The organism is Paraburkholderia sp. MM5384-R2, from assembly GCF_014201025.1.
In the GTDB taxonomy this organism is placed as follows: domain Bacteria; phylum Pseudomonadota; class Gammaproteobacteria; order Burkholderiales; family Burkholderiaceae; genus Paraburkholderia; species Paraburkholderia tuberum.
In genome coordinates this window covers 1-52,713 of sequence record NZ_JACHDI010000039.1, presented here as the reverse complement: position 1 = coordinate 52,713, position 52,713 = coordinate 1, and the positions used below count along the sequence as shown (strand labels likewise).

The window sequence follows — 52,713 nt, the reverse complement described above, 5'->3', positions numbered from 1 at the left end:
TTCGGCCATCTCGTAACCAGTTGCATACGACTTCAGCCTATCGAACGGAAACCATTCGCCGGTTTCTGCGTTCAGCGCCATTGCCGACGGCATTGTCGGGAAGTTTGAGTAGATTGAATAGGTGATGCGGCAAAGCTGGCACTCTTCCTTGTCCCCGGTTTCATCCTGTTTCCGTTGTTCCATTTGACCTCTGCTGATTGTTCAGAACACAGTCGAGGAATTAACCATCAAAATCACGACAAGGTCAACGGTTTTAAATTGAGATAAAGCCGCTTTGACAGGTTTTCACAATTCCAGTACTTGCCAAGCGCGAAAAAAAAGCCCGCCTTGCTGGGCGGGCTCGCATGTTCCGATTGCACCGGGAGTTACCGAAAACTAATCCGCGGCCTCCTCGCCATAATGCCGATCCGGAATCACAACGATATTCCCCACAAAGCGCTTCTCCATAAACCGCGTCTGCGCGTCGTGAAACTTCGACAACGGATAAGTCGCCGCGAGAACCGGCCGGATCGTCCCGTTCTGAATATAGTCGAGCACGCGTTTGAACGCACCGCGCGTGCCTTGCGACGATCCATTTAACTGCAACTGCTTCAGATACATCGTGCGCAGATCGAGCTGCACGACCGGCCCCGCGATCGCGCCCGCGGTCGTGTATCGTCCCTCAGGCCGCAACACGTTCAACAGCTTGCCGAACAGCGCCCCGCCGACAAGATCCGCAACCAGGTCGACGGGCCGGCCCTCGGTCATCCGTTCAGCGTCCGCGACGAAATCGCTACTATCGCGCAGCATCGCGCCTTGCGCGCCGAGCGCTAGCACGGCCTCTTCTTTACCCTTGCTGACGACCGCATACGGAATCGCGCCGCGCGCGCGGCATAGCTGGATGATGGCCGAGCCGACACCGCCGGACGCGCCGGTAATCAGCACCGTTTCGCCGTGCTTGACGGCCGCGCGCTCGATCATCTGCTCGCCGGTGTGATAAGCGCACCAGAACGTGGCGAGTTCGGCGTCGGAATAGCTGCAGTCGACCCGATGCGCGTTTTCCGCGGGCACGGCCGTGTATTCGGCGTAGCCGCCGTCGCGGCCGTGGCCGATGTAGTCGATGTCGGCGAGGCTGTCGTCGTCGCGGTTGTAGATCGACGCGTCGACGATCACGCGCTCGCCGATACGCGCGTCGCTGACGCCGCGACCCACCGCGACCACGCGTCCGACGATATCCGCGCCCTGAATGCGCGGAAACGTCAGCGTCGAGCGGCCGCGTCGCCACGTCGACACCGCTTGCGGATCGTCGTCGGTGCCGTAGGCGCCCTGGCGGACCCACACATCGGTATTGTTGAGACCGCATGCGGTGACGTCGATCAGTACCTCGCCAGCCGCGCACGAGGGCACCGGCACGTCGTCGCGATAGACCAGTTTGTCGAGGCCACCGTGCGCGGTCAGCACGACGGCCTTCATCGTTTTCGGAAGCATGTTTCCCCTTTCGTTGAAACGGGCGTCGTGCTTCGCGAGTTCACGCGGGCACGACGCCCGCGCAATCACGGTTTGACGAACAGCTTGCGTGGCGTCCTGCAAAAGGTCTCGACGCCGGTCCGCGTAATCAGAATGCTCTCGGTGATTTCGAGGCCCCAGTCGTCGAGCCACAGGCCCGGCATGAAATGAAACGTCATGCCGGGTTCGAGGACGGTCTTGTCCCCAGGGCGCAGGCTCATCGTGCGCTCGCCCCAGTCCGGCGGATAGCTCGCGCCGATCGGATAGCCGCAGCGGCTGTTCTTCTCGATGCCATATTTATGCAGCACCGCGAAAAACGCATTGGCGATGTCCTCGCAGGTATTGCCCGGTTTCGCCGCAGCGAGCCCTGCCTCGATCCCTTCGACCACCGCACGCTCGCCCTCGATGAAATGCTTCGGCGGCTTGCCGAGGTAGACGGTGCGCGACTGCGGGCAGTGATAACGCTTGAAGCAGCCGGCAATTTCGAAGAACGTGCCGGCGTCCTTCGCGAACGGCGTGTCGTCCCAGGTCAAATGCGGGGCGGCCGCGTCGGCGCCGGTCGGCAGCAGCGGCACGATCGCCGGATAGTCGCCGCCATAACCGTCGATGCCGGTAATGCCTGCCGAGTAGATCTCCGCGACGAGGTCGTTCTTGCGCATGCCCGGCTCGATTCGCTCGACGATGTGCGCGTGCATCTTCTCGACGATGCGCGCGGCCACGCGCATGTACTCGATCTCGCGCGGCGATTTGACCGCGCGTTGCCAGTTGACGAGGCCGGTTGCGTCCTGCCACTTCGCGTCCGGCAAATGCGCGACGAGCGAGCGATAAGCGGCGGCGCTGAAATAGTAGTTGTCCATTTCGACGCCGATCTTCGCGTTGGCCCAGCCGCGCACCGCGATCACGTCGCGCGCGAGATAGTCCATCGGATGACGCGCGGTGGATTGCACGTAATGATCCGGATAGCCGACGATCTGATCGTGCTGCATGAAGACGGTGCGCTTGGCACCGTTCGCGTCCTGACCGCGGCCGAACCAGACCGGCTCGCCATCCAGCGCGAGCAGCACGCACTGATGCACGTAAAACGACCAGCCGTCGTAGCCGGTGAGCCAGGCCATATTGGTCGGGTCCGACACGATCAATAGTTCGATGCCGGCCGCCTGCATGGCCTTGCGCGTTTTCGCGAGACGCGCGGCGTATTCGTCGCGTTCGAACGGCAGGCGCACGACGGGCGCCTCAATTCGCGATTCGTGTAGCGTCGTATCTGACATCTTCCCCTCTCTCTGAGCGTGACGTCGTTGCGGAAAGTGGCGCCCGGTGCAAGTGAACGGGCGTCCACGGGTATCTCTCGCCGCAGTCTAATGCCGCGAAAAAACGCCTCCGAATGTGCTAGTTCAATGTTCCTGACGTTATCGACGGGCGCTGCGTGATTGTTGCAATGCACGCTGCGCCGCCCTTGTCCGCGCGTAAAAAGAATTGTTCTAGAGCAATCTGGATCGCAAATATGGCTGCGTATTCTGGTTCGCATTACACGTACGACGAACGGGACCGAATCGATATGAACACTGCGCGAGTTACCGATCTGTTGAGCGCTTCAGGCATCGCCCCGGCAAGTCTTTCCTCCGAGGAGCGCGCGGTCGCCTCCGCAAGCACACCGGCGCGCCGAGACGAAAGCCCGGCGAGCAAGCCATTGATCCGGCTCGACCGGATCACGAAACGATATGGCGCGCTGACCGTGCTCGACGAACTGTCGCTCGACGTGATGCCCGGCGAGAAGCTCGCGCTGATCGGTCCGTCGGGATCGGGCAAGACGACGATCCTGCGCATCCTGATGACGCTGGAAACGATCGACGGCGGCCATATCGAAGTGGACGGCGAACAGTTGTTCCATATGCCGCGCGGCGGCCAGATGGTGCCCGCGAACGAACGGCATCTGCAGAAGATGCGCGAGAAGATCGGCATGGTGTTTCAGCACTTCAATCTGTTTCCGCACAAGAGCGTGCTCGACAACGTGACGCTCGCGCCGATGCTGACGAAGGGCGAGAGCCGTGAGTCGGCGCAGAGGCGCGCGCTCGAGCTGCTCGACATGGTCGGCATGGCCGATAAGGCGAAGAGCCGTCCCGCGCAACTGTCGGGCGGGCAGAAACAGCGCGTGGCGATCGCGCGGGCGCTCGCGCTCGCACCGCGGATCATGCTGTTCGACGAAGTGACGTCCGCGCTCGACCCCGAACTCGTCGAGGAAGTCCTGAACGTGATGCAGCGGCTCGCTCGCGAAACCGACATGACGATGCTGCTCGTCACGCACGAAATGGGCTTCGCGCACGACTTCGCCGACCGCGTGCTGTTCTTCGACCGCGGCAGGATCGTCGAGGAAGGCAAGCCAGAGGACATCTTCACGCATCCGACGCACGAGCGGACTCAGACGTTCCTACGCAAGATCCTCGCCGCGGGACATCGAATCTGAGCAGACCCGTAAGAGATTGCTTTTCCCACGCTGCACATCACCCACTACTACGTCATACCACTACGCCATAGGAGCCAGAGATCATGAAGCTGAAGGGGATTCTGATTGCGGGAGGGTTGTCGCTGCTGACGCTCGCGAGCCTCGCACATGCCGCCGACGACAAGCTCACGCAGCTGCGCCAGCAAGGCTTCGCGCGGATCGCGATCGCGAACGAACCGCCTTTCACCGCAGTCGGCGCCGACGGCAAGGTGACGGGCGCGGCACCTGATGTCGCGCGGGCCGTGTTCAAGAAGCTAGGCGTCAACGACGTCGTCGCGTCCGTCTCCGAGTATGGCGCGATGATTCCGGGCCTCGCGGCCGGGCGGCATGACGCGATAGCGGCGGGGCTTTTCATGACGCCGCAGCGTTGCGCGGCTGTCGCTTATTCGCAGCCGGTGCTGTGCGCGGTCGAAGCGTTCGCGGTCAAGAAAGGCAACACGAAGAGCATCAAGACCTACGAGGAAATCGCGAAAGATCCGAAGGCGGTGATCGGTGTGGAAGGCGGCACGACCGAACAGAAGCTCGCGACCGCCGCTAATATTCCGACCGACCGCGTGATCATCGTGCCGGACGGGCAAAGCGGTCTGAAGATGCTGCAGGACGGCCGCATCGACGTGTTTGCGTTGCCGCTGCTGTCGATCACCGATCTGCTCTCAAAGGCGAAAGACCCGAACCTCGAATCAATCGCGCCGGTGCAGAACACGCCGGTTCAATGCGACGGCGTCGCGTTCCGCAAGCAGGACACCGCACTGCGCGATGCATTCGACGTCGAGCTGAAGAAGATGAAGGAGTCCGGCGAGTTCGCGAAGATCGTCGAGCCCTATGGCTTCTCGGCGAAGGCGGCAATGTCGACGAGCCGCGAGAAACTGTGCGCGGCGAAGAACTGAGTCCGCGATAAGACGCCATGCGCGCAACGCGATAGCGCGCATGGCCCATGACACATTGTGCGCGAGGTGCGTCGATGAACCACTGGTCCGGCTATTTGCAGCTGATTCTGCAGGGAGCGCAGACAACCGTCGAACTGACGCTGATGGGCGCGGTACTCGCGCTCGTGATGGCGTTCGTCGCGGGGCTCGGGCGCCTGTCGCGTTTCTTCGTGGTGCGCGCATTGGCCACGTCGTACATCGAGTTTTTTCGCGGCACCTCGATATTCGTGCAGTTGTTCTGGGCCTATTTCGTGTTGCCGATGGCCGGCCTCACGCTGACGCCGCTGCAGGCCGGCGTCCTCGCGCTCGGTTTGAACGTCGGCGCGTACGGCGCTGAAGTGGTGCGCGGCGCGGTCGCCGCGATCGGCCACGAGCAACGCAGCGCCTGCATTGCGCTGAATCTTTCCCGCTATCAGCGCATGCGGCACGTGATCTTGCCACAGGCTTTGCCGCTGATGCTGCCCACGTTCGGCAACAACGCGATCGAGCTGCTGAAGGGCACGGCCGTCGTGTCGCTGATCTCGCTCGGCGACATGACGTTCCAGGCGCAGGTGGTGCGCTCGCAAACCGGCAACACGTTGATCCCGTTCGCGACGATTCTCGCGCTGTACTTCGCCATGGCCTGTCTGATCTCGTTCGGCATGCGCAAGCTGGAAAGCCGGATGAGTTTCGGTCTCGACCGCATCAGGAGATAGACGAATGGAATGGGACTGGAGCTTCGTGCGCGAGATTCTGCCGACCCTGCTGCAAGGGTTGGAGATCACCGTGCTCGCCACTTTCCTCGGCGCGGTGGTGGCGGCCGTGGTCGGCATGGCGATTGCCATTTTGCGGCTGGCGCCGAATCGCGCGGTGTCGCGCGCCACGTCGGCGATCGCGAGTTTTATTCGCGGCACGCCGCTGCTCGTGCAGCTGTACTTTGTGTTCTATGTGCTGCCCGACATCGGCATACGGATGCCGGCGCTCGCGGCCGGTGTGCTCGCAATCGGAGTGCATTACGCGACATATGCGGCCGAGGTTTATCGCGCCGGCATCGAAAACATTCCGCGCGGGCAATGGGAAGCAGCAAAGGCCTGCAACCTGAGTCCCGCGCAAACGTGGCAGCACGTGATCCTGCCCGAAGCGGTGCCGCCGATGGTGCCCGCGCTCGCCAATTATCTGATTTCTATGTTCAAGGAGACGCCGTTACTGTCGGCGATCACGGTCCTCGAATTGATGAATCAGGCAAAGATCATCGCGAATACGGATTACCGCTATCTGGAGCCGATGACGCTCGTCGGCGTGCTGTTCCTGATCATCAGCCTGATCGCTGTGGCCGGTGTGCGACTCCTTGAAAAGCGTTTTCCGGCTCCGGGGCATTGAACGATGCAAATAACTATTCGACAGTTCGAGCGCGCGCCGCATCTGATCGAACGCGCTTTCGACAAACGTATCGGCCTCGTGATTCTCGCAACCGATCACACGACCGAGCCGGACTTCGCGGCACTCGTCGCAAACGAGCGTATCGGCATCTATGTGAATCGCGTGCCGTATGCGAACCCGGTGACGCCCGACAATCTGCGCGCGATGCAGCCATCGCTGAGCGCGGGCGCGGCGCTGATCCTGCCCGACGAAACGCTCGACGTCGTGATGTATTCGTGCACGTCGGCATCCGTGATGATAGGCGATGCGCAGATCGAGCGCGCCATTCATGCGGCGAAGCCATCGGCCAAAGTCGTCACCCCGACCGCTGCCGCGGTCACTGCGCTGAGCACGCTGGACGCGCGGCGTATCAGCGTGCTGACGCCGTACACCGCCGAAACCAGTCGGCCGATGTTCGAGTACTTTGCCGCGCAAGGCTTTGCGATCGACCGCTTCTCATGCCTGGGTCTGACCGACGACCGGGAGATGGCACGGATTTCGCACGACGATATCGTCGCCTTCGCGCGCGATGCGACAGCGCCCGACTCCGATGCGCTGTTTATTTCGTGCACCGCGGTGAGAGCTGCGCCGATCATCGCGCGAATCGAAGCCGCCATCGGCAAGCCGGTAGTGAGCAGCAACCTCGCGACCGCGTGGATGTGTTTGCGCCTTTGCGGCGAGAACGAGGCGAGGCCACAGCAGGGTCGTTTGATGACGCTGCCGTTGCTGATGCGCTGAGAGCACTGCGCGACGCCAATCATGTTGTTTTTCCCGAACGCGCGCGACGCGTCGCCGGCGCACGCGTACGGATTACCGCAGCCGTTGCAGGCTTTATGGAAAACCCCGATGCCTGCATCGTCCTAGAACATCGTTGCAGGCGCGGGTCGCCGGTATCGTGGATTCGGGCGACGTTGCCTGTGTCGCATAGAAACATCCCAGGAGAAGACATGCACTACGTACATTCATGGACCGCGCAGAGCGCGCAACCGCAGGCGCGCAGCTTGCTACGACGCGCGATCGCGGCGTCGGCACTCGGAAACGCGACCGAGTGGTTCGACTACGGCATTTACGCCTACGGCCTGAGCTATATTTCGGCCGCGTTGTTTCCCGGCAGCACCGCGCAGGCCACGTTGTTCGCGCTCGCGACGTTCGCCATTTCGTTTCTCGTGCGTCCGCTTGGCGGCCTGTTCTGGGGGCCGCTCGGCGATCGCCTCGGCCGCAAGCACGTACTCGCGTTGACGATCATCCTGATGTCGGTCGCAACGCTGCTGGTCGGACTCGTGCCGACTTACGCGAGCATCGGCTGGTGGGCGCCGGCGATCCTCATCGTTCTGCGGATGATCCAGGGCTTTTCGACGGGCGGCGAATATGGCGGCGCGGCGACTTTCATGGCCGAATACGCGCCGGACAAGAAGCGCGGCTTTTGTGGCAGCTTCCTCGAATTCGCGACGCTGTCGGGCTTCTCGCTCGGCGCGTTTCTGATGCTCGGTTGCTCCGTCGTGCTCGGCAACTCGGCAATGCATGCGTGGGGATGGCGTCTGCCGTTTCTGATTGCGGCGCCGCTCGGCCTGATCGGTTTCTATCTGCGCTCCAGGCTCGAAGACACGCCGGTCTTTCGCGAGCTCGAACAAACGATGCAAAAGGAGCAGCATAGCTGCGTCACGCTGAAGGCATTGCTGCGCGACTATTGGAAACCGCTGATCCAACTCGGCGGACTCGTGGTTGCTTTGAATGTCGTCAACTACGTGCTGCTCGCCTATATGCCAACGTTCATGCAGAAGCAACTCGGCATGAGCGACAACATGTCCCTGCTCGTGCCGCTGATCGGCATGCTCGCGATGATGGTGTTTCTGCCGTTCGCGGGCACGTTCTCGGATCGCGTGGGACGCAAGAACGTCTGGTGGTTTTCGCTGATTGGCCTGTTCGTCGCGGCGATTCCGATGTTCCTGCTGATGAAGCTCGGCGTGGCGGGCGCGTTCATCGGCTTTGCGGTGCTCGGGCTGTTGTACGTGCCGCAACTGGCCAGCATCTCGGCGATGTTCCCCGCGATGTTTCCGACCCAGGTCCGTTACGCGGGGATGGCGATCGCGTATAACGTGTCGACGTCGATTTTCGGCGGCACGGCGCCGATGGCGAACGAATGGCTGGTCGCGCATACGGGCAATGCGCTGGTGCCCGCTTATTACATGATGGCCGCGTGCGTCGTGGGGGCGATTGCGTTGATCTACGTGCCTGAAACGCGCGGGTGTTCGTTGCGCGGGCAAGGCATTCCGGGGAAGCAGGAAGTGATTGGTTGAAGTGACATGGCGTGGCCAACCGCGTATCGATGCAGTTCGGCCACGCGCGTTTGATTGAGCGTTTATTTCAGGTGGCTTTGCGCGAGCCTCGACTTCAGCAGTTCGTATTTCTCCCGCGACGTATCAGCGAACGCCGCCTCGCGACTCGAACGCGTATCGTCGAATGGAATCGGCTCGGCAAACTGGCTGACCGTCAGATCCCATCTGCTGCCGTCGATCAGGTTGTAGAAGTGCGTGCCCCCCGACGTACGCGTCGTCAGAATCTCGCCACCGAAATAGTCCTGCATGATCAGAGACGTAACGCTGCAATGATTCTGCGCGGGATTCGTCGACGACCACGCGTGCGTGGGGCTCGACGTATCGCCGGCCCATACGCGTGCAAGGACGCGGTATAGATCGATGGGCGTCGCAAAGGTCTTCGATACGGCAGGCGTCTGTGCTTCCTGTGTCATGGCGGCAATCCTTCGTTCGATGAGCGGAAAAGGTCGTGGAAAACAAAAAGCCCCGTCGTTGCCGGCGGGGCTTTCTGGCGCATGTCGCTGCGAATGATGTCTAGCGGCGTATGCGTATGCGAGTCCCCACAGGCAGTCCCACGCGGGCATGCGCATGATGATGCTTTGCAGTCGGGCGGTACGTGAGGGCTTGCATAGTGAGCGAGTGTGCCTTCGATCGCGCGACGCGTCAACGAATCATCGATAACTGCGTCGCGCTGACCGTGCTTACGACTTCGCGCCGCTCAGGATCGCGAGGCTCGGGCAGTAGTGCGTCGCGCTCAGATACGCGGCCTGCTGCGAGCGCACGCCTGCGCTGCTCGACGTCGGCGGATCGATGAATAACTGCGCGTTGTTCGTTCCCGCCGGTGCCGTCAGCGTCATCGTTACTGGGGATAGAAATGAACGCGGCGCGCGTCGAATCAGGCGTTCGACCGCGGATGGCTTGCGCCGATGTGCTTCAACGCAATTCAACCGCCGGAGAGAACCGTGTCCTCGACTTCGTAGCGCTCATTGCCAACTGAAATCAGATTGATGCCGGCATGCTTGCGCGTCAGCGTGTCGCCGGGCATCGGCCGATCGCTCGCGGACGCGGCCGTGCCGACTACCCGGCCGTTGACGCCGAAGAAAATCGCCCGTGTGGCGCCATCGGGCCAGTAGACCACGACCGTAGTCGATCGATCGCTGTGATGCACGACGCCGAACTTGCACATCGTTTTGGTCTGTCCGTTGCCGCGCTCGCACGGCAACGTGCCGCTCGCGCTGATAGGCGATTCCTTCACGGGCCCGTGGCCGTTCTGCGAGCCGGCCTGAGCGCTTTCAGTCGGAATCGAAATCAGCGTCACGCCTTCCGCTTCGCCGACCACGCGCGCGTGCCGCTGATGCCCGACGATCGCGCGCACGGCGGCGCTGTCGCGCGAGCCCGGACAGCCGACCAGCATCGCCATATGGTCGAGATAGTTCACGGTCGCGGCCGACTCGCCGAGCCGCCGGCATGCATCGCCCGAGTGCGGATAGCCATCGCCGAGCACGACGAACGACGCGGGCCATTCGAACTGCTTGTCCATGCCAGCAGCCTGCGCGGAAGTCGAAGCGCCACCGGCACCGAATGCAATCGCCGCAAGCGCGGCGCACAGCGCCGAAGCAAAAGACCGGGTCGTGCGTCGCATCGAAGTTCTCCTCGGCTTGCTCACGTTCGAGCCGCGCCGGCCGCCAACGCGGCCTGCGCCCGTTGCAGCCACTCGCGATTATGCTCGCGCGCGTGGCGCGGCCAATGTTTGGCGTCATGCACGATTTCGGCATAGAGCGCGCCGGCGCGGCGGCGGTCCGCATCTTCCGGTTGCGCGGCGAGCCAGTCGGCGAACAGGCAGCGCGGCGCGACGTCAGTCGCGCAGGTCAGCGCCTGTTCGAATGCCGCGCGTGCGCCCGGCGCATTCCGTGCGGCCAGCGTGCGCGCGTTCAGCAGCGCCGGCTCGCCCTGGTTGCGTGCCCGCGGATTGACCGAGAACAGATCCGCCAACGTCGCATCCGCGGCCGCGTAGTCGCCGAGCGCGAACTGCGAGCGCGCGAGACCGAGCAGCAGCGCGGGATCGTTCGCGAATGGGCCGTTCGCCGCGGTCTGGAAATGTTCGAGCGCTTCGCGCGGATTGCCGGCCGCGAGCAAGGCCTCGCCGAGCCGCATCCGATGCTGCACGGTCGGCGCGCGGTCGAAAGCGGCGCGCGCTTCACGCAGCGCGCGATTCGGATCGACAAATTGCGTGATCGCCTGCGTGGCCACGCGCGCGCCGCGCGAGTGGCGCAGACCCGGCAGGTAGATCGCGAAGAAGTACACGACGCTGCCGAGCAGCGGAAAAGCAAACAGAATGAATAGCCAGTAGATGCCCTGGTTATTGCGCATCGCATGGACGGCGAAAAAGATCGCGATGAAAACGTGAAGACCAATTCCAAAAAAGTAGGGCATATCGATTCAACCTTCGAGCATGAGGAAAAGCGCGCCGCGAGCCCGTCATCGGCGTAACCGGGCCCTAATGCAGCGAACCGACCCGCAGATACGCGAATAGAAGCGACAACGCCACGACGATCACGCCGGTGGCAATGACGAGACGGTTGGCCAACAGTCGGCGCATCGCAAGTCTCCTAGACGAAACTGTAGCGTTCGGAATGGTAGCGGATGCGCGGCACTTTCATTTCGCCGAGCGCCGTTTCGATCGCATCCATCATGGAGTCCGGGCCGCAGATGAAATACTCGTGATCGGCGAACTCGGGCGGTAGATGTCGCCGGAACATCGCGGCGTCGATGCGCCCGACTTCCCCGCTCCAGCCTTCGGGCGGGTCCGACAGCACATAGACGATGCGCAGATCGAGCCGCGCTTTCAGCGCATCGAGCTCCTCGCGGAAAGTCAGCGAGTCCCAGGTCTTGCCGCTGTACAGTAGCACGAGCGGACGTTGGTCGCCGCGATCGGCGAGCGTGCGGATCATGCTCATCATCGGCGTGATGCCGATACCGCCCGCGATCAGCACGTGCATGTCGGTCGGATGCCCGATCGTGAACGCGCCATACGGTCCGTCCAGATACACGCGCCGACCTGTCTCGATCGTCTTCACCTGGCTCGTGAAATCGCCGAGATTGCGGATCGTCATTTCGACGCGGCCGTTCGCGGCCTCGGCGCTCGACGAGAACGAAAAGGGGTGTCCGGTGATCCTGAACGGGCTGCCCCACACGTTGAGCCAGCCGAACTGGCCGGGCTTGAAGCGAAAGCCAGCGTGGCCGTCGGGCTGCATCACGAGCGTCGTCGTGTCGCCGCGTTCGGCGCGCACTTCCGCGATCCGGTACGGACGTCTGATCATGAAGAGCGGCTTGAACAGACGCACGTACAGCAGCAGCGCTACCCAGAATGCTGTCATGCAGATCCACAGCGTGCGCTTGAACGGATCGGTCAGATAGAAGCCCCAGCCGATCATATGCAGCACGCCGCCGAAGATCGCGACGAGCGCGAGTCCGATATGCGACAGATGCCACAGCTCGTAACCAATCCTCAATTGCTTGCGCCATAGCGCGGTGATCACCAGCACGATCACCGAGCCGATCGACAGGAACGCGAACCACGCACCCCACGGTACCTCGAGCAGCGAGTCGGGCATCGCGACCTTGTCCGAGCGGATCGCGAACAGGATCAGCGGATGCAGGACGACCAGGCTGACCGCGAGCAGCGACACGCGTCGATGGAAATGATAGATAACGTCCTCGCCCCACGGCTCGGTCACGTGACGAAAACGCGCGGTGAGGCCGAATTGCAGGCCCATCATCGCGAGTCCGGAATAGCCGAGCGCCACCGAGAATTCGGTGCCGAAGTTGCGCGCGGGCGGGAGCGTGCCGGTCAGCAGCGCAAACAGCGGCGCGAGAATGAACAGTAGATAGATGACCGACCAGACGGCCTTGTGCACGAGATCTCGAGACTGCATCGGTGCTTCTCCATGCCGGGTGCGGCGGTCCCGCTCGCGCTCAGTCCGCGTTCAAACGCAGGTGGTGAGCAGCAGCGCGGGCCCGAACGTGATCACGGTCGCGACCAGCGCCGCGATCAGGGTCCAGACGACGACGGTATGCATGAACGAGCTGATGCGTTCGGGACCAGGGTCGCGGGTCGCGGCGCGATAGCGCCATAGCCAGCCGATCGCGATCAGATGCAGCAGCAGAATGATCGCGAGACTCGCGCGCAGCGGGCCGGTGGGCCACGCGAACGCGCAGCCGATCGCGTGCAGCGCATACAGGATCACGAACGCGAGACACCAGATCGCGAAGCCGACGGCGAGCCACCACAACCGCCGCGGCGAAAGCGGACGCGCATTCATGGTCTGGCTCCCAGCACGGCGACGAGGCTCGGCAGCGCGAGCACGAGTCCAAGCGCGATGATGCCCGTCGCCAGCGTGTAATCGACCCACAGGCGGGTGAGGCGCAGATCGGTCAGGCGTCGCGCGGAGACGAAGCCCGCGCCGACGCGCAGCACGTTGCTGATGAGGAACAACAACCCGACGCCCGCGTGAACTGCGATGTACGTGAGCAGCGCCGCGGCCGTCGCGCCAAGCGCGTGCTCGCGCGGATTCGGTGTCACGCCGTTGATCAGCATCACGCAGGCGATGAGCGCGACGCTCAGCGCGATCGCGCTCAGCCCGATCGTGACGTGCGGTTTGCGCTCGGCGGCGGCCGCGCGCAACGAGCCACGCGTGGCGGCTGCGGCCACCGCGAGCGCGACGGCCGCGACGAGCGCGAGCCCGCGGTTCGGATGCGGCGTCACGGCTGCCGGCCAGTTCGGCGCGGCAATCCACAGGTAGAACGTGCCGAAGATCAGCGAGGTGAACAGCGTGCTGTTCGCGATCAGCGCGCAGATCATCGAAAGCCATGACGGCGCACCGGCGACCTCGGTATGCGGCGGCACGCTGACGCCTCGGCCGACCGGCAGCGCGCCGTAATCGCGCGCGTGCCCCGCGCTCTGGCCCGCGTAGATGAAGAGGCCAAACGTCACGAATGCGAATGCGACCGACAGCAGATAGAACTTGAACAGCATCGCGAGCACCGCCGCGGCGGTCACGAGCGCGGTGACGAGCGGCAGATACGTCGAGTTCGGCAGCACGATCAGCTGTTCGGGCTCGCCCGATGTCATATGCACGCCTAGCGTCTCCTGCCAGCCGTTGCGCGTGAAACCGAGGTAACCCTCGCCGCGCGCCAGAGAGGTCGCTAGCTGGCCCGGGGACACCTTTTCGGTTTCGGCGTCCATGTGCGGGATCGACGCGAATGCGTACGGCGCGGGCGGAATCGGCATCGCCCATTCGAGCGTGGTCGATTGCCACGGGTTACGTCGCACGCGTTGGCCGAAACGCAATTGCACGACGATGTCGATCACGACGAGCGCGAAGCCGATCGTCATCACGAAGCTGCCCACCGACGACAGCAGATTGAGCCAGTTCCAGCCTTCGTCGCCGCTATAGGTGAAGACGCGCCGCGGCATGCCTAGCAGGCCGGTCAGGTGCATCAGGAAGAACGTCATGTTGAAGCCGACGAACACGAGCCAGAACGCCGGCACCGAAAGGTTATGCACGGCGGTGCGCCCGGTCAGCAGCGGCAACCAGTAATAGAACGCCGCGAGCATCGGAAACGCGAGCGCGCCGGCCACCACGTAGTGCAGGTGCGCGACGACGAAGTAGGTGTCGTGCGCCTGCCAGTCGAACGGCACGATCGCGAGCATCACGCCGGTCAGCCCGCCGCAAGTGAACACGAAGAAGAAGCCGAAGATGTACAGCATCGGCACGTCCCAGCGCGGGCGGCCGTGCGACAGCGTGGCGAGCCACGCGAAGAACTGGATCGCGGTGGGCACCGCGACGATCGCCGAGCCCGCCGAGAAGAACGCGAGCGCCAGATGTGGAATGCCCACCGTAAACATGTGGTGCACCCAGATACCGAAGCTCAGGAACGCGAGCGCGATGATCGCGACGACGATCGTGCGATAGCCGACGAGCTTGCGGCGCGCGAACACGGGGATCATCGTCGACAGCACGCCGGCCATCGGCAGGAAGATGATGTACACGTCCGGGTGGCCGAATAGCCAGAACAGATGCTGCCACAGCAGCGGATCGCCGCCGCGCGTCGGATCGAAGAACGGCAGGTTGAACGCGCGCTCCACCTCGAGCAGGATCGAGCCGAGAATCAGCGGCGGAAACGCGACGATCATCATCATCGCGGTGACGAGGATGTACCACGCGAAGATCGGCATGCGATCCAGCGACATGCCCGGCGCGCGCATCTTCAGGATCGACACGACGATTTCCATCGCGAGCGACAGCGCCGAAATCTCGACGAACGTGATGCCGAGCAGCCACACGTCGGCGTTCAGTCCGGGCGTGTACACGTTGGAGCTGAGCGGCGTGTACATGAACCAGCCGCCGTCGGGCGCGCTGTGCAGAATCAGCGACACCGTCAGGATCGTGCCGCCGAACAGATAGCACCAGTAGCCGTAAGCGGTCAGGCGCGGAAACGCGAAGTCGCGCGCGCCGAGAAACTTCGGCGTCAGATAGACCGCGAAGCTCTCGACCATCGGGATCGCGAACAGGAACAGCATCATCGATCCATGCATCGTGAAGACCTGGTTATACGTCTCCACATCCATGAAGGCCGCATGCGGCGTCGCGAGCTGCACGCGCGTGAGCATGCCGAGAATCCCGGCGATCGCGAAGAACACGAACGACGTGATCATCATGCGCATGCCGAGCACCGTATGGTTGACCGCGGCGAGCCTTTGCACGCCCGGCCCGGTGGCCCAGATCGCGGCAAGCTGGCGATGCAGCCGCAGCGCGGTGATGCCCTGTGATGGCGGCTCGACGGGCACACTCATTTCTTCACCTCCCCGTTGGCGGCGGCGTTTTTGACAGCAGCCGGAAAATCTTCCGGACGCTCGACGATCACGGTGAAGTGCATCTCCGCGTGACCGATGCCGCAAAACTGGTTGCATTGTCCGGCGTACTGGCCGGGCTGATCGGCCTGGATACGCAGCAGGTTGTGGTGGCCAGGGACCGCGTCGATCTTGCCCGCGAAGCGCGGAATCCAGAACGCGTGCACGACGTCGAGGCTCGTCACGACGATGTCGACCGGCGTGCCCGCGGGCAGGTGCAGCACGTTCCCGGTTTCGACGTTGCCGAGTTCCGGATAGCGGAAGGTCCAGCGCCATTGCTGCGCGATCGCCTCGATGCGCGCGGGCGCATGCGCGCGCAGCGGCAGCAGCAATTCGCCCGCGTACAGCGCGTAGCAGATCAACGGGATCAGGATCACTGCCGGCAGCACGAGACCGCCGAGCACGATCCAGCGCGCGGGCGAAACGTGCGAGCCCCAGCCGGGCCGGAAGACCGTCATCAGAAACAGTACGAGCACCATCGCGAACAGGATCGCGGCGCCCGCCAGCATCACCCACCACAGCCCGGCGATCGATGCGGCGGCCGGACCCGATGGCTCGAGCGTCGAGAGCGGCCCGGTGCAGCCGGACAACGCGGCGAGCGATCCGGCTTGGACGGCCAGGCGCAAGCAGCTATGATGCTTTGCATCACCAGGCATTCGATGCGAGGGCACACCACCATGGCAAACAAAGGCAATGCTGGAAACGAGACGCGAAGCGAAGTGATGCTCGAGCTGTTGCGGCTCGACAAGGGGTCGGTGGTGGCGCTCGTCGGTCATCCGATTCACGTGATGATGGTGCATTTCCCGATCGCGTTCGTCGTCGCGACGTTGGGCGTCGACGTAATCTACTGGTGGACGGGCGACCCGTTCTGGATTCGCGCCGGCTTGTGGGCCGCCGGCTTCGCGTTCTGGAGCGGGGTGGCTGCGAGCGTGGTCGGTACCGCCGAGCTGCTGCTGGTGCGCGGTATCCGCCTGAAGGAAGCGAGCTGGTCGCATGCGGTCGCCGCGATGACGCTCGTCGCGCTCGCGGGTGCGAACTGGGGCGTGCGCCTTTATTACCCCGATGAGATCCTGCCGCATGGGCTCGTGCTGTCGGTGCTCAGCTCGGTGATGACGGGCTTCGCCGGCTGGCATGGGGGCAAGCTCGTGTTCGATCATGGCGTCGGAATTCTCGTTTCGCCGAAGGAGTGATGCAGCCAGCGGCCAAGTCCACCGGGCTCGAACAGATGCGGGGCCAGCAGGTTCGAGTCGATGTGAGGCTTGGCCAGCACGATCCAGATGATCGCGACGATCACGATCAGATAAGCGATGGTCAGCGCGATCGCCGAGGCACGGCTGAACCTGCCGTCGGGCAGATACAGATCGTGCAGTACGAGGCCGGCCAGTACATGCAGCATCGCCATGATGGCGACGAACACCATCTTCGCGGTGAACCATTCGACGAAGGTGGCCTGCAGAAAAATCAGCACGGTGCCGCTCGCAATCGCGACGAAAGCGGCGGGCGAGGTCAACTCCACGAACACGAGACGCGTGATGCGGTGCAGCCGGTCGAGTTCGGTGCCCGCCGCGAGCCCGCGGCGCTGCCAGAACAGATACGGCAGCACGATCAAACCGCCCGACCAGACGGCGATCGCGGCCAGATGAATGAACTTCAGCAGGGTCGTCACAGCGCGGGCTCTCTGACGCGCAGGCTTGACCAGACGAGCGAAAGTCCTGCCGCGAGATAAGGGATCATCGCCAGTACCCACATCAACAGTCCGGCGAGTTGCTGGTCGGCGAGCGGGGTGAGCCCCCACGCGGCGGTGGTCGCGAAGTGCGCGACGTAGAGCGGCACCGGCGCGAACACGATCAACGCGCCGAGCAATCCCATATGGCCGATCGTCGCGACGAGCGCCATCAGCGCGGGGCCGGTCGGCAGCGACGGCGAGAAGATGCTGCGCCACATGAGCCATGCACTGCCAAGCAAAGTAATCTGCATCAGCCAGTAGCCGGGTACCGTCGCGAGTCCCCACGCATAAGGCCCAGGCGCATGCCACAGCCAGATGATCACCGCATGAGCGGCGACCACCGGCACGAGCGGCGGATGCGCGAGGCGCGGCAGCGGAAACGCGAGGGCGAGCAGGGGGGCGACGGCAGCGATCAGAATGATGTGATGGGTGACGCGTGCGGAGAACAATGCCGAGGACAACGCGCAGAGCGGCGACACGAACACGAGGGCCATCAATGCGACGGCGCCCCATCCCGCCCGCGCATTCGCCGAGCGGTTGCTGGCCACGAACCATGCGAGCGCCGCGAGCGCGACGAGCAATGGCGGATCCGTATTCCAGCGCAGCCACAAGCTTTCAGGAACAGCCGCGGGACCACAGTAGGCGACAGGAAAATATGGCATGGGCGATGTCTTCAACGAGTCCAGGTGCTTCTTTAATACACGCAAGCAAACGCGTGACAGATAACGCCTTCGAATTGTCGGGACGGCTCACGATCCAACTGATCGCTCACGTACTCTAGCGCAAATAAACTGTTTTAGGGACGGCTATCTGAATCCTGTAAGTTTTTGCGTGACAGAATGTTTTCAATTTGTCACTCGAGGCTTTTGCCGGCGGGATAAAAGCCGGTGTAATGGCGACGGCAAGATTGCAATGGTGCGGCGCAATACTTCAGGCTTACCTGCTCGGCGTACTATGATGAAATCATGTGACGGAGGCCCGCCATGTTTCATGATCCAATCCGAATTCCCGCAATGATCGAATTGACATTGCTTGCGATCGTGCTGATCGTTGTCAGCATCGTACGCGCGAGGCAGCAAAGGGAGCGGGCGCGGAATCGAGCCGTGGCCGAGCAGCGAAGCTCTGATAAAACGCGAATGTAATATTCGCTTTTACTGCATCTTTTAATACTTTCGTATTCAGCTATTTTGCTGGTCTTTGTCACTTCTATCGATGGCTTTTCGGCGTGGCGGCAGCCACGCCGGTCGACTTTATAGCGGTGGACGCTCCAGTTGGACCCACTGCTGCACGCTGGTGCGCTGCCATTGTTGCGTGGCGTACTCCTTGAGCTTGTGCGGAACCGGATCGCCATTCAGCACGAGGCGATTGAGCATCAATGCGAGGTCCGTATCGGCGATGCACCACTCGCCGAACAGATTGGGCGAATTGGCCGGAAGCAATGCATCGGCGGCGGCGAAGAGTTTTTGTGCCGCTTCTTGTGCGCTGGCGGAAAGCGGGCCGCCGCGCGATCCGTAGAAAATGACTTCGGTGGAGCGCTCCTGGCGAACCGGCAGCAGATCGCTGCGCAGCCACGCCTGCAGCTGGCGCGCTCGCGCGCGCAGACGCCTATCTTGAGGATAGACCGGGGTGTCCGGGAAAGTCTCTTCGAGGTACTCGGTGATCGCCGACGACTCGGATAACGCAAAGTCTTCGTGTATCAGGGTCGGCACGCGCCGCGTCAATGAGCGGGCCGCATAGTCGGTGGCGTGATTCGCCTTGTTCGCGAGATCGACGGTCGAAAGGTCGAACGGCAAGCGCTTCTCGCGAAGCGTCACGAAGACGGACATCGCGTAGGGGCTAGCGAATTGGGCGTCGGTGTAGAGGTGGAAGGGCGGGTGTGCCACAGGGGCTCCGTTTTCGTTAGTCATCGATGTCGAGCTTCGAATACTAGCTGCTCGTCGCGCGCCGTGCAGCCTTTCACCAGTGCGGATTGGCCATCTTGCAGGCGAGCAGGCAGCCTAACGCCGACACGGTGCCGACCGCGCCGAGACCAAATCCTACGGCAAGGTTCTCCGCCGTCGTTGCGCAACCCTGCAGCAACATTATCGACGTCAGCAGCGACGCGAGAAAAAGACGATACCGAAGTCGCGAAGAAGATGTGCGTCGTGGTGACATGATATGTTCGGCGTGAAGGGCGCTCTTTCAGCGCATCAGCGTACGAGCATAGCGGTCCGCCATTTGTCGCATTCACCCGAGTAGCGGCCCACAAGCGTCAGACCTTACGAGCTCTTGCGAGGCGCCGGGCCGCGCTCGAATCGGTCGCCGGGCAGCGATACGGGGTGAACGCCTCGTCGGTTTTTCGACCGGTATTGCAACTGCAGAACAAAATCACGCGAGGGGCTTCAAAAAAATAATCAGGCTGATACAATGGCGCCCCTCTGCCCAGGTGGCGAAATTGGTAGACGCACTATCTTGAGGGGGTAGCGCCGAAAGGCGTGTGGGTTCAAATCCCGCCCTGGGCACCATTTCGAATCGTCGATTCGAATCTTCAAGCGCTTCGCGCTTTCTTCAGACAACGGCGGTCGTATCAGACCATCGCGTTGTCTCCGCTTCTGCGCTCAGAACTCGTTCCGATAGGCAAATAGCCCCGGAAGCCCGCCGCTCATCACGAATAGAATTTTCTGTCCGGCACTGTACTTCCCGTTGCTCACGTTTTCCACAAGACCCGCAAATGCTTTGCCGCTATACACGGGATCGAGCAACAGACCTTCCGTCGATGCCATCAGCCGAACAGCCGCGCGCATGTTATCGGTTGGAATGCCATAGCCGGGTCCGAGCTGCGCTTCGTCGATCGAGATCGCGTCATCACTCACGCTTAGGCCCGGGTCGATCAGTCGGACCGTCTGATTCGCCTTATCCAAAGTAACGGTGCGCGCGTGGCCGGCATTCCCATACACCGTGAATGCGGCAATACGCGACGGATCCAGGCCCAGCGCAACGAAACCCGCGACCAGCCCCGCATGCATGCCGCCGCTTCCATTCGGCACCACGACGCGATCGAAGGCCACGTTTTGCGCTTGCGATTGCACGACGAGTTCAGCGGCGCAGTCCGCGTAGCCGAGACAACCGACCGGGCTCGAACCGCCCAACGGACACACATAGACGTTACGGCCCTGCGCTCGCAACTCGTTCGCGCGTTCCTCCGCGAATTGCAATGCGTTCACCGTGCCGGGAAGATCATGCACGCGCGCATCGAATAGCGCATCGAGCAGCACGTTGCCGTTCTCCATGTAGTCGCGGTCGAAACGTGGCACGGTTCTCGTCAGCACCAGCTCGCATCGAAGTCCGACGCGAGCCGCCGCGGCCGCCGTGAGGCGCGCATGGTTCGATTGCCGCGCGCCGACGGTAACGATGGTGTCCGCGCCGCGCGCGAGCGCTTCGCCAATCAGGAATTCGAGCTTGCGCAACTTGTTGCCGCCGCCACCTAGTCCCGTCAGATCTTCTCTTTTGACGTAGATGTCCGCCCCGCCGAGGCGAGCGCTCAGACGCGCAAGGTGCTGAATTGGCGTCGGGCCTTCGAGAAGGGCATGGCGCGGAAACTTTGATAAATCGAGGCGGTGCGATGAGGTGGAGTTCATGGTCGTGTGCGCGCGATTGAGTTGAAAGAGCCGTTTCCATTCATTTGACTGACGCAAAGTTCTCTTTGACTCGAGTGCTCAATGCGTCAACGTCCGAATCCCAGCCAGTAATTTATCAACTTCGGCGTCGGTGGTCAGATAGCTGACCGATGCGCGCGCGATCTGTGTCAGCCCTCTGCTAGTCATATCGAATGGCGTGTACGCGACGCCATTCGAGCCGATCGTGACGCCCTGTGCCGCCAACGCGCCTCGCACCGACATGGCATCGAGTCCGGTGACGTTGAACGACACCAGACCGGATCGTTCGACACCCTGGTCGAGCACCCGCACGCCCTTCATCGCGGCCAACCGCTCGCGCAATGTCTGCGCGGTCCGATCGATCTGCGCGCGGATGTTGTCGATGCCGATTTCCAGCGCTTCGTCCAATGCATTCGCCAATCCGCAATGCAGTGCAAGCGACGCTTCCGACGATTCGAAACGCACGGCATCGTCGCGCAGTACAGGGTCGCCATTGGCGTCGAGCGGCGCGGAATACGTGTCGACGAAAGCCGGCGTCAAGCGGGGCAGAAAATCCCGCCGGACGTATAGCAGCCCGGTGCCGCGCGGTCCACGCAGTGCCTTGCGGCCCGCTCCGGCCAGCACATCGCAGCCGACTTCGACGACGTCGATCGGAAGCTGTCCGACGGCCTGCGCCGCATCGATGAAATACGGAATGCCGTGACGGCGTGCTATCTGCCCAATCGCGGCGGCCGGATTGATCAGTCCGCCATTGGCCGGCAGCCACGTCAGCGCAACCAGTCGGACCCGGTCGTCGAGCATCGCTTCGAGCGCGCGAGGATCGACCCTGCCGCTCTCATCGGAAGGAATCGTCTCTATCGATGCGCCCGCGCGCTGCGCCAGAAGACGCATCGTCGCGAGATTGCCGCCCCATTCGTGCCGTGCAACGAGGATGCGTTGCCCCTCGCGCCACGGACCCAATGCCGCGAAAGCAGCGCCCCAGCCCGGCGAGTTGCCAGTCGTCAACGCGATCTCGGCGGGCTGAGCGTTCAGCAGTCGCGCGGCGAGCGTGCGCGCCCGTTCGGTCTGTTCGCGGGCAGCCGCGCCCGCTTCCATGGGTCCCATCGAGGCTTCGCGCAACAGATGCGCGTGAATCGCTTCGAGCGTGGCGGCCGACGGCAGCGACGCGCCCGCATGATTGAAGTGCGTGGTACTGCGCACACCGGGTGTGCGGGCACGTATTGCGTCGATGACAGCGGGCGACAGCGGAGAAGACATTGGCGGCTCCGAGTGTATGAGTTCAATTCAGACGTTCTTCAAGGCGACAACCGCTTCGACTTCGACGGCGACCCCTGCCGGCAGCGACGCAACACCCACCGCGCTGCGCGCGTGACGGCCGGCGTCACCGAAGATCTGCACGATCACGTCCGACGCGCCATTGGCAATCGTGCTTTGAGCACTGGATGCCGGCGTGCTCGCGATGAACACGTTCAGGCGCACGATGCGTGCCACGCGCTCGAGCCGGTCGCCCGTCGCCGCGACGATCTGCGCGACGACACCAACCCGTACCCTCCAGCATCATTCCTGCCACGCTTCTCCTTCCGGATACCAGTACCTGTCCAGCGTCCCTTCGAGCATCTCGATGCTATACCCGGCCCTTTGCGGCGGCATATAGTGCCCGTTGCGGATCGCGACGGGATCCACGAAATGCTCGTGCAAATGATCGACGTATTCGAGCACGCGATTCTCGAGCGACGCCGACACGCAGATATAGTCGAACAGCGAAATATGCTGCACGTACTCGCACAAGCCGACACCACCCGCATGCGGGCACACCGGCACACCGAACTTCGCGGCCATCAGCAGTACGACGATCACTTCGTTGAGTCCGCCGAGCCGGCAACTGTCGATCTGGCAGAAGTCGATGGCTTGCGCCTGCAGCAGTTGCTTGAACATCACGCGATTGTGGCAATGCTCGCCGGTTGCCACGCCAATCGAACCGAGCCGCCGGCGAATCGCCGCATGACCGAGGACGTCGTCGGGACTCGTGGGCTCCTCGATCCACCACGGGTCGAACTCGGCGAGACGGCGCATGTTCGCGATCGCCTCATCGACGTCCCACACCTGGTTCGCGTCCATCATCAGCTTCCGGTTCTCGCCGATCTCTTCGCGCAGAATGCGCGCGCGCCGTACGTCTTCCTCCAGATCGCCGCCGACCTTCTGCTTGAAATGCGTCCATCCCTGCGCGACGCCTTCGCGCGCGAGACGGCGAATCTTGTCGTCGTCGTAACCGAGCCAGCCCGCCGATGTCGTATAGGCCGGATAGCCGTGCGCGAGCATTTCCTTTTCACGCTCGCCCTTGGTCTTCGCATGACGATGCAGCATCGCGAGTGCTTCGTGCGGCGTGATTGCATCAGTCACGTAGCGAAAGTCGAGGCAGCGCACGAGTTCTTCCGGGCTCATGTCGACCAGCAGCTTCCAGACCGGCTTGCCGACGGATTTCGCCCACAGGTCCCACACCGCGTTGACGACCGCCGCGGTGGCAAGATGAATCGCACCTTTGTCCGGGCCGATCCAGCGCAGTTGGCTATCCGAAGTAAATGCGCGCCAGAAAGCGCCCATATTCGCGGCGATATCTTCGAGCTTCTTGCCGACGATCAACGGCGTGAGTGCATTCACGGCGGTCACGCAGATTTCATTGCCGCGGCCAATCGTGAACGTGAGGCCGTGGCCGGTGAGATTCGGCGTGTCGGTTTCGAGCGTGACATAAGTGGCGGAGTAGTCCGGCGCGGCATTCATCGCGTCGGAGCCGTCCAGCGAACGTGAGGTGGGGAACCGGATGTCCCGAACGGACAGCCTTGTGATCGTTGTCATCTGCGCACCCTCCGGGGCTGTGGCTATCGGCTTGTCGTCTGCGGACGCGGACGGATCGGTTTCGTACGCACGTTCTCTGTGTGCGCGTTCCTGCTGCGCGTACGGGTAAGCCCGGAGTTGCCAGATACCAGGCATCCATAGGTATTTCCAGGCATTTGTACGCGTTGACAACACGGCATTCACTTTCTAGCATGCTAGCATGTCTTCTCGAAATCAAGGCCTTCGTGAATTCCTCGACCGAACTTGAGAATGCCGCCGGTGACCCGTATGTCGCACTGCAAAAAGTCGGCGGCGGCGAGCGCGGCAGCTTGACCGACGCGGTCGAGGCAGCGTTGCGAGAAGCGATTGTTACGTTGGCGTTGGAACCCGGCATGATGATCGACAAGATGGCCGTGTGCGAACGCATGGGGGTGTCGCGCTTTCCGGTGTCCTCCGCGTTGGCGAGGCTTGCGCATGCGGGTCTCGTCGAGGTTTTGCCGCAACGCGGCACGCGCGTCAAACCGATTGCGCTCGACGACATCCGCCAGCACCTGTTCATCCGCAGCGCACTGGAAGTCGAGACGGTGCGTGGGGTCGCGCTGATGCACGACACGGCGACGCTCGACGCATTGGCAAGCAATCTCGATCAGCAGCGCAGTCTGGCTGGAAGTGGCGAACGTCTGGCGTTTCACGCGCTCGATCTGGCTTTCCATGAAATCCTGCTCGACGCGGTGAAGCTGCCGCGCGTGAAGGAGATCGTCGCGGTGTCGCGCAATGCGCTGGACCGCGCGAGACAATTGCTCGCGAGTCCAGAACGGCTCACGCATACGCTGGAAGAGCACGAGAGCATCTTCAAGGCCCTTTGCGCCGGCGACGGCGATGCGGCCGCGAAAGCGATGCACGATCATCTCGACCAGGTCGTCGCCGAATTGCACCGGTCCGCAAAAGAGCGGCCCGACCTGTTCGCGCCTTGAATGAAAGCTGGAATGAAAGCCGTTGTTCAAGCCGCAAAGAGCTCCACCGTAACAACGTTGGTGATATAGGCAGCCGTCGACAGATCAGCACATGAACCCACTCATTTCCGTCAACAAGCTTTGCAAGAGCTTTCCGGGCGTAAGAGCGCTTCATGACGTCCGGTTCGAACTCATGGCCGGCGAGGTCCATGCGCTGATGGGCGAGAACGGCGCGGGCAAGTCGACGCTGATGAAAATTCTCGCCGGCGTCTATACGCGCGATTCCGGCGAAATTCTTTTCGACGGCAAGCCCGTCGATTTTCAAGGTCCGCGCGACGCGCAAGCTGTCGGCATCGGCATCATTCATCAGGAACTGCAACTGATGAATCATCTGAGCATCGCGCAGAACATCTTTATCGGCCGTGAGCCGCGCAAGGGTCTGGGTCTGTTCCTCGATGAAGACAAACTGAATGCACAGGCAAGCGAGATCCTCGCCCGCATGCACGTGAAACTCGATCCGCGCACGATGGTCGGCTCGTTGACCGTCGCGAGTCAGCAGATGGTCGAGATCGCGAAAGCACTGTCTTTCGATTCGCGCGTGCTGATCATGGACGAACCCACGTCCGCGCTCAACGATGCCGAGATCGCCGAGCTGTTCCGGATCATCCGTCAATTGAGAGAGCGCGGCGTCGGCGTGGTCTATATCTCGCACAAGATGGACGAATTGAAGCAGATCACCGATCGCGTGACCGTGATGCGCGACGGTGAGTATGTGGCCACCGTGCCGACCGAGGGCACCGGCGTCGAGACGATCATCGGCATGATGGTCGGACGCACGCTGGGCGACGTGACGCCGGTCGAGAGCGCGCCGGTGAAAGGCGAACTCGCGCTCGAAGTGAGAAATCTCGTCGCGGGTCCGCTCGTGCGCGACGTCAGTTTCGAATTGCGCAAGGGCGAAATACTCGGTTTCGCAGGCTTGATGGGCGCGGGCCGCACGGAGGTCGCGCGCGCGGTGTTCGGCGCCGATCCGGTCGAATCGGGCGAGATACTCGTGAAAGGCGTGAAGGCGTCGATCAAGAGGCCCAGTGACGCGGTCAAGCGCGGCATCGGCTACCTGTCCGAAGATCGCAAGCGCTTCGGTCTCGCTACGGGAATGGATGTCGAATCGAACATCGTGATGGCCGATCTCGGCAAGTTCCTGTCGATCAATATGTTTCTGCGCCGCGGGCAGATTCGCAAAAGAGCGCAGCACTTCATCAAGCTGCTTGCGATTCGCACGCCTTCGGCGACGCAGCAGGTGCGGCTCCTGTCGGGCGGCAATCAACAGAAGATCGTGATCGCGAAATGGCTCGAGCGCGATTGCGACGTACTGTTTTTCGATGAACCGACGCGCGGCATCGACGTCGGCGCGAAAAGCGAAATCTACAAGCTGCTGCGCTCGCTGGCGGCGCAAGGCAAGGCGATCGTGATGATCTCCTCCGAGTTGCCGGAAGTTCTGCGCATGAGCGACCGCATCGTCGTGATGTGCGAAGGCCGCATTACCGGCGAGCTGTCCGCCAGCGAAGCGACGCAGGAGCGCATCATGCATCTCGCGACGCTGCGCGAAACCCTGAAAACGCTACAAGCCTGAAGAGGTCTACGACATGACATCGCGAACGGATACCGCGTCGCTGGACAACGAAAAGCGCACTTCCGGGCTGAAAGCCCGAATTTTTGCGCCGACCGCCGTGCAAAAGATGCTCGCGTTCGCGAGCCTCATCCTGTTGCTGGTGTTCTTCAGCTTCGCGTCGCCGGCCTTCATGCAGATGGACAACATCCTCGGCATTTTTCAGGCGACAGCTGTGAACGGCGTGCTGGCGATTGCCGCCACGTTCGTGATCATTACGGGCGGCATCGATCTGTCAGTCGGTACGTTGATGACATTTACCGCCGTGATTTGCGGAGTGTTTCTCACGTACTGGCATCTGCCGATGTGGATGGGCGTGCTCGCGGCACTCGCGACGGGCGCGGTATGCGGCACGGTATCGGGCACGCTGACCGCCAAAATGAAGATCCCGCCATTCATCGCGACGCTCGGCATGATGATGCTGCTCAAAGGTCTTTCACTCGTCGTGTCGGCGGACAAGCCGATCTATTTCACCGATACCGAGAACTTCTACCGTATTTCCCAGGACTCGCTGATCGGCTATTTCCTGCCGAGCGTGCCGATTCCGAATGCGGTACTGATCCTGTTCCTTCTCGCGATCGTCAGTTCTATTACGCTCAATCGCACCGCGCTCGGCCGCTATACGTTCGCACTCGGCAGCAATGAAGAAGCGGTGCGGCTTTCGGGCGTCAATGTCGATCGCTGGAAGATCGCGATTTACGGCGTGGGCGGCGCGATCTGCGGCATCGCGGGTCTGCTGATCGCGTCGCGGCTCAATTCGGCGCAGCCGGCGCTCGGTCAAGGCTACGAGCTCGATGCGATCGCGGCGGTCGTGATCGGCGGCACGTCGTTGAGCGGCGGTTCGGGAACGATACTCGGCACCATCATCGGCGCTTTCATCATGAGCGTGCTGACCAACGGACTGCGCATCATGTCGGTCGCCCAGGAGTGGCAGATCGTCGTGACCGGTTTGATCATCATTCTGGCGGTGTATGCGGACATCCTGCGGCGCAGCCGGAGAAGTTGACGCAGGAGCAGAAGCAGCAAATAAGCAGGGAACGCAGGAGCAGGAGAGAGAGGGCACGTGAAGGCTCCCTCGAAAGCTCGATAGCGGCTTGATAGCCCAACCATTGGAGGAGGCCCCATGTTGAAGAGAAGACTGATCGGTATCGTGGTCGGTGTCGGTGCGCTCGTCGGCGGAAGTAGTCTCGCGTATGCGGACGAGCCGTATATTGCGCTTATTTCGAAAGGCTTCCAGCATCAGTTCTGGCAAGCCGTCAAATCGGGCGCCGAGCAGTCCGCGAAAGCGAACCACGTCAGGATGACGTTCGAGGGACCGGAAACGGAAGCGATGGTCGATAAGCAGATCGACATGCTGTCGGCCGCGCTCGCGAAGAAGCCGCAGGCGCTCGGCATCGCGGCGCTCGACAGTAAGGCGGCCATCCCCTTGCTCAAGCGCGCCCAGAACGACAAGATTCCGGTGATTGCATTCGACTCGGGCGTCGACAGCGATATTCCGTTGACGACCTGCTCGACGGACAACGTCGCCGCCGCCGCGCTCGCCGCCGACAAGATGGCCGCGCTGATCGGCAATTCCGGCGAAGTCGGCGTGATCGTGCACGACCAGACGAGCCGCACCGGTGTCGATCGCCGCGACGGTTTCGTCAATCAGATCAAGTCGAAGCATCCGAACATCAAGATCGTGTCCGTGCAATACGGCGCCGGCGATCACCTGAAGTCCGCGGAAATCGCCAAGACCATGATCCAGGCGAATCCGAACCTGAAGGGTATCTTCGGTGCAAACGAAGGTTCCGCGGAAGGCGCGGCGATCGGTGTCAAGGAATCGGGCAAGAAACTCGTGCTGATCGGCTTCGACTCCGGCAAGGAGCAGAAGGAGAACATCATGTCGGGCTTGATGGCCGGCGCGATTACGCAGAATCCGGTCGGTATCGGCAAATGCACGGTCGACTCGGCGGTCAAGGCGCTGCACGGCGAGAAGCTGCCGAAGAAGATCGACACCGGTTTTTACTGGTACGACAAGACCAACATGAACGATCCGAAGATCGCAGCCGTGCTGTACGACTAAGCGAGGCCGGCGATCGCGACTCGGCAAGCCGAGGCTGCGACAATCCTCAAAGAGGGAGAGCCACGATCTTCCTCTTTTTTTATTGCCGTTCCGCAACTTCGGAATCGCGCTATATCGAGCGGTCCGTTGCGCCGCAACAACATGCAATCCGAACGCTCGTACTCCATCGAGCAAGTCGGGATTCGCGCTCATGCAGGGCTTTTGATCCACGGCTGCCGGTCATTTCACGCCATTGCATGCATTAATCTGATACTTTATGTTTATGTAGTCGCTGCACGAGCCGTCCATTCGCATGCCGATTCGGACCCACACACCGTCGAATGCGCAGGTCATGGCTTTTACCGAACCAAGGTCTCCATTTTCCAGGTGGGTCGTGTCCTCGGCCCAGAACCTGAGTCCGGACAACCGGCAGATCCTGCTTGCCAACCTGTTCACGCGAACCGCATCGATCGTTTTCGCGTCGATTTGCGAAATCAGCGTATGCGCAACCGCGTATTATCTTTATCCGATTCCTCTATATGCCGCGTGGGGTATTGCGGTCGTCGCATTGCTGATCGCGCGGCTCACGCTGATCTGGCTATGCCGCACGGGGGCAGCCCGTGGGCTGCCCACGCCGACTTCCGCGTTTATTTTCGCGAGTCTGTTGTGGAGCGCGTTATTCGGGTTTGGCACATTCCTGTGCAATATCAGCGGAAGTCCCACGCTTTTTCTGCTTGGAAACGTTTGCGCGATCGGTGTGATCGGCGGATTGGCCGGACGCAATGCGGGCACGCCGCGGCTCGCGTTATTGCAGATCGTTTTTATTCTCGGCTTTCTGAGTGTCGGCGCGGCGATGTCGCCGGGCAATGGCAAGCTCGTGCTGCTATTTCAGGCTCCGTTTTGCGCGGCCGGCTTCTTCACGGTCGCGCTGCGCAGTAATCGCGACACCGTTGCGTTGCTGCTCGCGCGGGAAAACAGTCATCGCCTCGCGCGCCAGGATAGTCTGACCGGTTTGCCGAATCGCGCGCGTATCAACGAGCTGCTGATCGAACGCACCGGCGAGAGTTCGACGCCGCAGGGCGAGGCGTTCGCGGTGCTGCTGATCGACCTCGACGGCTTCAAGGCGATCAACGACAGTCTCGGTCATGCCGCCGGCGACCAGATTCTGCAGGAAGCGGCCTCCCGTTTGCGCGATCTGCTGCCGAGCGGCGACCACGTTGGCCGTCTGGCGGGCGACGAGTTCGTCGCGATTTCGGACGACGCCGGGCAGCGTCGCGACGTGCGCGTGCTGGCCGATCGCATCGTCAGAACGCTGGCGCGGCCGTTCGTGTTGAGCGAAGCGCTCGTGCATATCGGCGCGAGCGTCGGCATCGCGCTTTATCCCGAACATGCGAAAACGGGTCCGCAATTGCTGGTCTGCGCGGACCGCGCGTTGTACGGCGTCAAGCGCAGCGGCAAAAGCGCGTTCGCGATTTTCGATGCGGAGAAGCACGTATCCGACGAAAGCCTGAGCCTGCTGCGCAGCGACCTCGAAGGCGCGCTGAAGTCGTTCAATGGTTTGCGCATGGAGTATCAGCCGATCATCGATCTGCATACCGGCGCGGTAGCGGGCCGCGAGGCGCTGATTCGCTGGGCCCATCCGACGCGCGGCGAGTTGTCGCCGTCCGCGTTCATTCCGACCGCCGAGCGCACCGGCCTGGTCCTCGCATTGGGTGAATGGGTGCTGCTGCAATCGTGCATGGCGGCGTCGGCGTGGCGCGACAAGGCGATCGTCGCGGTCAACGTGTCGCCGGTGCAATTGCGCGAGGAATCGTTGGCATCGACGGTGACGGCAATACTTCGGAAAACGAGGCTGCCGCCGACGCGGCTCAATCTCGAGGTCACGGAAACGGCGCTGCTGAACGACGACGAAGTGACTCGCCGCAATATCACCAGATTGCGCGCATTGGGTATCGGGCTGGCGCTCGACGACTTCGGCACCGGCTTTTCGACGATGTCCACGCTCGTGCGCTTCTCGTTCGACAAGCTGAAGATCGACAGTTCGTTCGTCCGCGAGTCCGTGCATCGGCGCGAATCGGCGGCCGTGGTGCGCGGCATCGTCGCGCTGGCGCGCGAGATCGGCATGCCGACCACGGCCGAGGGCATCGAAACCCAGGAGCAGCTCAATTTCGTGCGCGTATGCGGTTGCACGCATGCGCAGGGTTATCTGCTCGGCAAGCCTATGTGCAACGAAGAAATCGAGCAGTGCGAAGCGGTGCTCGACGCGCGTGTCGCCGACAAGGCCGCGCCTGCGGACTTTTGATATCCGTTACCGATGCGATCGAGGTCGTGATGTCGTCTCCCTTGCAATTTCAACTGCGAATCACCGCGTCGATCGAACTCGCCAACTCGCTGCGCGCGGACCCTTCGTGCGCCGCGCATCCAGCGCTACGTGCCATTTTGCAAACGCATCACGCAACGCTCAAATGCCAGTTCGATGCATTCGCCGACTACGTGAGCGAAGCGCAGAGAATGGGCATCGAGAACTACCCGCTTTATCAATGGACACGGCAAACCATCGAGAACCCGGAGAAGAAAGCGAAGTACCTGCAGTCGTTCACGCTCCATGTGAATGGCGACGAAGTGTATGACAAGGACGTCGCCGATGCCCTCGAGGCCGGCTTGTCGAAGCTGATCGACGCGAATGGTATTGTTCGCGTGTCACGGTACGACACGAATCCCGGAAACAATCCGCAGCCGCCCGCGCGCGTGTGAGGCAGCCGCTTAAATTTCAGTCCGAAAGCTTCATGGTCAAGCGATTTAACATTTGAGGACATGCCGCGAAGTTCGTGAGACGATGCAATTTCACTTATTTTTGTGGGAGTGTGACATGGGACTTCTCGACGAAGTGGGCAAGATTGCCGGTGCGGTTGCCGCCGTTGAAGCCGCGGAGAAAGTCGATCCGCAAGCGGGTCTGCTGACCAAAGGCGTGGCCGCTATCGCCGGTTTCGAAGGCGCTGGAAAGCTGGAATCGCTGGTGGAAAAGAAAGAAGAAGAGAAGCAGGACGACGCCGACAACGCTCAGGCCGCGGACGATACAAGCTCCCAGACCTGACCGGACGTCAAGCGGATTGCCGGTTGCATGCGCGCGATCGAATCACGCGCTGCACCGGCAATTTGTTTTTATAAACCTTTCGATATCGAACCCTCCTTCCGCTATTCGCCCGATGTTTCATCGGGCTGTCATCGCCGTCCGGCTACGATCGTCCGTCACTTTCCGTCCGCGCTCGCCCCGCGGGGCGTTGTTTTGCGCTGGCATTCTTCCACCTGAACAACCATACCGGACATGTCGAACAGAAAAATCGTCAAGACAACGCCTGCCGATGAGCACGGCGCATCGATCGTCTCGCGTCGCGGCTTTCTGAAGTTCGCCGGCGCATCGAGTCTCGCGACGGCGGCGGGCGCGCTCGCATCGACCGCGCGCGGCGCCAATAGCGGCACACCCGATGGCACGCCCGAACAGATCCATCTGACCTGGGGCGGCGACCCGGCGAGCGAAATTACCGTGTCGTGGTCGTCGCTCGCGCCCGCGGTCAATCCGCAGGTGCGCATAAGCGGCGCCAATAGCGGGGACCACGCGAAACATACGGTGCACGCGGTGCAAAGCACGTACACCGACGGCATCAACGGCGAGGTCGTATTCAACTATCACGCGCGCGTGCGCGAGTTGAAGGCCGACACGAGTTACCAGTACGAAGTGACGGCCGATAACGACGGCAATGCAGCGCAACCCTTCACCGCGAGTTTTCGTACCGCGCCGCGCGACCGCGCGCCGTTTCGCTGGACGAGCTACGGCGATCTCGCGACGCCGAATACGAACTGGGTGCTGTCGTCGCCGCAAAGCCGCTTCGCGGTGGCGGCCGTCGAGCGCTTTCAGCCGCTCTTCCATCTGCTGAACGGTGACCTCTGCTATGCGAATCTGAATCCGACGCAGCAGCCCGCGGTGTGGCGCGACTTCGGCAACAATGCGCAGACGTCGGCGTCGAACCGGCCGTGGATGCCGTGTCCCGGCAATCACGAACTCGAATTCAACAATGGCGAGCAAGGCCTTGCGTCGTATCTGTCGCGCTACGTGCTGCCCGATAATCACACGCGTTTTCCGGGCCGCTGGTACAGCTTCCGCGTCGGCTCGGTGCTGTTCATTTCGCTCGATGCGGACGACGTCGTCTATCAGGATGCCGCCGCTTTCGTCGCCGGGCCCGCGCCGCTGACGCCGGTCGCGAGTACCGGCAATCCGCCGATTCCGGCGGGCACGTCGCTGTACGTGCGCGGCTATAGCAATGGCGAGCAGACACGCTGGCTCGAAAAAGTGCTGCAGCATGCATCGCACGATAACGACGTGGACTGGATCATCGTGCAGATGCATCAGGACGCGCTCAGTTCGTCGAAGACCGGCAACGGTTCCGACAAGGGCATTCGCGAAGCGTGGCTGCCGCTGTTCGATCGCTATGGTGTGGACCTCGTGCTGTGCGGTCACGATCACGACTACGAGCGCAGCTATCCGGTGCGCGGTTGCAATCACAACAAGGGCACCGACATCGCGACGGGGCACCCGGTCGATACGTTGCAGCCCAAGCCGATCATGTCGGCGGTATCGGCGGGTGCATCGACGTTCGATACGAGCCACGGCACGATCCACCTGATTCTCGGCGGCGGCGGCACGAGCGCGCCGCTCGACGTGTATGGCGTCGATACCGGCACGGGCCTGCCGCAGGCGCGCATCTTCACGAAGCCGAATCGCCCGGTGCCGTCGACGACCGCGGGCACGTTCGTGCGCGCGAGCGCCGACGCGGTCGAAGACGCGATCTGGTCCGCGCAACGCGACACCGGCACCGGCTACGGCATCGCGGTGTTCGACTACGATCCGGGGCAGCCCGGCGGTGACACCACGATCACGATGAACTACTACCATGCGCCGGGCGCGGATCAGACGCCGACACCGGAATATGATCTGTTCGAGACGATCGAATTGAAGAAGAAGCGGCGCGGGTAGAAGGATAGATTTGATTCACTGATCGGCATTCAATTTTCAGGGGCCGCTCATTACGAGCGGCCCCTTGTTTTTGTGCGCCCAGCATGGAGGTCGGGCGAACGGGTGCTGGAGGGCCCGTGCAGACTCTACGCACGACTCCATCTGAAGGTCAATGAGGCCAAGACAGCGGTCGCGCCAGCATCCCGGCGCAAGTTCCTGGCCTACGCGTTGTGGCACGGGAAAGGCCGGCAGGTGAAATACGCGGTAGCTGGCAAGGCATTGGCGAACTTCAAACAACGCACCCGGGATCCGACACGCCGTTCGTGCGGGCGCAGCGATAGCCAGGTAACGCTGGCAAAGAAGACGAACCGTTAGCCATTGACATGAATGCCGTCGAGTGGATCGCGATTAAGGGGCTGCCACGAGAAGCTTCGCGCCGACGCCGTCCTCAGTGCGATTGGCGAGCAGTGGTCATGGTCATTGCATTGCGCAACCTGAGTCGGCGCATGAGCGAGGCTACGACGCGGCGAAGAAGGTGGAGGGGTTCAAGCGGCACATTGCAGCCGATACCAATGGTTGGTTGCTGATGTTCAACCTGACGCCAGCCGATATTGCTGGCAACAGGGGGGCACACTGTGGTGGATGCATTGAAGCAGCGCTGGGCCCGGAGCCGACTACCTATCTATTCTGATAGGTTTTTGAGATGTTCATCGATGATCAAATAGGCCCCCTATCGTTTTTGAGCGGCATGCAAGACCGGCACTCGCCGAAACTGCATTCGGTAAAAAGAAAAAATCGGTTTGTTTATCGCTATCACCATGCTAAATAACCAGTAATCACATTCGAATGCAACGGGCTACCAAGGCCGCCTCGGGAGTATCCGAGCGCTTGAAGAACCCTTTTTATTGAGGCCTGGCCGATTGGCTGCGTGCTCGGTTCAGTGAATCAAAACATCGCCTATTCCTTTCTGTATGAAAATGAATAAAAAACACTTGTCATTTTGGGCCATCCTGACTTGGCGGCTTCTCGGGTCAGTGCAGAATTCGTGCGTCAACTAGAAGATTATCCCGTCACACTGCATGAAATCTGCAAATTTCATGAACATTTCCGGTTCAACGTCGAGCGCGAACAGGCGTTGCTAACCGCCCATCACCGCATCGTTTTTCTTTTTCCCCTGTACTGGTACTCAGTGCCAGCACTGCTAAAAAAATGGCTGGACGACGTTTTCCTGCCGGGATTCGCCTATGCTCGAGAGGGTGACAAGCTCGCTGGTAAAGAGTTCTTGGTCCTCACGACTGTCGGCGCACCGCCCGAGGGCTACCGTGCCGGGGGCTTTAATCGCTTTACGCTGGACGAACTGTTACGCCCGTTCCAGCAGACAGCCAACTATGTAAAGGCGAAGTATCTGCCGGCCATAGCAATCTACGAGTCTGTTTTTCTTGACCAGCCAACACTGGAAGCTGAAGTTCGCGCGGCGTGCCGCCAGATTGTCGACGACTACGTCGACCCTTTCCAGCTATACGAGCAACTGCTGGAAAAAGCTGAGGCGCAGCAGATTGCACTACTGGATACTGCGACGCAACTTAAAGACCAATCGTCGATCTAGGCAGCTCCGCGTGTACGTCCGTGATATTTGCTCGAATGCTCCCTTGCTAGCCGCCCGTAACGAGTTGGACTTCTTCCATCAGGACCGATGCTTGGTTTCTTCACGCGTTACCGCATTTGAGTCCTACTGTGGCATGACGGATAGCAGCTCCCAGTTGCTTCGAACTGCCTTCTGGTTGCGCGATCGTTTTTGCGCGCTAGCGGGAGTTCGTCCAATTAATGGATTTGCGCAGGAAAGACCGAAAGCAAGTCCAGTAGCCGGTGATGTAGTCGACTTCTTTAAAGTCGACTACATCACCAACGATGAACTCTTTCTGGTTGCTAACGACCGCCATTTGTGCGTCCTGGTCGCGCTCATGCTTTCGCCTGCATTGGGTTCGAAGCGGGAGTTGACCATAACCGCAAGCGTCAAAACCCACAATCTTTTCGGCAAAGTTTATATGGTGCCTGTTGCATATGCTCATGGCCTTATCGTGCGGCGCATGCTGCGCCAACTGACAAGCCGTGCTTGAACTGTTGAGATCAGTAGAATGGAACTTCTTGCTATTACTCCCAATTTATTGCACAAGGACAGTCAGGATGATGTGCTTGATCACTGTGTGAAAGACGCGCCGTCCGTGCGACTTACAGCTAGACAGTGGGATGAGCTAGTCGCTAATGCCTCGCAAGAAGAGCATGAGCTACTAGACAACGTCAACATTCCCGACGGCACAGGCCGAATTCTTAAGGATGTCCCGGCACAAATATCAGCAGCAGACGCTATGCGCCTGAACGGTTTCGAGATTGATCTGTCTTCGTTTTATTCCTTGGATGGCGACCGGTGGCGTTTGACCGCCACGGTTCTCCCCTTGGGCATAATCCGTCTATTGCAGCGATTGGGGAGCGCCATTCATTCGCCCATCGTGGATGAAGCGAAGCTTGCGAAATTGCGAGCGTTGCTGTCCACGCACCTTGCACAGGGGCTAGCACCGACATTCAGCTATCTCGCTCATAACGATACCGGTAACTATTTTTTTACCGGAAAACGCACGAGCACGTGCCCGGCCTTATGCTAATCGAGATCGCCAGACAGGCGATGTATCACTACGTCTATTCGACTACGGATTTCCACCGCGGAGAGGTGTCGATTTCAATGGGCGTATTCGAAGGTGGCACACCGCTGCTCCTGGTTATTTCGGCCGTGCTCCTCGTCATAGGCGTTCTTGAGTGGCTGGCGTCGTCGAGCTCAAAAGGCGGAGCCCGTATTGGATCCCCCGATGGTTCTGTCCTTGGCCCACAAGGCAAATGATGGGCATGACTTTGTGGTTTCTGTCAGTCAGAGGTGGACGCGAACCGAAGACAGCCGGATAAGTGGTTTGAGGGGGGCGGAGCCAGCGATAATGCTGGCACGCCCAACTCATCAGCATGGGCTTCACGGGTACGGACCGGTTCGAGAATGTCTGACGGCGGTCGGCCATTCTTTCACGCTCACCGCAAGCGCAACGGCCCATTCATTTTGTTACACGTCTTACCGCCACGGACTGTCTTGGTTACAAAGCCCTTTCCGATGCCCCGCTATACTCGGCGCCGTCTCACTAAAACAAAGACCCGATATGTCGAAGAAAATCATCCAGATGGTTGCCGTGGCTGCATTGAGCGCCGCGGCGTCGTTGCCGGCACTTGCCGGTGATATGAACAACATGCTCGGCGGCGCGCTCGGTGGCGTCGCTGGCGCGGCAGTCGGCGGCGCGGTGGGCGGCAGCACCGGCGCGGTGATCGGCGGCGCGGTGGGCGGCGGGGCGGGCGGCGCGGTCACGTCGAATCGTCGTGAACGGACCGGCGCGATCATCGGCGGCGCGCTCGGTGGCGGGGCGGGCACCGCGGCCGGCAACGCGATGGGCGGCCGCACCGGCGGCCTGGTCGGCGCCGCGCTCGGCGGCGGCGCGGGTTCGGCGCTCGGCGGCAACGTCTCGCGCTCGAACTCGTATGCCAACGACTACTCGCGCGGCTACCAATCTGGCAAGCACCATCACAAGCATCGTCGTTACGACTGAGACGGCTTGACATCGACAGGGCCGGTCCGCGTCCGCATCACAGACGAACGCGGCGGCCCTCGTCCATCACGCATGCAGAACCAGTTTCTGAATACGCCAGTTCAGCAACTCGGCAACGAATAATACGTTTTCCGAAGGACACGCCATCTCGTGAATCCAGCCGAACTGCTTCGGCTGTTTGCCCGCTTTGCCAAGCACACCGAGCACTTTGCCATCGAGCGTCATCTTGTAGATGCGGCCCGGAAACGCGTCGGCGCTATAGAGCACCTGATTCGGTCCCGGCGAGATGCAGATCGCCCAAGGCGAGCCCGGCGCGAACGTGCCCGCGGCGAGGTCCGCTTCGCTCGGCATGTTGCCGATCGCGGGGCGCGCGTCCGGCGGCACCGGTACGTCGATTGTGAACTGGCGCAGGAACGTGCCCGCGGTATCGAACACCTGGATGCGCCGGTTGCTGCGATCGGCCACATAAACGTGGTCGTGCGCATCCACCGCGATGCTATGCGGCGTATGGAACTGCCCCGATCCCGTGCCGCGATCGCCCCATGACTTCAGCCAGTTGCCGTCGCGATCGACCTTCGCGACGCGCGAGTTGATGTATCCCCCGTTACGGGTAAGTATGAGGAAATGGACTGACCGAAAACCCTTGTAAATGCGGGAATATTTAAAGTTTGGCCTGTCCATCCTCGATGGAAAAAAATGGACAAAATCGTTGAAAGTTGTCTATCGAAAATTAACAGCCTGTTCGCGCGGGATCTCGCTCTTTCGGCGTCGCAGTCAGGTTTGACATAGCGAGGGGACGCCAGGCAGCATGGAAGTCGGTGTGGAAGCCGAGCAGAGAGATGGCAACTGGCAAGTGGCAAGTGGCAAGTGGCAAGTGGCAAGTGGCAAGTGGCAAGTGGCAAGTGGCAAGTGGCAAGTGGCAAGTCACCAAAGCAGTAGTGAGCCGGAGTGCGCGCAGGCTCATGGAAGGCGCGGCGTTCGTACCATCCTCGACCTTGGGTCGCTGACGAAGCGTTCTCCGGGAATCACCGAAGTGCCGTCTACATGAGCTTGTCCCGGTCGACGGCACTTTCGCATTTCGTAGAAAAGCGATGATTCACGACAACTGGGTCATCGGCGATTCCCGTTTGACTCGCTCAAGCTTCTGTGGATTTGAGCCGTTAGAGCATTCACCGGCATAACGATTCGAGGACACCGTGCGTTTGCAAAAATTGATTTTCGCGACCCTGACTCTCGCTGCTTTGTCAGGTTGCTCCACTACCCAATCCGTGACCGGTGGACCACAATCAGGCAAGTCTCCGATGACCACCGCATGCTTCACGGCACACGGTGGCAGGTCCGCAGACATGGACGCGGCAATCCAGCGTAATCTGGAAAATCATGGCGTCTCCGTGGTCATCGCTCCGGCGTGCGACAAAGCCGATATGAACGTCAGCTACACAGACAGCTGGTTCTGGGACATCGTGATGTATCTGCGGTCAATGGACATCCGCTTCTATAAGGCACCGTCTGGCGGGCTGATTGCATCCGGTCACTGGAAAAACTCAATGCTGCATCAATTCCCGAATGCTGACGGTGTGGTGCAAGATCTGATGGACGAGATGTTCTGGAAGACAGGGGAGCCGACCGCTGTGCGTACGACGTCAGCGAGCCAATAACGCGAGAACACCGAGTCTCGTAGTTCTGGTGGTAGGCCGCGGTAGGCGACCTACTGTCGGGGTACGTGTTTGCAGAGGCACGTTCGACGCGAGACATACCGAGTCCAAGAGCGAAGCTCGCATGAAAAAGATGCGATGAAGCCGGGTCCCCGGTCCCAATATAAGAGGCCAGTTCAAAAAGTTTGCTCAGGTCGGTTGAAGATGTTCCAGCAGACCAGCGCGCAGGCCAGTTTGAGGAATGCTTCATGAATGTCAGATCGGCGTTCGAAGCGAATGCGATGACGACGGAAGAGACAACATATTCCGAGATGTCTATGGGCGTATGCGCTGGGACAGCCCTGCGCCGACGATCACAACGCGCTTCAACAGCCTGTCGAATGGACGCTTCGGGCACCCTGACGAGGATCGGGCGATTTCGATTCGTGAAGGCGCAACGCTGCAGACCTTTCCCAAAGACTACCTTTTCCACGGACCGAATCAAAGCAGCTTAGCCAGGCAGATTGGGAACGCAGTACCGCCTGAGCTTGCCCGCCGCATTGGTGTCCATCTGAGAAAAATTCGCGACCATGGCTAAAATTCGGGCTAGGGCAGCGTCGCGCAGCAGGCACGCGTTTATATCGACCAGCGCAAGAGACTGGAGGAACGGATCAAGGCGCTGGCTGATGAGCGCAAACGAGAGCTGGCGGAAGCTTCGCGGCAGGCAAATGCCAGCGCGTCAGATACGCGACAGACGGTGCTCAATATCAGTGAGAAGGCGAGGCTTGCCTTGGATCAAACCATCCGGACGATTCAAGCCGACCTGAATCGCACCGACCTCAACAGCTTGCCGCCGGATGAAGTCGAGAAGATGCGGCGCCGTTGGGAGGACGAACTCACCGAAATTGAAGAGAGGCATCGCGATGCATTGATGGCAGCCCGTGACATGCTGGCGTCGCTAGCAGAAAATCTGCGAAGTTCGGACGGAGAGGAACCCGCTCAGATCATGGAGGCGCTGGAGCAGCGCATGATTTCATTGGAAGAGCAGGCGGAAGACGATTTCGAGATGGTGCAGCTAGGTCTCGCTGTCGCAATCATTAATCATGAGTTTTCCGCTTCAATTAAGAGAGTACGGAGAAGCGTGCAAGAGCTGGGTCAGATTTCCCGAAAGACTAGCGGATTGCGCCCGCTGTACGAGTCGATCAGGAGCAACTTTGAACACCTCGATGGCCATCTCAATTTGTTTACTCCGCTTCAGCGTCGGCTGCATAGAACGGCACAGACGATCTCTGGTAAGAGTGTGCGCAACTACATCGCGGACCTATTTTCGAACCGCTTCGAGAGGCACAAGGTACAAGTCGACTATACGGAATCGTTTCTGCATTGCAGCATTGAATGCTATCCGTCGACGCTATACCCTGCTGTCATCAACTTGATCGACAACGCTGTGTTTTGGCTGGCCGGAGTAGCAGTCGAACGGGTTATTAGGCTAGACGCTGAGTCGGATGCGCTGCTGATATCGAACAACGGTCCTGCGATTGAGCAGAGAGACTGGCAACGTATTTTCGAACGAGGTTTCAGTCGCAAACCGGAGGGGAGAGGATTAGGGCTGTTCATTTCTGCGAAGGCGCTACAGGCGGAAGGGATGACGTTGTCTCTCCAGACTCCGTCAGATGATATGGGCGTTGCATTCCGAATCGCGGTACCAAAATTAAAATTCGCATCATGACAGAATTAGAAAATTTCACTCGAAACGCGGCGAAGCGGTACCTGCAAAATATCGTCTTCGTGGACGATGAAATCTACAGCCATGGTACTGGCAAACCCGTAACGGTCACTGAGATGCCGGTATTTGCGTCGCCGTTCGGCCGAGAAGGAGAACGAATTAAGCCGGCGGAGCAAAAAGTTGAGGGGCTGGATGAATGTTCCGGTCTGAAAGTTCCTTATCATCCGCGGCAACTCGTTCAAAGTTTCGCCCGTGAAGGAATGGTATGCGCCTTGTATGAGCCTGTGGAGGGTTTCGAAACGAACCAAGATTCTGAGCTATTCAAACTCTGCGAACGAGCCGATGTTGTCATATTGGATTGGGATCTCTTCAATGAGGACGGCCGAAATATCCAGCCGTTAATCCGCAACCTGGTCAGTCAAAGTCAGAATAGCGTGCCGCATGCGGCGAGACTGGTGGTCGTTTATACCGCGCGACCTGACCTTAAGCGCGTTGCAGACCTAGTGTACGAATATCTGAGAGGACACGATTTAGAGGCAGACGAAGTCAATGCGCCCGCGACCTTGGTTTTTGGCGCGACGCGCGTCATCGTTCTTGGGAAACCCGATGTGCCTGGACGTACCGAAGAGTCGAAGGCGTTGGAGGTGCCGGAGAGCCAGTTAGCTGAGCGCATTATCAACGAGTTCGCGCTCATGCACGCCGGGATCCTGCCTTCCTATGCGCTTTATGGCATGGCTTCGCTGAGGCGGAATTCCAAGAAAATATTGGATAAGTTTCACAGCGACATGGACGGCCCGTTCCTCTTACATCGAGCAATGTTGCTAGAGGACGAGGATGAAGCCGAGTGGCTACGTCTCGTCGCCGAAGGCAAGTCGGCGTAAAGCGCTATTCGCACAGGGAAAGGCTCTGTTTTCGGCGCGCTGGTCTTCGTCGGCAAGCGAAGCGACGCGTGCGCGACATCGAATCAAGTAGCTTGGCGCTCGTGAAATTGCGGTCGCGATTGTTCACCGCCTTGAACTTGCTGTAGGCGTTCGGTATCAGCGCTAGCCGTGTCCAGTAACGTTGTCCAGTTCGTTCTTGAGATAAGCGGAGGGCTAACTGGCGCCATATCTACGATCCTCAACGACGCAGCAGAGTTGGCGATCCGGAACGATGACGAGTGCATCGATATCGCTCACCTTGAGCGAGTTGCCCGCGCACATGTCTGATACCGGCAGGCCGTGGCCGATTGCAACTCGACCCTTCTTGAAGGAGGCGTTTGGCAGCTGGTTGGGTCGAATCGCGGCGCGGTATCAGACGAGCGTAGACCTGATTTGGGAATCGGGCACCGGGCTGGCGATGCCTGAGCTGACCAAAGCCGGCTGGATCCTGTTTCCCCCAGTTCCATCCCCAACTCTAAGCCGTCTATCTCGCCTGGCGCGGCTCAACGACGGTATCCTGGACATGATCCAGACGCCGCATGAGTGGGTCTTCGATCAGAAGTACCTCGTTTATTGCTTTAGATGTCTTGTTCTGAACGACGCCCATGTGACTGCATCACGTTGGAAGAGGGAGTGGCTCGATCCGTCAGCCGACTACTGCCGGGTGCACCACAGCCTGCTCGAGACAGTTCCGCAATCGATTCTCGCCAGAGCTCCCAATTTCGACGCTGCGCTGCGGGCGATATCACGTTATCGATGCCCGCCGCTCAGGCTGAGCAAAACACTATGCTAGCAGTATTATTGAACACTGCTAGCAGTCCTGCGAGCTCCGCTAACGTTGATTGTGACCGCCTACAGAATCGGACGAAAGTTCCAGGGGTGGGTGCTGCGAAGGGCGGATAAAGAAAAAGGCCCACCTGCGGTGGGCCAAGTCCGTGCCAACAGAGGACACGGAGGAGACAGTAAGGTCTCAAAGGAGCAGGCGTAGGGCGGTAGTGCCTCGCTCAACTGCCGTCACGCCAGCCACTGCTTGATGTTGCTCGCCATCGCGTTGGTCGATATTCCGTACCGGTCGTGCAGTGTTGGCAGTGCGCCTGCAGCGAGGAAAGCGTCGGGCAATGCGACCTGCCTGAACGTGCACGACACGCCCGAACCCAGCAGCGTCGTCGCCACAGCCTCGCCCAGTCCGCCGATGACGGTGTGGTTTTCCGCCACGACAACCATGCGACCGCTGCGCTTCGCTTCCCGAATGATAGTCTCGGTGTCCAGCGGCTTGATCGTCGGCACGTGCAGCACGGCGACGTCCACCTTGTCGGCTTCCAGCGCCTTCGCTGTTTCGAGTGCACGCATCGTCATGATGCCGGACGAGATGATCAGAACGTCCGAACCATCCCGAAGCATCTTGGCTTTGCCCAGTTCGAACTGATAGTTGTACTCGTCCAGTACAGCCGGTACGTTGCCGCGCAGGAGCCGGGCGTAGACCGGACCCTTGTGCGCAGAGATGGCCGGCACCATCTGTTCGATATCCAGCGCATCGCAAGGGTCAATCACCGTCATGTTCGGCATTGCGCGCATGAGCGCCAGATCTTCGGCTGCCTGGTGGCTCGGGCCGTAGCCGGTCGTGAGTCCCGGCAAAGCAGCAACGATTTTGACATCGAGGTCGTCCTCGGCAATCGCCTGGTGGATGAAATCGTAAGCGCGACGGGTCGCAAACACCGCGTAAGTCGTCACGAACGGCTGCGCGCCCTCGTGAGCGAGGCCAGCAGCCGCTCCCATGAGCAGTTGCTCCGCCATTCCCATCTGGTAATAACGGTCCGGAGATTCCTTCGCAAAGATGTGAAGGTCGGTGTATTTTCCGAGGTCTGCGGTCATGCCAACCACGTTGGGGTTCGCGCGAGCCAGTTCGACAAGGGCATGGCCGAACGGCGCCGAACGAGTGACCTGTCCTTCGCCCGCAATGGAGGCAATCATCGCCGATGTTTTCAGGCGAGGCTTTTTATCGACGACCGAGTTCATGCTTTTCTCCCTGCGAAAGTTCCATCAAGTGCTTGCAGCGCCAACTGCCACTCGTGCGCATCGACGCGAATGAAGTGGTTCTTCTCGCGTTCTTCGAGGAAGGGCACGCCGCAGCCCATTTTCGTATCGCATACGATGATTCGCGGCTTCGCTTCCTGCAGGTTGCGCGCGTTGTCGAAGGCTTCCTTCACGGCATCGATATCATTGCCGTCGATCCGCTGCACATACCACCCAAACGCTTCGAGCTTCGGAACCAGCGGCTCGAAGGCCATGATCTGCGTCGACGGTCCATCGGCTTGCTGGTTGTTCACGTCGATCATCGCAATGAGGTTGTCGAGCTTCCAGTGCGCCGCCGACATCAGGCCTTCCCAGATCGCGCCTTCGTCGAGTTCGCCGTCGGAAAAGAGCGTATAGACGAAAGACCTGGAGCCTTTGCGCTTCAGACCCAGGCAGCGCCCGACCGCAATTGTCAAGCCCTGGCCGAGCGAGCCGCCGGACATTTCCATCCCCGGCGTATAACTCGCCATACCCGACATCGGCAGACGGCTGTCGTCGCTACCATAAGTTTCGAGCTCTTCCTGAGGAAGGATGCCCGCTTCGAACAGCGCGGCATACAACGCGATGGCGTAGTGACCGTTAGAAAGCAGGAATCGGTCGCGATCTTCCCAATGGGGGTCTGCAGGACGGTAATTCATCGCGCCGAAATACGAAACGGCCAGCACGTCGGCAATGTCGAGGGCTTGTCCGATATAGCCCTGGCCTTGCACTTCGCCCATCAGAAGGGCGTTGCGTCGGATGCGATAGGCGCGCTCTGCGAGCGTCACATCCTCGATAATGGGAGTACTCATTTGGATGTCTCCTTGGAAAAGTCGAGTTCAGCGGTTGACCGTCTTGGCGGGAACAAAGAACACCAGCACCGCGCCAAGCACAACGGCAACTGATATGAAGATGAGGCCTGCGGTCGGCTTTCCTGTGAAGTCGTTGAGCCATCCAACGATAGCCGGCGAGAAGAAGCCTGCGAGGTTCGCGAAGCAGTTCACCGCCGCGATGCCGGCCGCAGCGGACATGCCGCCGAGCACCGCCGTAGGCAGCGCCCAGAAGAGCGATGACGATGCGAGAATGCCCGCGGCAGCGATGCTCACACATGCGATCGAGGCCCCCACGCTGCTGAGCATGGGCAAAGTGGCAAACCCGGCAGCCGAGATCAGCAGAGGAATGGCAAGATGCAGGCGGCGTTCGCGGCGCTTGTCGGCGCTGCTTCCGAGCAGCGGCAGTACGATGATGGCGCAGGTATACGGGATTGCGGTCAGAATACCCACCCACAGCGGGTCCGCTACGCCCGTGCGCCGGATGATCGTCGGCAGCCAGAACGTCAGGCCGTATTGGCCCAGGACGACGCAAAAGTAAATCCCGGCCATCAACCACAGACGGCGGTCGTTGATGAATGAGCGGATCGACACGTGCTCGGTTGTTTGCGTCCGGTCCTTGTCGACGTTGCGCTTAAGCAAAGCCTTCTCGTCGTCACCCAGCCACTTGGCGCCTGCAATGCCGTTGTCGAGATAAAGGATGATGGCAAAGCCCAGAACCAGCGAAGGAAGAGCTTCAAGCATAAAGAGCCACTTCCACCCTGGGAGACCGTGTGCGCCCTGGAACGCATGCATGATCCAGCCGGACAGCGGGCCGCCTACGATGCCGGCCAAAGGGATCGCCATGAAGAACATCGAAAGCGCCTTCGCGCGTCGCGCTGAAGGGAACCAGTACGTGAGGTAGAGGATCACGCCCGGAGCAAAGCCCGCTTCAGCGACGCCCAGAAGGAAGCGCAGAACATAGAAGAGCGTAGGCGATTTCACGAATACAAAGCTTGCGGAAATAAGCGCCCATGTCAGCATGATGCGAGCAAGCCAGTTGCGAGCGCCGACCTTGTGCAGAATCATGTTGCTCGGCACTTCGAAAATGAAATAGCCGAGGAAGAAAATGCCGGCGCCGACACCGTACACCGTCTCGGAGAAGCCCAAGTCGTTGAGCATCTGAAGCTTGGCGAAACCGACATTCACCCGGTCCAGATACGCACCGAGGTAGCAAAGCATCAGAAAGGGAATGAGGCGGCGTGCGACCTTCGCGTAGGTCCTTGCTTCGAAGCTCGCGATGTCGCCAGAGGCGGACAGCTCTGCACCGATTCCAGGTGCGGCCAGTTTGGATTTCATGGGTGTCTCCTGTCGGCTGAACTCACCGGGCAGCATTGAGTTCAGCGTCGAAGTTTTGAGGCCGCTTGAGCGGCGCGACGCCCCGGTTGATCCGGGTGCGTCATGAACGTGCACCGGTATGCGCGGTGCACACGGTGCGGGACGTCAGTGAATCAGCATGCCGCCGTTGACATCCAGCGTGATGCCAGTGAGATAGGTCGAGAGTCCGCTTGCGAGGAACAGGCAGGCGTTCGCGATGTCGTTGGCTTCGCCGAGACGTCCTAGCGGGATGCCTTTGATGATGTCCACGCGCATCTCCGGCGTGAGCTTGTCGCCCGTGATGTCGGTCTGAATCAGACCGGGCGTGATGGAGTTGACGCGGATATGGTCGCCGCCGAATTCGCGCGCCATCGCTTTGGCCAGCCCAAGCACGCCCGCTTTCGCGGCGCTGTAATGCGGTCCGCCGAAGATGCCGCCGCCGCGCTGTGCCGATACCGACGACATGCATACGATGCTGCCGCTTTGCTGCTTCTTCATTTGCGGGATGACCGCCTGAGACATATACAACGTCCCGAGCAGGCTCACGCCAATGACTGCGTCGAAGTTGTTACGGCTGATATCGAGTGTCTTGATCGGCTGCGTGATGCCGGCATTGTTCACCAATGCGTCGATACGGCCATACCTGGCGACGACGGCATTCGCGGCGCCCACGCACGCTTCCTTGTCCGTCACGTCGCAAGCCACGCCCAGATGCCCGTCGCCGAGATCGCGTGCGGCATTTTCGGCGTCGGCCTGATTCAGGTCGAGGATGGCTATGCGCGCTCCGTGCGCCGCCATCACCTTGGCTGTGGCCTTGCCGATGCCGCGTGCCGACGCCGCGCCTGTAATGACGACCACTTGATTCTCGAGCAACATAATCGCGTCTCCGTTGATGAACTAGGTGTGGCTTGAGTTTCGTCGTCCTCGGCCCACGCATCAACGCAGTTTCATTCAATTGAAGCTGAGAAATTTTCAGTTTGTCGGGGTTATCCCTAGCCGTGCGAGGCGCTTCCTTCGAGTTCGTGCTCGATCCATGACAGAAACTTGCCGACTCTCGGCAGTTCGGCATTCTGGCTAGGGTAAACCAGATGATGTGCGGCAACCTCCACTGACTGGCTGTGGTCGAAGACCTGAACGAGTTCGCCTTCGCGAATCTTCTGCGAAGCCATCATGGTGCTTTCCAACGCGATACCGAGACCCAGCGCAGCCGTTTCGATAGACATGTACGAGCGGTCGAAAGAGAAGTCAAAAGTTTTGCTCTTGCCTGTCACCCCGCGCCGGCCAAACCACTGCCGCCATTGCACAAGGGGTGTTTCCGAATAGATAAGCCGGTGGCTGAGCAAGTCTTCGGGGTTCGCCACCGGGTGACGTTCCAGGTACTGAGGCGACGCCAGCGGGGCGATGAACTCACCGCGCACGGTCTTGACCTCGAGATTGCTCCATCCGCCGTAACCGTGCCGGATATCGATATCGTAGTAGCCGTTCGAGAAGGAAACGTCCTCGTATGAGCATGCGACGTTTAACTGGACATCTCCGTTCGCCTCCTGGAAAGAAGACAACCTCGGTAGCAGCCACATGAGCCCAAAGCTGGGGCTTGAATGGACGCGCAGGATGTCGACATCCTTGCGACTTGAGGCTCGCTCGGTTGCCCGGCTAAGGTCCGCCAACGAGCCAGTCACGTCCGACAGGTACCGCTCGCCCGTGGGCGTCAGGGTGAGGCCGCGACCGGTTCGCTGAAACAGGGGCTGACCGATCATCGATTCGAGATTGCTCAACTGGTGGCTTACGGCCGACGCCGTCAGGTCGAGTTCCTCGGCAGCGCGGTTCACGCTTTTCGTCCGGGCTATAGATTCGAAGGCAATGATTGCCTTGAGCGGTGGAATACGCATAGTCAAATTTTTTTCAGGTGCAGTTGAAGAAAACTGCATTGCACAGCGATGGTCAGCGCTGCCATTCTCACACCAAGCGGCGTGGAAGAGAACAGCACAAGCAAAAACTCCTCTCCGCAAGGGCGGCATCCGCTCTAATTCAAGCGTTGCGCAATGCAGCAACCTCGCAGGAGACACAACATGCCTTATCTGAATCCCTCTTCACTCTGGCGCAACGATTTTTCCATCGCGGCGAAATTTTCTGAGCCGACGCGGCCGTCGGGCCGACGAAGGTTCCGCGCGGTCCAGTAATTCCCGAAGGTTACCCAGTCCAGTCACGTCGTGTCCTCTTACCGAAGGACACCGGCGGGTCTTTCCGCGTTGCGCAGCGATGCCCGGCGCGAGGCGCCCACGGCACGCGCTCGGATTTCGTCTCAACGGAGGTTCGCGATGGCTCAACAGCCGCACCTGCTGCATGCACGTTCGATCGTTAAAAGCTTTGGCCCGACGAACGTACTAAAGGGATTCGACTTGTCTATCGCGCCCGGCGAAGTGCATGCCTTTCTCGGCGGCAACGGAGCGGGGAAGTCTACGTTTATCAAGATTATCTCGGGCCAGCATGAGCGGGACAGCGGCACCCTCGAATTTGACGGGCGTGAGATGGGCGCTTCGTCTGCATCGCCTGTCGATTCGGGAATGATCGCGGTCGTCAATCAGGAACTAGCGTTGCTGCCGCATCTTTCGGTTGCCGAAAACATCGCGATGCCGCGCCTGCATCGTGCGATGCGCACTTACAGCGAGCGTACTTCGAAGGCGGTTGCAATCGAGGCACTGTCACTGATTGACCCGCACTTCGCGCGCGAGTCGGTGGGGCGTCTGGTGGGCCACTTGACGCTGCACGAACGACAACTCGTGGAGATCGCCCGGTCGCTGGGTTCTGGCGCAAGGCTTTTGCTGCTTGACGAACCGACTGCCAACCTTACCGCAGCAGAGACGGCGCGCCTCTTTGCCGTCCTGCGCAAACTGATAGCCGACACTCAACTCGCCGTCCTCTTCGTGTCTCACCGTATGCGGGAGATTCGGCAAATCGCGGACGTGTGCACCATCATCCGCGACGGCAAGACCGCCGTCGACCGCGTGCCCTTGAGCGATATCACCGACCGTGAAATCGTCGAATTCATGGGGCAGAGCGTCGCGCCCGACGAGCGCGGCGACAGCGGGGCGGGCGAAGGCATCCACCTGAACGCGGACAGCGAACCGTCGTCAGAGGAAACCGCAGTTCATGCGGAGGCCATCACGATCCGACACGATGACATCGAAGTCGAAGTCGGTCCCGGCTCCATCATCGGGCTTGCCGGTGCGCCGACCGGCCCGGCCGCGCTGATCGAAGCACTCACGGGACTTGCGATGCGTACAGCCTGGGACATCAGGCGCAACGGGACGACTATCCGGTATCGGTGCCCATCCGCGGCGGCGCGCGCGGGCGTCGGCTACATATCGGGCGACCGCGCAAACAAAGGCATCCTCGCAACCCTACCGATCATCGACAACCTGATGGCGGCACGCCGCATCGTCGAGCGACGCAGTGTCGCGCGCAGTGAGGAACTTGTGCACGGCGCGAGTCTGCTGCATGCACTCAAGATTCGTGCGGGGTCGCTATGGGACCTGCCTTCGACGCTGAGCGGCGGCACACAACAGAAAATTCTCGTCGCGCGATGGCTCGCGCTCAAACCGAAGTTGCTCATCCTCGAAGAGCCGACGCGGGGCGTCGACATCCGGACCAAGCGGGAGATCTATACGCTCATCCGCAAGCTCGCTGCGCAGGGAACGGCCGTGGTCTGGTGGTCGACCGAATACGTTGAGTTGGTCGAGCTTTGCGACACCGTGCTCGCCTTCGACCTGTCTGGCCGGCCGACGGGCGTGTTGCACCACCCCGAAGTCGACGAGACGAATCTCGCTAACGCAACCGGAATGGCAGCCTGAAGACGAGTATGTCCAGCGCCAGCAGCAAATCACATCAGGAGACAATCATGAAGACAGTCACCCGCTCCATTCGGGGCGAAAGCAGTCGGTCGGGCGGGGGCCTCAAACGCCTGCTATCGACATACCGAACCGAAATAGCGATTGCGATTGCCATCCTCATCATCGAACTCGCAGTCGGAATGGTCGTGCCGGCAGCACTGTCCGCCGGGAACATCGCGAATGTGTCGCAGGCTGCCGCGCCGCTTGTCATCATGGCTTTTGGCGTACTGCTCGTGATCATCAACGGAGGCATTGATCTGTCTGTCGGCTCCGTATTTTCGTTGACGGGGATGGTCACCGGTCTCGCGATGGCTCACGGGTTTGGCGCGATTGCAAGCAGTGTCGCCGGGCTGGCCGTCGGTCTCGTGATCGGAGCAATCAACGGCGCGCTCGTCACCTTCGTGGGGCTCGCGCCGTTCGTCGTGACGCTGAGCACCTATGCCATTGCCGGCAGCCTTTCGTTCATCGTGACCGACGGTCATTCGCTTCCGATCTCGGACCCGAACTATTGGCTGCTCAATTCAGGAACGCTCATTCCAGGCGTCATCAATTATGTACTGTGGTGTGCGCTGCTGCTCGTAGCAATCGAGTTCTGTCTGCGCAAGGTCGTTGCGGGCCGCTGGCTGTATGCCATCGGAAGCAGCAGCTCTTCGGCGCGAGTCATCGGCATTCCGGTCAACCGCGTGCGCCTTTGCGCGTACGTTCTGTCCGGACTGCTTGCTTCGTTCGCGGGCATCTTGAGCATTTCGTACATCAGTAATGCCGAAGCGACAGCGGGTTCGAGCCTCATGCTGCAGGCGATCGCAGCCGTCGTGATCGGTGGGGCGAGCCTCTTCGGTGGCACGGGTTCCGCAATCGGCGCGCTCCTCGGTTCTCTGATGATCACGATCATCCAGAACGGCGCGAATCTCATCGGTGTGAACAGTTTCTGGCAAGGCACCGTGACAGGTGTCGTCATTCTCATCGCGGTACTCGTTGACCGCGTCACAAAAGCGCGGCGCTAAAGCCGCGTCGAACAGCATCCACCAAGGAGACAAAGATGACTACATGCACTTTCGATACCGCTCGCGGGTCCAAACGGCCCGTGGCTAAGTGGGGCGCAATCGCTGCGTTGGCGCTTGCCGCCGCAACTTCGCAGTCGGCGTTCGCTCAGGCGAAACAGACGGTGGCCTACATTGCGCCGTCTCTCGACATCTCTTACTGGCAGTGGGTTGCGTACGGCGTGAAGGAACGAGCAAAAGAACTCGGCATGAACTACGTCGAATTTACGTCCGAGAACTCGCCGGCCAAGCAGATGGATAACGTTCGCACGGCGCTGACGCGCGGCGTAACGGCGGTCGTGATGGGGCCGGTGAGTTCTACAAGCACGCCGCCTGTCCTTCGCTTGCTGAAAGACAAAGGTGTTCCAATCGCATTCGCCGGTATCGGACCTGGACCGGGACAGAAGGACTATACGTCGGCGGTTACGGCGAACAACTACGAGACGGGCAAGGCGGAGGGCTCATACGTGTGCAAGCTTGCCAAGGAGCGCGGCGGCAACAAGATCGCCATGCTGTCGCTGCCGCAAGACCGTGAGAATGCGCAAAAGTACATGAAGGGTGCGAAAGAGTCCTTCGCCGCCGACGGATGCGACCTGGTGCAGGTTCTCGAGACGCATGGCCTGACTGTGAACGAAGCGGTTTCGCAAGCCAACGACATCCTCACGGCTCATCCGGACGTCAAGGCGATCTACGGCATGTACGACGAAGCGGCGACGGGAGCCGCCAAGGCGCTGCAGACGCGCGGCCTCACCGGGAAAGTTGCGGTTGTGACTGCAGACGGCAGCCCGACGACGATCCGTCTGCTTCGCGATGGGGCAGTTCAGGGAATCTTCCTGCAGGAAGCGGTCGGTCAGGGCATCGACGCGACGACTCAGGTCCACAACGCCCTGAACCATCAACCGACCACGCAGGAACTCGCGCTCAAGGAGCCGCTGGTTACAAAGGAAACGATCGACAAGCCCGACACGCAAGCAACGGTCAAGCGCGTCTATCCGCCTTCGGCCGGGAACTATTGACTTTTATGCCGTTGGGAGCCGCCGTGCATGACGGGCGGCTCCGAAGCCAGGCGACCAGTGACAACCGGAGACATCATGGACAACTTTCCCATCATCGACCCTCACCACCATCTGTACGACCTCAAAACAGGCCACTATCCGTGGCTGCAAGGCCCAATGCTGGAGCGCGTGTTCGGGGACTATTCGGCGATCCGAAATGACTATCTGATTGAAAATTTCCTCGCCGACATCAAGAACCAGAATGTCGCCAAGACGGTTCATCTCCAGGTGGAGTATGACCACAACGATCCGGTCGCCGAAACACGCTGGCTGCAGGGCATCGCCGACAAGCACGGCTATCCGCACGGAATAGTCGGCTTTGCGGACTTGTCGTCTCCGGATCTGCAGCGGGTTCTCGAGGCGCATCTCGAGTTCCCGAACGTGCGCGGTATCCGACAGTGTCTAAATTTTCATCGCGACCCGGTAAAGACCTTCATCGACAGCCCACATCTCATGAGCGACGCACGATGGCGTGCTGGTTATGCACTGCTGCAACGCTACGGTTTGTCGTTTGACCTGCAGCTCTACTACACGCAGATGGAGGAGGCAACTGCGCTCGCGCGTGACTTTCCCGACACGCCCGTTGTGCTCAACCATACAGGTATGCCGGTCGACCGGCTGCCTGAAGAAATCGAGGGATGGAAAAAGAGCATGACGTTGCTGGCGTCCGCGCCCAACGTGTTCTGCAAGATCTCGGGCCTCGGCATGGGCGACTGGAAGTGGACGGTCGAAAGCATCCGTCCCTTCGTGCTGGACGCGATTGAGGCCTTCGGTGTCGAGCGGTGCATGTTCGCGAGCAATTTTCCTGTTGACAAGCTCTTCAGCAGCTATGACGACATTTTCAACGCGTTCAAGGCGATCACCCGGGATTTCTCTGATAGTGAGCGAAGGGCACTGTTTCATGACAACGCCGAGCGCGTCTACCGCCTTTGACCCGTGTTCACGCATAGGCCCGGCTAGACAACGCGAGAGCCTCGCCGGCGTCTGCCAGCGAGGTCTCAAGCCTCTGCAGGGCGTCAATCGTCGCCGCCGCCATCATTGTGGTCGTCTTGTCCAGATGCATTAACACATGTGTGTTACGTCCCGCTGTATTCGGATTTCAGGGGAGCTGTTTGTCTCAGTATCAAATAGGATGAGTGTTAGAACGTCTCCTTGAACATCGTGAGAT

General features: G+C 60.7%; 53 protein-coding genes, 1 tRNA gene and 4 pseudogenes. 32 read left to right on the top strand and 26 right to left on the bottom strand.

The features are described from left to right. The 3 genes and pseudogenes from HDG37_RS35350 to doeA form a co-directional block, all read right to left on the bottom strand. Positions 1-183 (bottom strand): annotated as a pseudogene (locus tag HDG37_RS35350) (hypothetical protein); the annotation flags it as partial. Positions 184-375: 192 nt separating this feature from the next. Continuing rightward, positions 376-1,467, bottom strand: coding sequence for an alcohol dehydrogenase family protein (locus HDG37_RS35345; protein ID WP_184055758.1), 1,092 nt, complete (start codon positions 1,465-1,467; stop codon positions 376-378). A gap of 65 nt (positions 1,468-1,532) precedes the next feature. Continuing rightward, complete coding sequence (gene doeA / locus HDG37_RS35340) at positions 1,533-2,753, bottom strand: ectoine hydrolase DoeA (protein ID WP_184055756.1); 1,221 nt, start codon at positions 2,751-2,753, stop codon at positions 1,533-1,535. Between the two features lie 287 nt (positions 2,754-3,040). Here doeA and ehuA point away from each other — a divergent pair, with 287 nt between their 5' ends. The 6 genes from ehuA to HDG37_RS35310 all read left to right on the top strand — a co-directional run bounded on the left by ehuA (position 3,041) and on the right by HDG37_RS35310 (position 8,606). Beyond that, entirely contained in the window at positions 3,041-3,946 is a 906-nt protein-coding gene (gene ehuA / locus HDG37_RS35335) for an ectoine/hydroxyectoine ABC transporter ATP-binding protein EhuA (protein WP_311541786.1), read from the top strand. A gap of 83 nt (positions 3,947-4,029) precedes the next feature. Then, complete coding sequence (ehuB, locus tag HDG37_RS35330; RefSeq protein WP_184055754.1) at positions 4,030-4,872, top strand: ectoine/hydroxyectoine ABC transporter substrate-binding protein EhuB; 843 nt, start codon at positions 4,030-4,032, stop codon at positions 4,870-4,872. Between the two features lie 74 nt (positions 4,873-4,946). Next, positions 4,947-5,606 carry an ectoine/hydroxyectoine ABC transporter permease subunit EhuC gene (ehuC, locus tag HDG37_RS35325; RefSeq protein WP_018423791.1) on the top strand — a complete coding sequence of 220 codons (660 nt, stop codon included), beginning with the start codon at positions 4,947-4,949 and terminating at the stop codon, positions 5,604-5,606. A 4-nt stretch (positions 5,607-5,610) separates the two neighbouring features. Continuing rightward, complete coding sequence (gene ehuD / locus HDG37_RS35320) at positions 5,611-6,270, top strand: ectoine/hydroxyectoine ABC transporter permease subunit EhuD (protein ID WP_184005058.1); 660 nt, start codon at positions 5,611-5,613, stop codon at positions 6,268-6,270. Between the two features lie 3 nt (positions 6,271-6,273). Continuing rightward, entirely contained in the window at positions 6,274-7,047 is a 774-nt protein-coding gene (gene eutA / locus HDG37_RS35315; protein WP_184005060.1) for an ectoine utilization protein EutA, read from the top strand. A 209-nt stretch (positions 7,048-7,256) separates the two neighbouring features. Beyond that, positions 7,257-8,606 (top strand): MFS transporter, encoded by a 1,350-nt coding sequence (locus HDG37_RS35310; RefSeq protein WP_184055752.1) that lies wholly within the window; start codon positions 7,257-7,259, stop codon positions 8,604-8,606. Between the two features lie 62 nt (positions 8,607-8,668). Here HDG37_RS35310 and HDG37_RS35305 read toward each other — a convergent pair whose 3' ends face one another. The 8 genes from HDG37_RS35305 to coxB all read right to left on the bottom strand — a co-directional run bounded on the left by HDG37_RS35305 (position 8,669) and on the right by coxB (position 16,163). Then, a complete protein-coding gene (locus HDG37_RS35305; protein WP_184055751.1) occupies positions 8,669-9,058 on the bottom strand; it encodes a hypothetical protein in 390 nt (129 codons plus the stop codon). 267 nt (positions 9,059-9,325) lie between these two features. Then, on the bottom strand, positions 9,326-9,481 hold the full coding sequence (locus tag HDG37_RS35300) for a hypothetical protein (protein ID WP_184055770.1): 156 nt from the start codon (positions 9,479-9,481) through the stop codon (positions 9,326-9,328). A gap of 86 nt (positions 9,482-9,567) precedes the next feature. Then, positions 9,568-10,266, bottom strand: coding sequence for a hypothetical protein (locus tag HDG37_RS35295; RefSeq protein ID WP_184055749.1), 699 nt, complete (start codon positions 10,264-10,266; stop codon positions 9,568-9,570). A 20-nt stretch (positions 10,267-10,286) separates the two neighbouring features. Next, complete coding sequence (locus HDG37_RS35290; protein ID WP_184055747.1) at positions 10,287-11,057, bottom strand: tetratricopeptide repeat protein; 771 nt, start codon at positions 11,055-11,057, stop codon at positions 10,287-10,289. Positions 11,058-11,233: 176 nt separating this feature from the next. Beyond that, positions 11,234-12,559: a ferric reductase-like transmembrane domain-containing protein gene (locus tag HDG37_RS35285; protein WP_184055745.1), complete on the bottom strand. Its 1,326-nt coding sequence runs from the start codon at positions 12,557-12,559 to the stop codon at positions 11,234-11,236. 51 nt (positions 12,560-12,610) lie between these two features. Next, positions 12,611-12,946, bottom strand: a complete 336-nt coding sequence (locus HDG37_RS35280) for a hypothetical protein (RefSeq protein ID WP_184055744.1) — start codon at positions 12,944-12,946, stop codon at positions 12,611-12,613. Then, entirely contained in the window at positions 12,943-15,480 is a 2,538-nt protein-coding gene (ctaD, locus tag HDG37_RS35275; RefSeq protein WP_184055742.1) for a cytochrome c oxidase subunit I, read from the bottom strand. Before ctaD ends, HDG37_RS35280 begins: the two co-directional genes overlap by 4 nt. After that, complete coding sequence (coxB, locus tag HDG37_RS35270) at positions 15,477-16,163, bottom strand: cytochrome c oxidase subunit II (protein WP_184055740.1); 687 nt, start codon at positions 16,161-16,163, stop codon at positions 15,477-15,479. The genes ctaD and coxB overlap by 4 nt, the downstream gene beginning before the upstream one ends. A 51-nt stretch (positions 16,164-16,214) precedes the next feature. Between coxB and HDG37_RS35265 the strand changes: the two genes are divergently transcribed. Beyond that, on the top strand, positions 16,215-16,727 hold the full coding sequence (locus HDG37_RS35265; RefSeq protein ID WP_184040085.1) for a DUF2231 domain-containing protein: 513 nt from the start codon (positions 16,215-16,217) through the stop codon (positions 16,725-16,727). Here HDG37_RS35265 and HDG37_RS35260 read toward each other — a convergent pair. From HDG37_RS35260 to HDG37_RS39825, 4 genes are all read right to left on the bottom strand, one after another. Further along, complete coding sequence (locus HDG37_RS35260) at positions 16,691-17,203, bottom strand: CopD family protein (protein ID WP_184055738.1); 513 nt, start codon at positions 17,201-17,203, stop codon at positions 16,691-16,693. The genes HDG37_RS35265 and HDG37_RS35260 overlap by 37 nt on opposite strands. Then, entirely contained in the window at positions 17,200-17,925 is a 726-nt protein-coding gene (locus HDG37_RS35255; RefSeq protein WP_260321208.1) for a cytochrome c oxidase assembly protein, read from the bottom strand. Before HDG37_RS35255 ends, HDG37_RS35260 begins: the two co-directional genes overlap by 4 nt. A gap of 588 nt (positions 17,926-18,513) precedes the next feature. Continuing rightward, the gene (yfcF, locus tag HDG37_RS35250; RefSeq protein ID WP_184055736.1) at positions 18,514-19,170 is read right to left on the bottom strand and encodes a glutathione transferase; all 657 of its coding nucleotides are present in this window, start codon (positions 19,168-19,170) and stop codon (positions 18,514-18,516) included. Positions 19,171-19,219: 49 nt separating this feature from the next. Then, the gene (locus HDG37_RS39825) at positions 19,220-19,345 is read right to left on the bottom strand and encodes a hypothetical protein (RefSeq protein ID WP_260335219.1); all 126 of its coding nucleotides are present in this window, start codon (positions 19,343-19,345) and stop codon (positions 19,220-19,222) included. 337 nt (positions 19,346-19,682) lie between these two features. Between HDG37_RS39825 and HDG37_RS35245 the strand changes: the two genes are divergently transcribed. After that, positions 19,683-19,767, top strand: a tRNA-Leu gene (locus tag HDG37_RS35245). 93 nt (positions 19,768-19,860) lie between these two features. Here HDG37_RS35245 and HDG37_RS35240 read toward each other — a convergent pair. From HDG37_RS35240 to HDG37_RS35225, 4 genes and pseudogenes are all read right to left on the bottom strand, one after another. Beyond that, positions 19,861-20,880, bottom strand: coding sequence for a D-cysteine desulfhydrase family protein (locus HDG37_RS35240; protein WP_184055734.1), 1,020 nt, complete (start codon positions 20,878-20,880; stop codon positions 19,861-19,863). Positions 20,881-20,958: 78 nt separating this feature from the next. Then, positions 20,959-22,155, bottom strand: a complete 1,197-nt coding sequence (locus tag HDG37_RS35235; RefSeq protein ID WP_184055732.1) for an aminotransferase class V-fold PLP-dependent enzyme — start codon at positions 22,153-22,155, stop codon at positions 20,959-20,961. Between the two features lie 27 nt (positions 22,156-22,182). Further along, positions 22,183-22,440, bottom strand: a pseudogene (locus tag HDG37_RS35230) (RidA family protein); the annotation flags it as partial. A 15-nt stretch (positions 22,441-22,455) separates the two neighbouring features. Continuing rightward, positions 22,456-23,751, bottom strand: a complete 1,296-nt coding sequence (locus tag HDG37_RS35225; RefSeq protein ID WP_184055730.1) for an L-fuconate dehydratase — start codon at positions 23,749-23,751, stop codon at positions 22,456-22,458. A 191-nt stretch (positions 23,752-23,942) separates the two neighbouring features. Between HDG37_RS35225 and HDG37_RS35220 the strand changes: the two genes are divergently transcribed. The 14 genes and pseudogenes from HDG37_RS35220 to HDG37_RS35160 all read left to right on the top strand — a co-directional run bounded on the left by HDG37_RS35220 (position 23,943) and on the right by HDG37_RS35160 (position 37,042). Further along, positions 23,943-24,704 carry a GntR family transcriptional regulator gene (locus HDG37_RS35220; RefSeq protein WP_184055728.1) on the top strand — a complete coding sequence of 254 codons (762 nt, stop codon included), beginning with the start codon at positions 23,943-23,945 and terminating at the stop codon, positions 24,702-24,704. A gap of 91 nt (positions 24,705-24,795) precedes the next feature. Then, entirely contained in the window at positions 24,796-26,313 is a 1,518-nt protein-coding gene (locus HDG37_RS35215) for a sugar ABC transporter ATP-binding protein (protein ID WP_184055726.1), read from the top strand. Between the two features lie 13 nt (positions 26,314-26,326). Then, positions 26,327-27,355 (top strand): ABC transporter permease, encoded by a 1,029-nt coding sequence (locus tag HDG37_RS35210; protein ID WP_184055723.1) that lies wholly within the window; start codon positions 26,327-26,329, stop codon positions 27,353-27,355. Positions 27,356-27,472: 117 nt separating this feature from the next. Further along, on the top strand, positions 27,473-28,414 hold the full coding sequence (locus HDG37_RS35205; protein WP_184055721.1) for an ABC transporter substrate-binding protein: 942 nt from the start codon (positions 27,473-27,475) through the stop codon (positions 28,412-28,414). A gap of 331 nt (positions 28,415-28,745) precedes the next feature. Then, the gene (locus HDG37_RS35200) at positions 28,746-30,695 is read left to right on the top strand and encodes a bifunctional diguanylate cyclase/phosphodiesterase (protein WP_184055719.1); all 1,950 of its coding nucleotides are present in this window, start codon (positions 28,746-28,748) and stop codon (positions 30,693-30,695) included. Between the two features lie 29 nt (positions 30,696-30,724). Further along, complete coding sequence (locus HDG37_RS35195; RefSeq protein ID WP_184055717.1) at positions 30,725-31,147, top strand: hypothetical protein; 423 nt, start codon at positions 30,725-30,727, stop codon at positions 31,145-31,147. Between the two features lie 115 nt (positions 31,148-31,262). Further along, the gene (locus HDG37_RS35190; protein WP_090807650.1) at positions 31,263-31,487 is read left to right on the top strand and encodes a hypothetical protein; all 225 of its coding nucleotides are present in this window, start codon (positions 31,263-31,265) and stop codon (positions 31,485-31,487) included. A 231-nt stretch (positions 31,488-31,718) separates the two neighbouring features. Next, positions 31,719-33,425 (top strand): fibronectin type III domain-containing protein, encoded by a 1,707-nt coding sequence (locus tag HDG37_RS35185; protein ID WP_184055715.1) that lies wholly within the window; start codon positions 31,719-31,721, stop codon positions 33,423-33,425. Positions 33,426-33,903: 478 nt separating this feature from the next. Then, positions 33,904-34,066: pseudogene (locus HDG37_RS39820) on the top strand (transposase); the annotation flags it as partial. 335 nt (positions 34,067-34,401) lie between these two features. Next, positions 34,402-35,010 carry an NAD(P)H-dependent oxidoreductase gene (locus HDG37_RS35180; RefSeq protein WP_311541788.1) on the top strand — a complete coding sequence of 203 codons (609 nt, stop codon included), beginning with the start codon at positions 34,402-34,404 and terminating at the stop codon, positions 35,008-35,010. A gap of 10 nt (positions 35,011-35,020) precedes the next feature. Further along, positions 35,021-35,521 (top strand): DUF2867 domain-containing protein, encoded by a 501-nt coding sequence (locus HDG37_RS35175; protein ID WP_311541779.1) that lies wholly within the window; start codon positions 35,021-35,023, stop codon positions 35,519-35,521. An 18-nt stretch (positions 35,522-35,539) separates the two neighbouring features. Further along, positions 35,540-36,064: a hypothetical protein gene (locus HDG37_RS35170; protein ID WP_184055709.1), complete on the top strand. Its 525-nt coding sequence runs from the start codon at positions 35,540-35,542 to the stop codon at positions 36,062-36,064. Beyond that, on the top strand, positions 36,058-36,297 hold the full coding sequence (locus HDG37_RS35165) for a hypothetical protein (protein ID WP_184055707.1): 240 nt from the start codon (positions 36,058-36,060) through the stop codon (positions 36,295-36,297). Before HDG37_RS35170 ends, HDG37_RS35165 begins: the two co-directional genes overlap by 7 nt. 304 nt (positions 36,298-36,601) lie before the next feature. Then, positions 36,602-37,042 carry a hypothetical protein gene (locus tag HDG37_RS35160; protein WP_184005106.1) on the top strand — a complete coding sequence of 147 codons (441 nt, stop codon included), beginning with the start codon at positions 36,602-36,604 and terminating at the stop codon, positions 37,040-37,042. A gap of 66 nt (positions 37,043-37,108) precedes the next feature. Here HDG37_RS35160 and HDG37_RS35155 read toward each other — a convergent pair whose 3' ends face one another. Beyond that, on the bottom strand, positions 37,109-37,723 hold the full coding sequence (locus HDG37_RS35155) for a hypothetical protein (RefSeq protein WP_260335218.1): 615 nt from the start codon (positions 37,721-37,723) through the stop codon (positions 37,109-37,111). A gap of 515 nt (positions 37,724-38,238) precedes the next feature. Between HDG37_RS35155 and HDG37_RS35150 the strand changes: the two genes are divergently transcribed. Continuing rightward, positions 38,239-38,700: a hypothetical protein gene (locus HDG37_RS35150; protein WP_184055705.1), complete on the top strand. Its 462-nt coding sequence runs from the start codon at positions 38,239-38,241 to the stop codon at positions 38,698-38,700. A gap of 173 nt (positions 38,701-38,873) precedes the next feature. Here the strand turns inward: HDG37_RS35150 and HDG37_RS35145 are convergent. Then, a pseudogene (locus tag HDG37_RS35145) lies at positions 38,874-38,990 on the bottom strand (IS5/IS1182 family transposase); the annotation flags it as partial. On the opposite strand from HDG37_RS35145, the gene HDG37_RS35140 reads away from it, so the two are divergent. From HDG37_RS35140 to HDG37_RS35125, 4 genes are all read left to right on the top strand, one after another. After that, complete coding sequence (locus HDG37_RS35140) at positions 38,939-39,274, top strand: DNA cytosine methyltransferase (RefSeq protein ID WP_184055703.1); 336 nt, start codon at positions 38,939-38,941, stop codon at positions 39,272-39,274. The pseudogene HDG37_RS35145 and the gene HDG37_RS35140 sit on opposite strands and share 52 nt — an antisense overlap. Positions 39,275-39,466: 192 nt before the next feature. Then, complete coding sequence (locus HDG37_RS35135) at positions 39,467-40,405, top strand: ATP-binding protein (RefSeq protein WP_184055701.1); 939 nt, start codon at positions 39,467-39,469, stop codon at positions 40,403-40,405. Beyond that, entirely contained in the window at positions 40,402-41,283 is an 882-nt protein-coding gene (locus HDG37_RS35130; RefSeq protein ID WP_184055699.1) for a response regulator receiver domain, read from the top strand. The genes HDG37_RS35135 and HDG37_RS35130 overlap by 4 nt, the downstream gene beginning before the upstream one ends. 319 nt (positions 41,284-41,602) lie before the next feature. Then, positions 41,603-42,115, top strand: coding sequence for a TniQ family protein (locus HDG37_RS35125; protein ID WP_184055764.1), 513 nt, complete (start codon positions 41,603-41,605; stop codon positions 42,113-42,115). A 221-nt stretch (positions 42,116-42,336) separates the two neighbouring features. Here the strand turns inward: HDG37_RS35125 and HDG37_RS35120 are convergent, their stop codons facing one another. The 5 genes from HDG37_RS35120 to HDG37_RS35100 all read right to left on the bottom strand — a co-directional run bounded on the left by HDG37_RS35120 (position 42,337) and on the right by HDG37_RS35100 (position 47,449). Beyond that, positions 42,337-43,338 carry a transketolase family protein gene (locus tag HDG37_RS35120; RefSeq protein ID WP_184055697.1) on the bottom strand — a complete coding sequence of 334 codons (1,002 nt, stop codon included), beginning with the start codon at positions 43,336-43,338 and terminating at the stop codon, positions 42,337-42,339. Continuing rightward, complete coding sequence (locus tag HDG37_RS35115) at positions 43,335-44,186, bottom strand: transketolase (protein WP_184055694.1); 852 nt, start codon at positions 44,184-44,186, stop codon at positions 43,335-43,337. The genes HDG37_RS35120 and HDG37_RS35115 overlap by 4 nt, the downstream gene beginning before the upstream one ends. Positions 44,187-44,213: 27 nt before the next feature. Continuing rightward, complete coding sequence (locus HDG37_RS35110; RefSeq protein WP_184055692.1) at positions 44,214-45,542, bottom strand: MFS transporter; 1,329 nt, start codon at positions 45,540-45,542, stop codon at positions 44,214-44,216. A gap of 144 nt (positions 45,543-45,686) precedes the next feature. Then, positions 45,687-46,436, bottom strand: a complete 750-nt coding sequence (locus tag HDG37_RS35105) for an SDR family NAD(P)-dependent oxidoreductase (RefSeq protein WP_184055690.1) — start codon at positions 46,434-46,436, stop codon at positions 45,687-45,689. A gap of 116 nt (positions 46,437-46,552) precedes the next feature. Further along, on the bottom strand, positions 46,553-47,449 hold the full coding sequence (locus HDG37_RS35100; protein ID WP_184055762.1) for a LysR substrate-binding domain-containing protein: 897 nt from the start codon (positions 47,447-47,449) through the stop codon (positions 46,553-46,555). Between the two features lie 23 nt (positions 47,450-47,472). Between HDG37_RS35100 and HDG37_RS35095 the strand changes: the two genes are divergently transcribed. The 5 genes from HDG37_RS35095 (at position 47,473) to HDG37_RS35075 (ending at position 52,478) form a co-directional block, all read left to right on the top strand. Beyond that, positions 47,473-47,694, top strand: coding sequence for a hypothetical protein (locus HDG37_RS35095; protein ID WP_184055688.1), 222 nt, complete (start codon positions 47,473-47,475; stop codon positions 47,692-47,694). Between the two features lie 184 nt (positions 47,695-47,878). Continuing rightward, complete coding sequence (locus HDG37_RS35090) at positions 47,879-49,411, top strand: sugar ABC transporter ATP-binding protein (protein WP_184055686.1); 1,533 nt, start codon at positions 47,879-47,881, stop codon at positions 49,409-49,411. An 8-nt stretch (positions 49,412-49,419) separates the two neighbouring features. Continuing rightward, positions 49,420-50,454 carry an ABC transporter permease gene (locus tag HDG37_RS35085; RefSeq protein ID WP_260335216.1) on the top strand — a complete coding sequence of 345 codons (1,035 nt, stop codon included), beginning with the start codon at positions 49,420-49,422 and terminating at the stop codon, positions 50,452-50,454. Positions 50,455-50,489: 35 nt separating this feature from the next. Beyond that, on the top strand, positions 50,490-51,506 hold the full coding sequence (locus tag HDG37_RS35080) for a substrate-binding domain-containing protein (protein ID WP_184055684.1): 1,017 nt from the start codon (positions 50,490-50,492) through the stop codon (positions 51,504-51,506). A gap of 75 nt (positions 51,507-51,581) precedes the next feature. Next, the gene (locus HDG37_RS35075; protein WP_184055682.1) at positions 51,582-52,478 is read left to right on the top strand and encodes an amidohydrolase; all 897 of its coding nucleotides are present in this window, start codon (positions 51,582-51,584) and stop codon (positions 52,476-52,478) included. Positions 52,479-52,713: the final 235 nt, after the last annotated feature.

Excerpts from the sequence above, each read along its gene's own strand:
- yfcF (WP_184055736.1), bottom strand. The coding sequence starts at position 19,170 with ATGACTAACGAAAACGGAGCCCCTGTGGCACACCCGCCCTTCCACCTC.
- HDG37_RS35100 (WP_184055762.1), bottom strand. The coding sequence starts at position 47,449 with ATGCGTATTCCACCGCTCAAGGCAATCATTGCCTTCGAATCTATAGCC.
- HDG37_RS35115 (WP_184055694.1), bottom strand. The coding sequence starts at position 44,186 with ATGAGTACTCCCATTATCGAGGATGTGACGCTCGCAGAGCGCGCCTAT.
- HDG37_RS35090 (WP_184055686.1), top strand. The coding sequence starts at position 47,879 with ATGGCTCAACAGCCGCACCTGCTGCATGCACGTTCGATCGTTAAAAGC.
- ehuA (WP_311541786.1), top strand. The coding sequence starts at position 3,041 with ATGAACACTGCGCGAGTTACCGATCTGTTGAGCGCTTCAGGCATCGCC.
- HDG37_RS35285 (WP_184055745.1), bottom strand. The coding sequence starts at position 12,559 with ATGCAGTCTCGAGATCTCGTGCACAAGGCCGTCTGGTCGGTCATCTAT.
- HDG37_RS35265 (WP_184040085.1), top strand. The coding sequence starts at position 16,215 with ATGGCAAACAAAGGCAATGCTGGAAACGAGACGCGAAGCGAAGTGATG.
- HDG37_RS35185 (WP_184055715.1), top strand. The coding sequence starts at position 31,719 with ATGTCGAACAGAAAAATCGTCAAGACAACGCCTGCCGATGAGCACGGC.
- HDG37_RS35205 (WP_184055721.1), top strand. The coding sequence starts at position 27,473 with ATGTTGAAGAGAAGACTGATCGGTATCGTGGTCGGTGTCGGTGCGCTC.
- HDG37_RS35165 (WP_184055707.1), top strand. The coding sequence starts at position 36,058 with ATGCTAATCGAGATCGCCAGACAGGCGATGTATCACTACGTCTATTCG.
- HDG37_RS35255 (WP_260321208.1), bottom strand. The coding sequence starts at position 17,925 with ATGCCATATTTTCCTGTCGCCTACTGTGGTCCCGCGGCTGTTCCTGAA.
- HDG37_RS35080 (WP_184055684.1), top strand. The coding sequence starts at position 50,490 with ATGACTACATGCACTTTCGATACCGCTCGCGGGTCCAAACGGCCCGTG.
- HDG37_RS35200 (WP_184055719.1), top strand. The coding sequence starts at position 28,746 with ATGGCTTTTACCGAACCAAGGTCTCCATTTTCCAGGTGGGTCGTGTCC.
- HDG37_RS35085 (WP_260335216.1), top strand. The coding sequence starts at position 49,420 with ATGTCCAGCGCCAGCAGCAAATCACATCAGGAGACAATCATGAAGACA.
- ehuC (WP_018423791.1), top strand. The coding sequence starts at position 4,947 with ATGAACCACTGGTCCGGCTATTTGCAGCTGATTCTGCAGGGAGCGCAG.
- HDG37_RS35105 (WP_184055690.1), bottom strand. The coding sequence starts at position 46,436 with ATGTTGCTCGAGAATCAAGTGGTCGTCATTACAGGCGCGGCGTCGGCA.
- HDG37_RS35215 (WP_184055726.1), top strand. The coding sequence starts at position 24,796 with ATGAACCCACTCATTTCCGTCAACAAGCTTTGCAAGAGCTTTCCGGGC.
- HDG37_RS35140 (WP_184055703.1), top strand. The coding sequence starts at position 38,939 with ATGCTTCATGAATGTCAGATCGGCGTTCGAAGCGAATGCGATGACGAC.
- HDG37_RS35290 (WP_184055747.1), bottom strand. The coding sequence starts at position 11,057 with ATGCCCTACTTTTTTGGAATTGGTCTTCACGTTTTCATCGCGATCTTT.
- HDG37_RS35190 (WP_090807650.1), top strand. The coding sequence starts at position 31,263 with ATGGGACTTCTCGACGAAGTGGGCAAGATTGCCGGTGCGGTTGCCGCC.
- HDG37_RS35210 (WP_184055723.1), top strand. The coding sequence starts at position 26,327 with ATGACATCGCGAACGGATACCGCGTCGCTGGACAACGAAAAGCGCACT.
- ctaD (WP_184055742.1), bottom strand. The coding sequence starts at position 15,480 with ATGAGTGTGCCCGTCGAGCCGCCATCACAGGGCATCACCGCGCTGCGG.
- HDG37_RS35345 (WP_184055758.1), bottom strand. The coding sequence starts at position 1,467 with ATGCTTCCGAAAACGATGAAGGCCGTCGTGCTGACCGCGCACGGTGGC.
- HDG37_RS35225 (WP_184055730.1), bottom strand. The coding sequence starts at position 23,751 with ATGACAACGATCACAAGGCTGTCCGTTCGGGACATCCGGTTCCCCACC.
- HDG37_RS35170 (WP_184055709.1), top strand. The coding sequence starts at position 35,540 with ATGGAACTTCTTGCTATTACTCCCAATTTATTGCACAAGGACAGTCAG.
- HDG37_RS35220 (WP_184055728.1), top strand. The coding sequence starts at position 23,943 with ATGCTAGCATGTCTTCTCGAAATCAAGGCCTTCGTGAATTCCTCGACC.
- HDG37_RS35295 (WP_184055749.1), bottom strand. The coding sequence starts at position 10,266 with ATGCGACGCACGACCCGGTCTTTTGCTTCGGCGCTGTGCGCCGCGCTT.
- HDG37_RS35305 (WP_184055751.1), bottom strand. The coding sequence starts at position 9,058 with ATGACACAGGAAGCACAGACGCCTGCCGTATCGAAGACCTTTGCGACG.
- doeA (WP_184055756.1), bottom strand. The coding sequence starts at position 2,753 with ATGTCAGATACGACGCTACACGAATCGCGAATTGAGGCGCCCGTCGTG.
- HDG37_RS35310 (WP_184055752.1), top strand. The coding sequence starts at position 7,257 with ATGCACTACGTACATTCATGGACCGCGCAGAGCGCGCAACCGCAGGCG.
- HDG37_RS35125 (WP_184055764.1), top strand. The coding sequence starts at position 41,603 with ATGTCTGATACCGGCAGGCCGTGGCCGATTGCAACTCGACCCTTCTTG.
- HDG37_RS39825 (WP_260335219.1), bottom strand. The coding sequence starts at position 19,345 with ATGTTGCTGCAGGGTTGCGCAACGACGGCGGAGAACCTTGCCGTAGGA.
- HDG37_RS35160 (WP_184005106.1), top strand. The coding sequence starts at position 36,602 with ATGTCGAAGAAAATCATCCAGATGGTTGCCGTGGCTGCATTGAGCGCC.
- HDG37_RS35195 (WP_184055717.1), top strand. The coding sequence starts at position 30,725 with ATGTCGTCTCCCTTGCAATTTCAACTGCGAATCACCGCGTCGATCGAA.
- HDG37_RS35235 (WP_184055732.1), bottom strand. The coding sequence starts at position 22,155 with ATGTCTTCTCCGCTGTCGCCCGCTGTCATCGACGCAATACGTGCCCGC.
- HDG37_RS35110 (WP_184055692.1), bottom strand. The coding sequence starts at position 45,542 with ATGAAATCCAAACTGGCCGCACCTGGAATCGGTGCAGAGCTGTCCGCC.
- ehuD (WP_184005058.1), top strand. The coding sequence starts at position 5,611 with ATGGAATGGGACTGGAGCTTCGTGCGCGAGATTCTGCCGACCCTGCTG.
- HDG37_RS35280 (WP_184055744.1), bottom strand. The coding sequence starts at position 12,946 with ATGAATGCGCGTCCGCTTTCGCCGCGGCGGTTGTGGTGGCTCGCCGTC.
- HDG37_RS35155 (WP_260335218.1), bottom strand. The coding sequence starts at position 37,723 with ATGGACAGGCCAAACTTTAAATATTCCCGCATTTACAAGGGTTTTCGG.
- HDG37_RS35240 (WP_184055734.1), bottom strand. The coding sequence starts at position 20,880 with ATGAACTCCACCTCATCGCACCGCCTCGATTTATCAAAGTTTCCGCGC.
- HDG37_RS35120 (WP_184055697.1), bottom strand. The coding sequence starts at position 43,338 with ATGAACTCGGTCGTCGATAAAAAGCCTCGCCTGAAAACATCGGCGATG.
- HDG37_RS35130 (WP_184055699.1), top strand. The coding sequence starts at position 40,402 with ATGACAGAATTAGAAAATTTCACTCGAAACGCGGCGAAGCGGTACCTG.
- HDG37_RS35075 (WP_184055682.1), top strand. The coding sequence starts at position 51,582 with ATGGACAACTTTCCCATCATCGACCCTCACCACCATCTGTACGACCTC.
- ehuB (WP_184055754.1), top strand. The coding sequence starts at position 4,030 with ATGAAGCTGAAGGGGATTCTGATTGCGGGAGGGTTGTCGCTGCTGACG.
- HDG37_RS35300 (WP_184055770.1), bottom strand. The coding sequence starts at position 9,481 with ATGACGCTGACGGCACCGGCGGGAACGAACAACGCGCAGTTATTCATC.
- eutA (WP_184005060.1), top strand. The coding sequence starts at position 6,274 with ATGCAAATAACTATTCGACAGTTCGAGCGCGCGCCGCATCTGATCGAA.